Annotated in this window: 46 protein-coding genes and 1 tRNA gene; 7 read left to right on the forward strand and 40 right to left on the reverse strand. The window is 58.7% G+C overall.

All coding sequences use genetic code 11. The features are described 5' to 3' along the window. Positions 1–596: 596 nt before the first annotated feature. The 3 genes from AAF555_06135 to AAF555_06145 all read right to left on the reverse strand — a co-directional run bounded on the left by AAF555_06135 (position 597) and on the right by AAF555_06145 (position 2,434). Positions 597–681, reverse strand: a tRNA-Tyr gene (locus AAF555_06135). A gap of 98 nt (positions 682–779) precedes the next feature. Further along, positions 780–1,616 (reverse strand): peptidylprolyl isomerase, encoded by an 837-nt coding sequence (locus AAF555_06140; protein ID MEM6911146.1) that lies wholly within the window; start codon positions 1,614–1,616, stop codon positions 780–782. Beyond that, positions 1,613–2,434, reverse strand: a complete 822-nt coding sequence (locus AAF555_06145) for a hypothetical protein (GenBank protein MEM6911147.1) — start codon at positions 2,432–2,434, stop codon at positions 1,613–1,615. Before AAF555_06145 ends, AAF555_06140 begins: the two co-directional genes overlap by 4 nt. Positions 2,435–2,526: 92 nt before the next feature. Between AAF555_06145 and AAF555_06150 the strand changes: the two genes are divergently transcribed. Next, the gene (locus tag AAF555_06150) at positions 2,527–4,266 is read left to right on the forward strand and encodes a cation:proton antiporter (GenBank protein MEM6911148.1); all 1,740 of its coding nucleotides are present in this window, start codon (positions 2,527–2,529) and stop codon (positions 4,264–4,266) included. Positions 4,267–4,281: 15 nt separating this feature from the next. On the opposite strand, the gene AAF555_06155 is transcribed toward AAF555_06150, so the two are convergent. Beyond that, positions 4,282–5,352, reverse strand: a complete 1,071-nt coding sequence (locus tag AAF555_06155) for a peptidylprolyl isomerase (GenBank protein MEM6911149.1) — start codon at positions 5,350–5,352, stop codon at positions 4,282–4,284. A 109-nt stretch (positions 5,353–5,461) separates the two neighbouring features. On the opposite strand from AAF555_06155, the gene AAF555_06160 reads away from it, so the two are divergent. Further along, positions 5,462–6,022, forward strand: a complete 561-nt coding sequence (locus AAF555_06160; GenBank protein ID MEM6911150.1) for a YqgE/AlgH family protein — start codon at positions 5,462–5,464, stop codon at positions 6,020–6,022. A gap of 124 nt (positions 6,023–6,146) precedes the next feature. On the opposite strand, the gene AAF555_06165 is transcribed toward AAF555_06160, so the two are convergent. After that, a complete protein-coding gene (locus tag AAF555_06165) occupies positions 6,147–8,141 on the reverse strand; it encodes a hypothetical protein (GenBank protein ID MEM6911151.1) in 1,995 nt (664 codons plus the stop codon). Positions 8,142–8,427: 286 nt separating this feature from the next. Here AAF555_06165 and AAF555_06170 point away from each other — a divergent pair, with 286 nt between their 5' ends. Further along, complete coding sequence (locus AAF555_06170; GenBank protein MEM6911152.1) at positions 8,428–9,435, forward strand: hypothetical protein; 1,008 nt, start codon at positions 8,428–8,430, stop codon at positions 9,433–9,435. Positions 9,436–9,450: 15 nt separating this feature from the next. Here the strand turns inward: AAF555_06170 and AAF555_06175 are convergent, their stop codons facing one another. Both AAF555_06175 and AAF555_06180 read right to left on the reverse strand, forming a co-directional pair. Beyond that, on the reverse strand, positions 9,451–10,296 hold the full coding sequence (locus tag AAF555_06175) for a hypothetical protein (GenBank protein ID MEM6911153.1): 846 nt from the start codon (positions 10,294–10,296) through the stop codon (positions 9,451–9,453). Then, complete coding sequence (locus tag AAF555_06180) at positions 10,293–11,252, reverse strand: permease (GenBank protein ID MEM6911154.1); 960 nt, start codon at positions 11,250–11,252, stop codon at positions 10,293–10,295. Before AAF555_06180 ends, AAF555_06175 begins: the two co-directional genes overlap by 4 nt. Positions 11,253–11,313: 61 nt before the next feature. On the opposite strand from AAF555_06180, the gene rmuC reads away from it, so the two are divergent. Then, positions 11,314–12,648 carry a DNA recombination protein RmuC gene (rmuC, locus tag AAF555_06185; protein ID MEM6911155.1) on the forward strand — a complete coding sequence of 445 codons (1,335 nt, stop codon included), beginning with the start codon at positions 11,314–11,316 and terminating at the stop codon, positions 12,646–12,648. Positions 12,649–13,000: 352 nt separating this feature from the next. On the opposite strand, the gene AAF555_06190 is transcribed toward rmuC, so the two are convergent. The 4 genes from AAF555_06190 to AAF555_06205 all read right to left on the reverse strand — a co-directional run bounded on the left by AAF555_06190 (position 13,001) and on the right by AAF555_06205 (position 19,195). After that, complete coding sequence (locus tag AAF555_06190) at positions 13,001–14,089, reverse strand: hypothetical protein (GenBank protein MEM6911156.1); 1,089 nt, start codon at positions 14,087–14,089, stop codon at positions 13,001–13,003. 371 nt (positions 14,090–14,460) lie between these two features. Further along, entirely contained in the window at positions 14,461–14,679 is a 219-nt protein-coding gene (locus AAF555_06195) for a DUF433 domain-containing protein (protein MEM6911157.1), read from the reverse strand. Positions 14,680–15,098: 419 nt separating this feature from the next. After that, on the reverse strand, positions 15,099–16,808 hold the full coding sequence (locus tag AAF555_06200; GenBank protein ID MEM6911158.1) for a putative manganese-dependent inorganic diphosphatase: 1,710 nt from the start codon (positions 16,806–16,808) through the stop codon (positions 15,099–15,101). A 68-nt stretch (positions 16,809–16,876) separates the two neighbouring features. Then, the gene (locus AAF555_06205; GenBank protein ID MEM6911159.1) at positions 16,877–19,195 is read right to left on the reverse strand and encodes a hypothetical protein; all 2,319 of its coding nucleotides are present in this window, start codon (positions 19,193–19,195) and stop codon (positions 16,877–16,879) included. 87 nt (positions 19,196–19,282) lie between these two features. Between AAF555_06205 and AAF555_06210 the strand changes: the two genes are divergently transcribed. Beyond that, positions 19,283–20,236, forward strand: coding sequence for an AEC family transporter (locus AAF555_06210; GenBank protein MEM6911160.1), 954 nt, complete (start codon positions 19,283–19,285; stop codon positions 20,234–20,236). A 45-nt stretch (positions 20,237–20,281) separates the two neighbouring features. Here AAF555_06210 and AAF555_06215 read toward each other — a convergent pair whose 3' ends face one another. The 28 genes from AAF555_06215 to AAF555_06350 all read right to left on the reverse strand — a co-directional run bounded on the left by AAF555_06215 (position 20,282) and on the right by AAF555_06350 (position 52,338). Continuing rightward, on the reverse strand, positions 20,282–21,568 hold the full coding sequence (locus tag AAF555_06215; protein ID MEM6911161.1) for a glycosyltransferase family 4 protein: 1,287 nt from the start codon (positions 21,566–21,568) through the stop codon (positions 20,282–20,284). Beyond that, positions 21,565–22,854 (reverse strand): NAD(P)/FAD-dependent oxidoreductase, encoded by a 1,290-nt coding sequence (locus AAF555_06220; protein ID MEM6911162.1) that lies wholly within the window; start codon positions 22,852–22,854, stop codon positions 21,565–21,567. The genes AAF555_06215 and AAF555_06220 overlap by 4 nt, the downstream gene beginning before the upstream one ends. Positions 22,855–22,883: 29 nt before the next feature. Then, positions 22,884–23,459 carry a hypothetical protein gene (locus AAF555_06225; protein MEM6911163.1) on the reverse strand — a complete coding sequence of 192 codons (576 nt, stop codon included), beginning with the start codon at positions 23,457–23,459 and terminating at the stop codon, positions 22,884–22,886. Positions 23,460–23,520: 61 nt separating this feature from the next. Next, positions 23,521–24,345 (reverse strand): aminotransferase class IV, encoded by an 825-nt coding sequence (locus tag AAF555_06230; GenBank protein ID MEM6911164.1) that lies wholly within the window; start codon positions 24,343–24,345, stop codon positions 23,521–23,523. Positions 24,346–24,383: 38 nt separating this feature from the next. After that, a complete protein-coding gene (locus tag AAF555_06235; GenBank protein MEM6911165.1) occupies positions 24,384–25,607 on the reverse strand; it encodes an ATP-binding protein in 1,224 nt (407 codons plus the stop codon). A gap of 25 nt (positions 25,608–25,632) precedes the next feature. Then, positions 25,633–26,319, reverse strand: a complete 687-nt coding sequence (locus AAF555_06240; protein MEM6911166.1) for a response regulator transcription factor — start codon at positions 26,317–26,319, stop codon at positions 25,633–25,635. A gap of 45 nt (positions 26,320–26,364) precedes the next feature. Further along, entirely contained in the window at positions 26,365–26,883 is a 519-nt protein-coding gene (locus tag AAF555_06245) for a hypothetical protein (protein MEM6911167.1), read from the reverse strand. 34 nt (positions 26,884–26,917) lie between these two features. Beyond that, the gene (locus AAF555_06250; protein ID MEM6911168.1) at positions 26,918–27,295 is read right to left on the reverse strand and encodes a DUF423 domain-containing protein; all 378 of its coding nucleotides are present in this window, start codon (positions 27,293–27,295) and stop codon (positions 26,918–26,920) included. A 76-nt stretch (positions 27,296–27,371) separates the two neighbouring features. After that, positions 27,372–28,055 (reverse strand): phosphate signaling complex protein PhoU, encoded by a 684-nt coding sequence (phoU, locus tag AAF555_06255; GenBank protein ID MEM6911169.1) that lies wholly within the window; start codon positions 28,053–28,055, stop codon positions 27,372–27,374. A 49-nt stretch (positions 28,056–28,104) separates the two neighbouring features. Beyond that, positions 28,105–28,974, reverse strand: a complete 870-nt coding sequence (pstB, locus tag AAF555_06260; protein ID MEM6911170.1) for a phosphate ABC transporter ATP-binding protein PstB — start codon at positions 28,972–28,974, stop codon at positions 28,105–28,107. A gap of 34 nt (positions 28,975–29,008) precedes the next feature. After that, positions 29,009–29,788 carry a phosphate ABC transporter ATP-binding protein PstB gene (gene pstB / locus AAF555_06265; protein ID MEM6911171.1) on the reverse strand — a complete coding sequence of 260 codons (780 nt, stop codon included), beginning with the start codon at positions 29,786–29,788 and terminating at the stop codon, positions 29,009–29,011. A gap of 3 nt (positions 29,789–29,791) precedes the next feature. Further along, on the reverse strand, positions 29,792–31,429 hold the full coding sequence (gene pstA, locus AAF555_06270; GenBank protein ID MEM6911172.1) for a phosphate ABC transporter permease PstA: 1,638 nt from the start codon (positions 31,427–31,429) through the stop codon (positions 29,792–29,794). 6 nt (positions 31,430–31,435) lie between these two features. Next, positions 31,436–33,727: an ABC transporter permease subunit gene (locus tag AAF555_06275; protein MEM6911173.1), complete on the reverse strand. Its 2,292-nt coding sequence runs from the start codon at positions 33,725–33,727 to the stop codon at positions 31,436–31,438. A 119-nt stretch (positions 33,728–33,846) separates the two neighbouring features. Then, positions 33,847–34,806 (reverse strand): phosphate ABC transporter substrate-binding protein, encoded by a 960-nt coding sequence (locus AAF555_06280; GenBank protein ID MEM6911174.1) that lies wholly within the window; start codon positions 34,804–34,806, stop codon positions 33,847–33,849. A 291-nt stretch (positions 34,807–35,097) separates the two neighbouring features. Then, positions 35,098–36,318, reverse strand: a complete 1,221-nt coding sequence (locus AAF555_06285) for a porin (protein ID MEM6911175.1) — start codon at positions 36,316–36,318, stop codon at positions 35,098–35,100. A 278-nt stretch (positions 36,319–36,596) separates the two neighbouring features. Next, positions 36,597–37,007 carry a biopolymer transporter ExbD gene (locus tag AAF555_06290; GenBank protein ID MEM6911176.1) on the reverse strand — a complete coding sequence of 137 codons (411 nt, stop codon included), beginning with the start codon at positions 37,005–37,007 and terminating at the stop codon, positions 36,597–36,599. Positions 37,008–37,025: 18 nt separating this feature from the next. After that, entirely contained in the window at positions 37,026–38,423 is a 1,398-nt protein-coding gene (locus AAF555_06295; protein ID MEM6911177.1) for a tetratricopeptide repeat protein, read from the reverse strand. Positions 38,424–38,459: 36 nt separating this feature from the next. Next, positions 38,460–39,062, reverse strand: coding sequence for an energy transducer TonB (locus AAF555_06300; protein ID MEM6911178.1), 603 nt, complete (start codon positions 39,060–39,062; stop codon positions 38,460–38,462). Between the two features lie 48 nt (positions 39,063–39,110). Further along, positions 39,111–39,518: a biopolymer transporter ExbD gene (locus AAF555_06305; GenBank protein MEM6911179.1), complete on the reverse strand. Its 408-nt coding sequence runs from the start codon at positions 39,516–39,518 to the stop codon at positions 39,111–39,113. Then, complete coding sequence (locus AAF555_06310) at positions 39,519–40,232, reverse strand: MotA/TolQ/ExbB proton channel family protein (protein MEM6911180.1); 714 nt, start codon at positions 40,230–40,232, stop codon at positions 39,519–39,521. 20 nt (positions 40,233–40,252) lie between these two features. Beyond that, a complete protein-coding gene (locus AAF555_06315) occupies positions 40,253–41,806 on the reverse strand; it encodes a MotA/TolQ/ExbB proton channel family protein (protein MEM6911181.1) in 1,554 nt (517 codons plus the stop codon). Then, a complete protein-coding gene (locus AAF555_06320) occupies positions 41,803–42,612 on the reverse strand; it encodes a DUF3450 family protein (protein ID MEM6911182.1) in 810 nt (269 codons plus the stop codon). The genes AAF555_06315 and AAF555_06320 overlap by 4 nt, the downstream gene beginning before the upstream one ends. Before the next feature lie 25 nt (positions 42,613–42,637). Further along, positions 42,638–45,715 carry a TonB-dependent receptor gene (locus AAF555_06325; protein MEM6911183.1) on the reverse strand — a complete coding sequence of 1,026 codons (3,078 nt, stop codon included), beginning with the start codon at positions 45,713–45,715 and terminating at the stop codon, positions 42,638–42,640. Next, positions 45,712–47,001: a hypothetical protein gene (locus AAF555_06330; protein MEM6911184.1), complete on the reverse strand. Its 1,290-nt coding sequence runs from the start codon at positions 46,999–47,001 to the stop codon at positions 45,712–45,714. The genes AAF555_06325 and AAF555_06330 overlap by 4 nt, the downstream gene beginning before the upstream one ends. Before the next feature lie 80 nt (positions 47,002–47,081). Next, positions 47,082–48,923: a hypothetical protein gene (locus AAF555_06335; GenBank protein MEM6911185.1), complete on the reverse strand. Its 1,842-nt coding sequence runs from the start codon at positions 48,921–48,923 to the stop codon at positions 47,082–47,084. 62 nt (positions 48,924–48,985) lie between these two features. After that, positions 48,986–49,546 (reverse strand): PEP-CTERM sorting domain-containing protein, encoded by a 561-nt coding sequence (locus AAF555_06340; GenBank protein ID MEM6911186.1) that lies wholly within the window; start codon positions 49,544–49,546, stop codon positions 48,986–48,988. Positions 49,547–49,590: 44 nt separating this feature from the next. Next, a complete protein-coding gene (locus AAF555_06345) occupies positions 49,591–50,592 on the reverse strand; it encodes a hypothetical protein (GenBank protein MEM6911187.1) in 1,002 nt (333 codons plus the stop codon). 90 nt (positions 50,593–50,682) lie between these two features. Continuing rightward, positions 50,683–52,338, reverse strand: a complete 1,656-nt coding sequence (locus AAF555_06350) for a tetratricopeptide repeat protein (protein ID MEM6911188.1) — start codon at positions 52,336–52,338, stop codon at positions 50,683–50,685. Between the two features lie 163 nt (positions 52,339–52,501). Between AAF555_06350 and AAF555_06355 the strand changes: the two genes are divergently transcribed. Both AAF555_06355 and AAF555_06360 read left to right on the forward strand, forming a co-directional pair. Continuing rightward, positions 52,502–53,314, forward strand: a complete 813-nt coding sequence (locus AAF555_06355; protein MEM6911189.1) for a hypothetical protein — start codon at positions 52,502–52,504, stop codon at positions 53,312–53,314. 21 nt (positions 53,315–53,335) lie between these two features. Next, on the forward strand, positions 53,336–53,791 hold the full coding sequence (locus tag AAF555_06360; protein ID MEM6911190.1) for a hypothetical protein: 456 nt from the start codon (positions 53,336–53,338) through the stop codon (positions 53,789–53,791). A gap of 39 nt (positions 53,792–53,830) precedes the next feature. On the opposite strand, the gene AAF555_06365 is transcribed toward AAF555_06360, so the two are convergent. Then, on the reverse strand, positions 53,831–54,505 hold the full coding sequence (locus tag AAF555_06365; GenBank protein ID MEM6911191.1) for a hypothetical protein: 675 nt from the start codon (positions 54,503–54,505) through the stop codon (positions 53,831–53,833). Between the last annotated feature and the right edge of the window lie 514 nt (positions 54,506–55,019).

A 55,019-nucleotide genomic window follows, 5' to 3' on the forward strand; every position in this document is an offset into this window, starting at 1 on the left:
CCCACGCTGATTATGGGGTTGTTTCTTGGGCGGTTTGTTTTGGGGCCCTCACCAGGGCGGGCGGGGGGGGGGGGGCTGCAACCTAACCCCTGTTGCAACGCAGGGCTGGCTCGAAAGACTCTGGCTCTCCCTTCCCCGCGCTTCAGCGCCTCTTCCCTACTCCACCTCCCCTCCATTCTAACAGTGAATTCTGGAGCTTGGTATTAGCCACTGCCAGCTCTGGCCTAGAGCTTCGCAGGCCCACTAAAAACAAAAAAATTTGCTCAGACAAACCCAGACTTTACGGGTCAAATTCAGCCGAAAAAATCTGCCCATCTTCTGCCCATCTTGGCAAAAGTCGGCCTTTGAAAATCTTGAGCCAGATCAGCATAACTCACTGAGTATCGAAATGGTGGGCAGGGCAGGATGATTCGGTGCCCACTGGTTCGCTGTCGCTCACAGACTCACCACAGAAGGCGCTCGCCTGCGGCTCCCGCTGCCCCGCCCCGCACACAAACCTTGAGGCGCTCGGCATTGAGCCTCCCGCGCAGGTTCGCATCCCAGTTCCCCATCCTCTCAACAATCGAAAATCAGCAATCGAAATTCGAAAATCAATATGGTGGGCAGGGCAGGATTCGAACCTGCGAAGGCATAGCCAACAGATTTACAGTCTGCCCCGTTTGACCGCTCCGGAACCTACCCAATTTTGAGAAAACAAGCTGACGCGGTCGCCTTCTGGCGGGACGGGCGCTATACCGCAGCCCCTTCTTCCATGCAAAAGATTTTTCTAGCGAACCCTCCTACCAGACTCGATTGAGCAAACCGCGAAAAAAGCCCTGGCTCTCTTCAGTCACCTCCGCTTCCAGCTCACCCCGCTCCTCCCCTCGCTCGCTTCGGGGGGCGATTTTCTCGGTCCTTCCAGGAAGGTTTTTTAGCTCGTGCACCAACTTCATTTCCACGATCTCCACTCGCCGGAGCGGGATGTCGTTCTCGTCCGTGGGAACCTGAGCCATTTGCTCAAGCACTCCGCGATCCCCCACCACCTCGGCAAAAACCGTGTATTGGCCATCCAGCCGGGACTGGCGCTTGAGCGCGATGAAGAATTGGCTGCCGTTGGATTTTTTCTCCGGGTTCACCTTGTTGTTGCGACGAGCCATCGCCACGGTGCCGGCCACAAACCGTTCCTCGCTCAACTCCGCGTCCAAAACATAGCCCGGACCTTGCAAGCCCCAGGCCGCCCGGCTCGCATCGCTCTCACTTTGGGGGTCACCCGCTTGCACCAGAAAACCAGGAATCACTCGATGGAAGGCCAAGCCCTCGTAAAATTCCTCCTTCACCAGTTCCTTGAAATTGGCCACCGTCTCCGGTGCCAAATCGGGGCGCAGTTGCAGGTAAAGCAAGTGCCCCTCCCCATCGAAGAAGAGGCTCATCTCCACGAAATGGTCGTCGCTCCCATCCCAAGGGTTGAGTTCGCCCACCTTGCCGGCAGCGCCCCCCACTGCCCCGGCCGCCGTCCCCACCATGGAAGCCGTTCCCGAGAGGGCGGAGCCGGTCACCGATCCAGCCTTTTTCAGACCGCTGCAGGCTGGCAAAAGGGGGCAGGCAAGCGCGGCGAGGAGAAGCGGGAGGATTTTCATGGAGTCGGAATTTCCGCTCGAAGGCGGGGGCGACAAGCTTGGCGAAGGATTGCAGAGGAGGAAAGTCCTTTTTCGATTTCGAAGGACGCCCCTTCCTCCACGAGCGCACTTTTGACAAAGCCAAGCGCTTCTTGGCCCGCGATGCTGGTGAGCCGACCCACCGCTTGCTCTCTTCCCTCGCGAAAGAGTTCCTGGCCCTCGGCGGCCTCTCCCTCCAGCTGAAAATGACAAAGCCTCTGGCGAACTTTCCCCGAGAGCTTCATGCGCGAAATCACTTCCTGTCCCAGGTAGCAGCCTTTGTGAAAATCGACACCGTATTCATCCAAACCCACTTCCGCCGGAAGCACGCTCTCGGAAAGCTCTTGGCCCCAAAGCGGAATGCCTTGCGCCACTCGGAGCGCCTCGGGATCGTCGCCCGCTTCCTGGGGCCAATCAGCTAAGGAAACCCTCTGGTCGCGCCCAGCCAACCCCCAACGCCAAGCGACCACCCCTTCTCCCGAGCCCACCTGGTGGACGAGACCAAACTCATCGCTACGATCTTCCATTTCGGCATCGTCCGCGATGAGATAACGTTCCAATCGCATGCCCAACTCCTCGCGCTGGGACCCGGGAGCATCCACCCAGATCGCATCCTCTACCCGGTGTAGCCAAACCAGCCCCAGGATCATTCCTTTGGGGTTCGGCACCAGAGCCGGCAGGGCCTCTCCCTCCACCAATTTGGCCACATTGGCCGTCACTTGCCCATTGAGATAGCGGATCGCGTCGGGGCCCGTGAAGCGAAAAAAGGCTCGGTCTGGTTCGAGAAAGCGGGCTTCCATGAAACGTCCATCGGACGGCCTGCCTCAAGGCGCAACCTTTTGGCGCAAGCCTGGCTTGCCAAGGAGGGGCCAGCCACGATTACTTTCCTCTCATGGCTGGGCTCCTCTCGCTGCTAGCGACCTCCTCCACGGATGTCTCCCCCATCGTGGCGGTCTTGACCGTCCTGCTGGTCTCGGTGGTCCTGGTGTCGCTTGTCTTGGCGCGTTTTCGCCAGTCCCTGCTGGTAGGCTACTTCCTCTGCGGGGTCGTCATCGCGAACTCCGGCCTTTTGGAAATGCTCGGCGCCACCGCGGAAGAAGGCGTCATCGAGCGACTCGCCGAACTCGGCGTGGTTCTCCTGATGTTCACCCTTGGCATCGAGTTCTCGCTCGAAGAACTCAAGCATCTCCGTAAAGTCGTCTTCGGCGGGGGCAGTCTTCAGATGGCGGCCACCAGCCTCGCCATTGGACTGGTAGCGCATGCCTTTGGCGCCGACCCGGCCTTGGCTTTTGTCATCGGAATGACCTTGGCCGTCAGCTCCACCGCCGTCAGTCTCAAGTCTTTCCAGGACATGGGCATGCCCACCTCACCCGGAGCCCGCATGGCCTTGGGGATCTCGATTTTCCAGGATCTCCTGGTGATCCTCTTCATGATTTTTCTCCCACCCATCCTGGGGGCTTCCAGTGGTTCTCCCGTGATGGCGGTGGGCGGAGCCATGGCCAAAGCCGCTCTCTTCCTCCTCGGCACCTGGGTTTTGAGCCGCTATGTCATCCCGAAGCTCTTGGATGCCGTGGCCGGCACTCGCAGCCGGGAGCTTTTCACCATCACAGTGGTGGCCCTCTGTGCCACGATCGCATTTGGCGCCAGCCAATTGCAGCTCAGCTTGGCGCTCGGTGCCTTCGCGGCTGGGCTGGTCGTGAGCGAATCCATCTACAGCCACCGGGTCCTCGCGGATATCCTTCCCTTCAAGGACCTCTTTCTCACCCTCTTCTTCGTCTCGGTGGGCCTGCTCATCGATGTCTCCACCACCCTGGCCAACTGGGGCTACGTCACGCTCGGCGTGATCGCTCTTCTTCTGATCAAGGGCCTGATCGTCTGGGGCCTAGCTCGCTGGCTCCGGCTCAACACCCGCCAAAGTCTCTTGGGCGCTTTCGCCCTCGCCAGCAGCGGAGAGTTTTCCCTCGTTCTGCTTAGTCGGGTGGGCGAGCTACGGGTCCTCGATCCGCAGCTGGAACAAATCCTTCTGGTCTGCACCGCCGTCTCGATGGGCCTGGTGCCCGCGCTCATGCGTTGGGCCACCCCCCTGTCTCGGGCGCTCGAAGGCCAGAAATTCTTTCGTTCCCGACCCATCCTCCACCCAGAACTGGAAAGCCACGCCGCCCTCAAACGCTTGCAGGAACACGTCATCATTTGTGGCTATGGCCCGGTTGGCCGCAGTCTCCACCGTGCGCTTACACGCTGTGACATCCCGGTCTTGGTGATTGAGTTGAATGCCGAAACGGTCCGCACCCTCCACCACCAAGGAGTGCCGGTTCTCTTTGCCGACGCCACCCATCCGGAGACCATGGAGCTGGCCCGCGTGCAAGCAGCCCGGGCCATCGCTTTCACCTTTCCCGAAGCGGAGATCACCTTGCAATCGCTGGCGCTCGTCCGGGCACAAAATCCACAAATCTACGCCTTCGCTCGGGCCAAGTTTCGCTCCCAAGTCAGCCTCCTGCAAAAGGAAGGCGTGCAAGCAGTCATTCATGACGAGCACGAAAGCGCCCACCGGATGATTCACAGCGTGCTCGGCAGCTATGGCCGAGGCGATGTCGAAGAAGCCCTCAAAGCGGCCTTCGACGACTGGGTGTGATCCCAAACCGCCCGATCAATTCTGAAACACATCCCACCGGATCTCTACCTTGGCTGTGGCAAAGAGCTGCTCTTCCAGCTCCTGGAGAGCCACCCGACGTTTCTCATTGCGAAGGTGAAGACGAATTTCTTTTTCCATCTCAGCGAGCGTGGCAGGCCGACCGGGAGCGCGGTTCAAGATCTCGACTACATGCCAGCCAATCTTGCTCTCGAAAGGAGCCAATAGGCCCAGCCCCCCGTGCCGGAAAACAGGCCCCGTAAAGCTGGCGTCCATCCGATCAGCGGCGAACCAACCCAGGTCTCCCCCCTTCGGAGCCGTGGCCGGATCTCGGCTCTGCTCCTTGGCCAATTCGGAGAAGCGACTCTGGTCCTCCACCAAGGCCTCATGAAGAGCTTGGGCCTGCTCCCGGAGAGCCGCTTGATCTTGCCGGAGGCTGGGGAGAAAAATGTGACGCGCTCGGATTCGCTCTGGCAGGCGCAGGTCCTCTCGATTCTCCGCAAACCACGCTTCGATCTCTTCCGAAGCCACCTCGAGGTCCGGCAAAATCGCCTGCTCGAGCCATCGCTCCTTCAAAAGCCTCTGTCGCAGCGCCTCCCTCGCGTCGGCATCCTCCACGCCCCAGCTTTCTAATTCCGCCCGTCGCTGGCCCGGACTGGGAAAGCGCGCCAAAAAAGCCTGCCATTCCTCCTCTAGGACCGCTTCATCGATTTCCTGATCTTGATACTTGGCCCTTACCTCGAGCGCGCGATCAATCACCAATTCGCGCAAGACCGCCAAGCGCAATTCGCGACGCATCCGCGGAGAAAGGCCCTCCACCGACCGGCCCCGTTTCCAGAGATAGCGCACCACGGCTTGGTCGAGAGTCGTCAAAGTGAGCGGCTCGCCATAAAGCAAGGCCGCCACCGGCCCCGCCTCGACCGAGTCCTGCGGAGAACGCCAACGCTCTAGCTGGCCACGCAGGGGCCCTGCCACCCAGTAGAGATCCACGAAGAGGTAAAGAATCACCACCCCATAAATCACCGCCCTCCAAGGGAAGCGCGCGCGCCGAGCGGCCGCCCGAGGGAGGGAGCGCGGGGTTGGGGCCATACCCCGTCTAACGCGCCCGCCTCCCGCGCTGTCAAGACGAGGAAGACCGGCTCCCTGTGCTTCTTTTCCTTTGGCCTTTGCCAGATTCGGGCGACACTTCCCCTCGGCGATGGAATCCTTCGATGAACCCGGCCCCCTTCAGCTGCGCAGCAAGCTCCTGCTGGCCGCACCCGCCTTGCAGGACCCGAATTTTCATCGGACCGCCATCTTGGTAACGGAACACGAGCCTACGCAAGGAGCCCAGGGCTATGTCCTCAATCGCCCTCTCGGCAAAACAGTCGGCCAACTGCTGACCGGTCCAGAATTCGTCCCCCTAGCGGAGGTTCCCGTCTGCGTGGGAGGGCCCGTCAGTCACGAAAAGCTGACCTTCGCCTCCTTCTGGTGGAACCGGGAAGAGGGCTCGCTGGTGCCCGAGAGTCACCTCTCCCACGACCAAGCAGTCGAAGCTCTCCTCGACGGAAAAACGGTGCGAGCCTTCGTCGGTTACTCCGGTTGGCGGGAAGGGCAATTGGAAGAAGAACTCCGCCAAGAAACCTGGATTCTTCATAAGGGCAGCCCCTGGCTCGCTGAACAAGGGGCCACCGAACCACTCTGGGAGAAACTCCTGGAAAGCCTGGGCCCCTGGTACCAGCTCCTGGCAGCCACCCCAGGAAATCCCACTCTGAACTAAGACCAAGCTGCCAGCTGAACCGGCCGCAAAAAATCCGCCGCGGACCAAGGAGGACTCACCCAAAAAGAACCGCCAATCTCTTCCTGAAAACTGAAAACTTGAAACTCAACCCCCTAACCAATCCTCAGCTAGCCGCTGCCTCCCGCAAAAGACGTCGCCAGACAAAACGCATTTCCTGATTCAAGAGGCGCAGGAGGGCCGACAAGCGGCTCGCCTGCCGGTCATTGCCATATTTGAGCAAGAGTCGGGAAATGCCAAAGAGCGTGGACCAACCCGTGGCATCGATTCGCACCACATCGAGCCTTCCCTCGGCCAGGCTCGCCGCAGAGGCAAAACTCCACTCCCGTGGCTGCCACGACTCCCCTTCCTTGAGAAAAAGCACCGTCTTGGAACGGACCCCCTCCTCCAAAGCCCGACTGGACTCCGCCTGCAAGAGCGCCTCCCAATACTCCTCCTCCTGTGGCGGACGCCCCCCCAAAATGATCCGCTGGCCCGGCACCCGCCAGACCACAAAAGCCCGCTCGTGAGCCAACTCCCGGTGGCTCCGCACAAAGGGCACAAGGCGACCCGATTCTGCCAAAACCTGCTCCAAAACCGGGTAATCAATCCACCACTCCTCCCCTGGGAAATTCTCCTTCCGAAGGCCTTCCAACTCCTTCAACAGTTCATAGAAATTCCCTGCCGAAGGCGGCGCCACCTCGCGCGAGGAAAGCGGCGGCTCGGATTCGGGCGGCTCCGGATGGTGGACGCCATTGGCGACCAAAGGGCTGAGAGAGGCCGTCGATCGCCGCTGGAACTCTCTCGCTGGCGCCACGTTCTCCTTGGTCAAGGGCGCGCTCGCCCCAAGCGGCTCCCCCTGCTCTCCCTTGGGAGAAGCCGCTCCTTCCTCGGCTTCCTCCTCTGTTTCTTCTGGCTCGTCGGCCAGAGGTTCATCGCTCTCCTTGGCCGGGGGAAGCAGGGCGGGGACCCGGGTTTGGCTGAGCGACTCCAGCTTGAAAAAATCCTCCCACGCTTGCTGCAAGACTCGCAGGACAGCCCGCACGGACCAGGACTCCTCCCCACGCTCTAGAAAGCGCCGATCCAAAGCCACAAACTTCCGGAAGCGCTCCCAGGTTGGCTCGTCCACCGACCCTTGGACCTTCACCAGAGACTCCAGCAACTCCTCCGCTTGGGGCAAAAGAATCCCGCCCAGTTCCATCTCGGAGGCCGTGAGGCGATCCCGGACGGCGCTCGTGAGAGTCGGCTCCAGAACACGCTGCCACCAGTCCTGATTGACCACCGCCACCACCGGCAGCGGACCACGCCCTAACTCTCCCAGAAACGCAGCCGCCTCCCGGCAGGCCCCTTCGCTCTCCCCCTGCCAGCTTTCCCAGTGATCGAAGTCGAGCCAAACTGGCAAGCAGTCAGCCAGGACCCGACTGAGCACCCCAAAATTCTCTCGAGCGAGCGACTCCGAACCGTGCCCCAGCTCACCGCGATCGATGGCATCGCAAACCGAAGGCCCCCCTTCCTCGGCCAAAGCCCAAAAAAATTGCCGACCCCAAAAACCGGACTCCGGTTCCGGCACCGCATAGAGCTGGGAAAAGGCCTCCGCCAAAAGCGGTCGCAGGCCCCCATACCGACCCGCCAGCCAACGCGCCACCTCGTGCTCCTGGCTCGCCACATCCAAGGCCAAGTCCGCATTCTCTGGCAACCATTTCGCATAGGCCTCCGGATCGGAACATGGGATCTCCCCGCTGCGAAGGAGTTGCGTCAAAAGTCGGGCAAAGACGCGCCGCGCCAACAAAGTCATCCGGCAAATGCCCTCGCGATCCGAGCGGGAAAGCCAATGGAGAGTCCGCAGCAGCAGCCCTCGCCAAGTCGGCACCCCCGTGTCGGGGAAGCGAAGCGTCAGGCGCTCGATCCGCGAGCCCAGATCACGCTGCAAACGCCACAACAAATGGCTCTTGCCATACCCCGCCTCCCGCGAAGTTAGCAGAATCAGCCCCTCGTCCTCGCCCGCCAGCCGCTCCTCCACCCGCCGAGCCAGTTGCACGGAATCCTCGGCGTGCAGACTCGCGACCTCCGCCAAGGGCTGGGAAGCCGACTGGAAGACATCAGACCGAAAAGGATTCTCCATGAGCAGCTTGTTTTGGAAAAAAGGATAAAAACCAACCGATACCGAATTCTTGCAGGTTCTCTAAATTATTATCTTCTCTGAATATTTATGACTATTCGAAAATAGAAAGGCCTTTCTCGGGAAAAGATGGTCGAGCGAGCCAAATTCGTTAGAAGCCCTCGCCAAGCAGCGTTTTTCCAAACACCCCCTCCTCAAACAGCGTCCCCCGCCTTCATCGCAGCCATGGAATTGGCAAAATTTTCTGGCAAATTGAATGAGCTGTTGTTTTTTTAGCATCAATACCCCCATGAACCGCCTCTTTCTGCCTCTTCTCTTCCCGCTCAGTCTCCTCGCGCAGGAACCTCAGCCCATGACGGAAGTCGACCGTGAGCGAGCCCTCGAGCGCTTGGCCAAGCTGGAAAATAGCTTTTTTGATTCCACCAACGACCGGATGCGCTCGGCCTACCAAGCCTTCTCGGCCGCCTCGCGCAGCAACGTCCTGGCCTACGCCTTCTTCATGGAAGCCTACAAAGAGGTCAACTTCGTCCGCAAGGATCGTCCCCTCGTCGAGTATGGCGAGTGGCGTCGAGCGAACTCGGACAAATTCAAAGAGCGCGCCCAGAGCACCGGCTTCCAAATGCAGCTCAAGTTCCTCATGCTGGCCATTGAATCGACCTACACCAGCCGCGAAGACATGCTGCCAAAAATCGAAGCCTTCTTGGCCGAAGTCGTAGCCATCTCCGCCGAGGTCACAGGCGTGACACGTCACCTCAGGCAGGACCCCATCAAATCGGTCTTTGTGGAACTCTATCACCTCCACGACCTCAAACCGGATCCCTTTGGGAAAAACCCGATCGACTTAGGCGGTTTCTACGAAAAGGTCATTCTCGACCACTATCGCCAAGAAAACCAAAGCCTGGCCGCGCTCCGGGAAGCTTGGGAGCGGCGCCTCACCCTCCACGTCCGCATGGCTCGTTCAGAGGAACTCCTCCTGCGCTACGAAGATCGCCAGGAGCGCAACAATCTCGGAGACGGTGGCAATGGCAACAACAGTAACAACCAGGAAGAACCCACCGAAGGACAGGAAAAATTCCTCTCCGACGCCTATCCCAAACTCAGGTGGGCCATGGCGCAGGACCTCTACAAGAAAGGAGACGTCCGCAAACAGATCGCTGCCATGTTCGAAATCGCTGAGCGCAATCGCGGTCACGAAGACGTGGACGAATGGCTGGCCCAGCTTCGCAAACACCTCCAGCCAGAAGAGCCCGAAACCGTTGAGACCCCTGAGGAAGCCCTCCTCGAAGCCAGTCTCTAGGGAAGCCTCGTCTCCCTAAAATCCCGAAAGCGGACCCGTGGGAGAGGACCTTCCCGAGCTTTCCGCCTCGAGGTCCTCGATCGACTCCACTTGGATGACCGGAGAAAGGTAACCGTCCTCTCCCATCTCAAAGCCTAAAATACCCGTCACGCGGACTCGATTCTTCGACGGGATCTCCGGTTTCTCGCCACCATCGAACTCAATGGGAAAGCCGAAGGGGCGCGCGTCGGCCGAACAGCAGGTCATCATCAGCTCATACATCCACATCCGCGGCTCGCTCGGGCTGAGCGCGAGGACCTGAGCCTCCACTTGGACGGGCTTGTCTTTGAAAATCGGCATCAGCCCCTCATCGCCCGCCACATAAAAAAGCTCCATCGCATCCACCCGGAAATGACCCGAAGGAGTCTGAGCATGCTCCTCTCGGAAACGCTCCTCGGTATACTCGCCCACTCGCTCCATCGCTGGCGGTCGCTCGGGCAGCGCTCCTCCGCCCGCACTCCGGCGGAGCAAGACCTCCTCGCTGAACTCGTCTTCTGTCAGAAGAATCGCCCCCCAGAGCGGCAGCAAAAGAATCCCAAAAGAAAGCCCTCGCATCCTCGAAGAGCTGGGATCCTCCTCGTCCACCATCCCGGCCGGCAGATCAAAGGTCGAAGGAGCATGCCTTCGCGGAACAGCGGTCTCCCGAGTGCAAATCACAAAGGTGGCCAAAACCAGCAAGCCACAGCCTCCAAAAAGGAGATAATTCAGGAAATCGGGCGCCAGGTAGACCTCCGCCCGTCGGGACACAAAGAAATACAACAAAACCAGCCCCAGAAAGACCGCCGTGAGCGGCCCCGTCCATCTCCACCACGAGCTCTTCATCGCATCCCGTCGATCGTCACAAACTCAAACCACCACAGGCTCAAGCCCCCTGCCAAAAGGAAAAGGCCCAGCCCCAAACCAAAAACAAACTTGGGCCGAAAGACACTCAAATACAGGAAAGTCAGCTTCAGATCGAGCATGGGGCCAAAGACAAGAAAGGCCATGCGCGCGCTCAAGGTGAAAGTCGGCAGCGCAGCAATGAAAAAGGCATCCGACGTACTGCAAAGAGACAAGACATAAGACAAAGCCATCAGCGCGGCCGTCGAAACCATTTCTTGAGCCGCCAAGCCCTCCAAGTCCCCTGGAGCCACCCGCACGATGAAGACCGCGGCCAAAAAGACCCCCACCGTGAAGTAAAGCGCCGTCTCCAGAAAATCCCGGAGCGCCGTCCGCATGGCCAGGATCGTCCGATTCTCTTTCTCGAGCGCCACGGAAGCCGCAGCCCGCGTCTCCTCACCAAAACCCGTCCCCTGCCCGGCCAGCACCTCCCCCAGCACCTTCTTCTTCAAAACGAAAGACGCCCTCAATTTCATCACCACCCAACCCACCAAAACCGCTGTCACATACCCCAAAAAAATGCGGGAAAAGGCCAGTTGCCAACCGTCCGGCGTGTAATTTTCAAAAGCCTTGAAAGTGCTTAGCAGAGTGATGGGATTGAAAATGGGAGCCGCCAACATATAGGCCACCGCGCAGCTCAGTGGAAGCCCCTTGCGAAGCAGGCGGCGAATGACCGGGACGACCGCACACTCGCACACCGGCATCACAAACCCCAGCAAGCCCGAAAGCGCGACCGCCGACCAACGATTCTTCGGCAAGACCCGGTCCAGCCAGCCCGAGGGCAGGTAGACATCCATGAAACCGGACACCAACGTCCCCAGAAAAATGAAAGGCAAACCCTCCAGAAGAAGCCCAAGAAAGGCGTAGGAGATATCTGAAAGCTGGGCCGCCAAAAGCATCGCGCTCACCAAGCCACAAAAGACTTTCCAGGAAACTGAAATCTCCGAAAGTGCCCCACCCGTGTCCGCCTCTCTTTCTCAAGCCGCCCTCCCCTTCGCCCTCGGCCTTCTTCTTGGAGGCCTTCTGCTCTGGCTCATTCAGCGGGGCCAGCGACGCGAGCCCATCCTCGAGGCAGAACTCGCCAGCGAGCGAAAGCAAGCGGCCCAAAACCAAGCCGAAAACGCCCAGCAGCGGCAGCAACTGCAAACCCTCCATGGCCAACTGGCTCGCCTCGAGGAAGCCAACCGACACTTGCAGGAAGAAACCGCCCAAAAGCGCGAAGAGCTAGGCCAGCTCTTGGAACACAACCGAGGCGAATTCGCCCACCTCGCTCGCAAAATTCTCGATGAACAATCCAAGCGCTTCACCGAAGCGAGCCACGAGCGCCTAGGCGAACTACTCGTCCCGTTTCGCGATCGCATGGTCGAATTCCGGGAAAAAGTTGAAAAAACGCACGAAAGCCAGGGCGAGCGATTCGCCGCCCTCCGCCAAGAACTCAGTCATCTCCGCCAGCTCAATCAACAGATCTCCCAGGACGCCCTCAACCTGACCCACGCCCTCCGGGGAGAAAGCCAGGTCCAGGGAGCCTGGGGGGAAATGCTTCTAGAACGCATCTTGGAACAATCCGGCCTCCAAGAAGGCTCCGAATACACCACCCAAGGCAGCTACACCACGGAGAGCGAAGCCGGAGCCCGGCGAGTCCGGCCGGACGTCGTCATCCACCTCCCTGACCAGCGCCACGTCATCATCGACTCCAAAGTCAGCTTGGTAGCCTACGCCGATTACGTGAACGCCGAAGACCCCGCGGAAACCGAATCGGCCGCGCAACGCCACCGCGACTCCCTCCGCGCTCATCTGAAAGGCATCAGCCTGAAAAACTACCAGCAAGCCCACGGCTTGGAATCGCTCGACTTCATCCTCGTCTTCATCCCCATCGAAAGCGCCTTCAATCTCGCTCTGCAAAGAGACACCGAACTCTACGACAGTGCCTTCCGCCAAAACATCGTCCTCGTCACCCCCTCCACCCTCTTGGCCAGCCTCCGCGTCATCGAAAACCTCTGGCGGCAAGACAAACAAAATCGCAACGCCCTCCGCATCGCCGACGAAGCCGGCAAGCTCTACGACAAACTGGTCGGTTTCCTCGACGACATGGACGCCCTCGACAACCGCCTCCGCCAAGCGAAAGACAGCTACCACCAAGCACGCAAAAAACTCCAAACAGGAACGGGCAACCTCATTGGCCGCGCCGAAAAACTCAGAAAACTAGGCGCACGCACCACCAAAACCCTCCCCTCCTCTTCTCCACCCGAAGAGGAACCGACCGCCCAAACCGAACTGGATGCTCCTCCTACTTGAAAACTCGCAAGCAAACCGAGTGCCTCCCAGTGAAACCCTTCCGGGTAGGTCTTTCCCGAATTTGGCAACCTGATCTGCTTCTTATACCAAGCTGCAGAACTGGCTGGTAGAATGGCCGAGTGGATTTCGGGCCAGACGAGGGTGCGGTGCAGGCACCGTAACCGAGGAGCAACGCAGGGCTGGCTCCAAAGACTCCGGCTCTTCCTTCCCCGCGCTTCAGCGCCTCTTCCCCACAACACCTTCCCTCCATTCTACCAGTGAATTCTGGAGCTTGGTATGAGGTGCTCAGACCGAGCCCCGCCTGTCTACCCTCTCGGAGAAAGCTCGGCTCGAATCTTTTTGAAAGGCGAAACTATCGCAAATGCGAGAGAACATCTCGCGTGAAATAGGGTTCTTCATTTTGCCAGAAAATGTAATCCACCCTAAGAAAGTCCCTCGCAAAGGCATGAAGCATCGGGACATCCGTTGGCTGCTGATGGTTGCCTTTGGGGAGACTCTGGCCTGGCCCGACATCCGCTCCCGTCATCCCAATGTAGTTTCCTCGTTGCACGGCTATGCTGAGGGGAACGGAATACCGGTTTTCATGCATCAGTGCCAAAGCATGGTTTAGCTGTGCTTTACGCCGAACCATCAAATCAGGCCCTCCCAAACCAACCCCAATCTCTTCCCCGTATTCGTAAATCGAGCGCAAATATCGCCTGTCCTCCCACGGAAGCCACTCGCCGGGCATAAAGTTCGCGTATTGAATGGTAACCGACTTAGGGAAAGCACCCTTCAGTGCCCTCATATTCGCTTTGATTCCTTCGGCGTAGAGCTGTGAAGTGAAGGAAGAGTCACGCTCGGTGCTCAATCCCTCGGCAGCGGTTTCGGGAAGATTGATGCCCTCGACCTTCCCGTCGAACTCCTTCCCGAGAGCTTTCAGGAGCAAGGCAAAGCGATCTCGAACTCTAGAGTTCCAGCGTTTCGCGATCCAGCCAGAGGAAGCTCCCTCATCGCTTTTCTTCTCAAACTCACCTCCATCAAACTCTGGGCTTCGGAGGTAGGAGGGCACCGCTGGACTCTCAAAGTGGAACGTCACATCCTGAAGCTGAATGAAGAGTTTTTTTTTCCTGGAAGTGAGGTAATCGAGGTCTTCACTTACAATGGAAAAGTCATAAGAACCACGAGATTTCTCCAATGCTCTCCAGGGATAAAGGATTTGAGCACCGGCAATCCGCTCGTTGTCCAAAAACGAATGCTCACGGATCTCAGCCCGAGGGATGAAGACAAAGTGTTTGATCTCGTCTTCTGGGAGAGGTGACACTGCGTCGAGATACTGCTTGTATGTCTCGACGTATCGATCGGCATCTGGCACCTCCGCGCTCCCGGACGGTGTAAACAACATGAACAGGGCACTCAGCAAAACGAGCAGAAATGTTCTCCAGGAATCTTGGTCTCTCATTTAGTCTCTAGGCAAAACGTAAAAGCCACCACCGCCTCGCAAAGGCTCAGCCTCAAGGGGTCAAGGGGTCAAGGGGTCAGTCAACAAATCTCAACATCCAGCTCACGACTTCCTCCTCCAACTCCTTCTCGGACAGGCCTTCCAATCTTCGCACTTGCTGGCTCACATTGGCCGGGCTCTTCAGGTTCAATTGCTCCGCAATCCATCTCTGCGGCATGGTGGGTAGGAACCGAGAACATAGGTAACAGGAAACCGGGGACGATAGCAGCCCAGAGCGGCTAAAGGAAGGAGCGATCCTTACCGCCCCTCGATGAGCTGATCCCCCTGCTCCAGCAGTCGCTCGATCTGCGGCAACAAGGGCTCGAACCACTTCAGGGGGTCACAAGAACGGGATGGTCAGCCTCAGCCGCCGCATAATGGAGACAAGCGTCGATGTCTGCATCCTCGAGATACGGGAAGTCCTCGAGGATTTCCTGCCGGGGGACCTTCGCGGCGAGCAGGTCGAGGACATCCTTGACCCGGATCCGCAATCCCGGGATGCACGGCCGTCCACCGCACTGTTCCGGGTTGAAGGTAATTCGTTCGTTCATGGGCTTAGGGTAATTCAAGCCCCGCGTTCCTTCCAGCGCTTTTCGGCCGGATGGCAGGCCTCGAAGACTTGGCGGAGGGCCTCGACGTTCATCTCGGTGTAGATGGCCGTGGATTCGAGGCTCGCGTGGCCGAGGAGCTTCTGGATGTGCCATTCAGGTTATACCAAGCTGCAGAATTGACTGGTAGAATGGCCGAGTGGATTTCGAGCCAGCCCTGCGTTGCTCCTCGGTTACGGTGCCTGCACCGCGCCCTCGTCGTGCCTTGGTCTGGTTAGGCAATCCAAGCAGTGTTGCGGCGCGTGGGTAGCTCGCTACAGAAGCTTCGCGTGCGGTGAGCGCGAGAAAATGAAGATGGAGATGGCGAGCGCAGAACACATTCTCACTTCGCTGACGGAGGACGAGGAGGGTTCCTCTGTTTTTTATCCCTCCCCTGCTCCGACTACTTCCGTGACCTCGGAGACGGCGCGGCTGAGGGCGGGGAAGAGTTGTTTCTTGCGGGAGACGACTCCGTCCATCTCATAGAGGCCTTCGCGCATCCGAGGATACGGAAGCTTTGCCAGCAGACGCTCGTCCCCGGCCGCCAGAAGCACACTGTAATGCCTCCCCACATCGGTTACCATGACGCAGACAAGGTCCAATCCACCTTCTTCCCGAAGACTTTCCAAGGCGGCCCGCAGGGGTTCCTCCCTTTCCCAGAAGACCTCCAAGCCTAGCTCCTCTATGTGAGAAATACTCAACTTCCAACCTGACTCCGTGTATTCCTTGCGGTCGGCTCCGAGGGCGGTCGAGGCGGGCAACTCCCGCAACATGGAACCCGTTTCAAAGAAGGCTCGCGCAAAGTCCTCCAAGTCGATTTCGCCCACGCCACAAAGCCAATGGAGCATTTCCCGATCTACCTCAGTGGTGGTGGGCGAGGTCAGCTTGAGGGTATCGGCGATGATGCCGGCCGCCAAGCAAACCGCTGTCCCCCGCTCCGGCTGGAGCCCTTCTCTCTGGAAGGATTGGCCGACGATCGTGCAAGTGGAACCCACTAACTCATTGATGAAACGGACGGGCTCGCGGGTGACCAAGTTCCCGCTGAGACGATGGTGGTCGAGGACTTCGAGAATGTCCGCTTCGTCGGCGCCGTCGACGGCTTGGGAAAACTCATTGTGGTCCACCAAGACCAGCTGGGCGGCCGGAGGATCGAGCAGGTCAGATTTCGAGAAGACTCCCAGAAGCTTGCGGGTTTCCTGGTGGACCACGGCGAAGAGGACCTCAGTCGAGTTTTGCACCTGATCGAGAATCCTCGAGACCAGCTCGGTGGCGGAGAAACTGACGAAGTCGGAGTCCAGCAAGGCGTCACAGACGGGTCGGGAGAACCGCACTAGCTGCGCGGTGGAGGCGGTGTCTTGCTGGCAGGTCAAGACGCTCACTCCATGATCCTTGGCCAAGGCAGCCAGCCAAGGCTCGGGAGGAAAGCCGCCGGTTAGGACGAGCGCGCGCACCCCATATTCCACTGCCGCCACTTGCAGAGGCGGGCGGTCCCCGGTTAAGACCAGCAGCCGGGAGGCATCGTAATCGCCAAGCCGACGGGCAAAGGTTTCCGCGCTGGACGCCCCCACCATCATGATGAAGTCCTCGATTTTTTCGGGCTCGAAAGAGACGAGTTTTTTGGCTTGGAGGACGTTGGCGATGTTGTCCAAGCTGGTCATGACCTCTCTCACTTGCTGGTTGAGATGGCCATTGGGGAGGATCAGGCGCAGGATTTCGTGCAGGCTGGGCATTCCAATGATGCGCCCTTGCTCATCGACGACCGGTATCGCGCGCAAGCCATCTTCCATCATGATGCCGTAGGCGGTCTGGAAGGTCTCATTCGGCTTCACTCGGCCGACGGCTCGGCGAGCAATCCGTGCCGCTGTCGGCCGGACATCCATCACGAGTTCAGGTGCCGGAACGCCTGCTTGGGAGAGGACCCACTTGGTGCGCGAGTTAATGCCGCCGCAGCAAGCGGCCCTTGCTTCCGGTCGGCGAGTTCTTCGCAAGAGTTCGGCATACCCGATCGCCGAACAGATGGAGTCGGTGTCCGGGTTCTTGTGCCCGATTACGTAGACCGGTTCGGTCAAGTTGGCTCCTGGGTTTTCGTCCATGGAATTTCCGCGATGACTCACCTCGCCAAAAGAATCGGCGGGTGAACGAGAGCAAGAAAGCGGCCGAATCAATCGAGATCCCGCAGACGGAGTCCGATGCTGTAGCGAGCCTGGCCGTCCTCGTTGCGAAAATGAAGGTCGAGTCGGTCAAAGACGGAGGCCACTTCCAAGAGCAATTCCAGATTGGGAAGGTTTTCTTCAAAGGACTCCCGCTGCCAATCATCCGGAAAGATCTCGCCCGCGTTCTTTTCCACCACATCCAGCCAGGTGGCTCCCAGCGAGCGGAGCGTGTTGAAGTTGAGGGTGGCGAGGTAGCCGCTTTCCTGGGAGGTGACCTCACTAGCGGTCAAGCTCTCATAGATCTCATTGTTGAAGTTCTGCGAGGAGCCCCACAAAAAGACCTCATCCGACAAGGAGGCCACCGGCAAAAAATCCGCGGTCGTGATCCCGGAGAACGCATAGAAATAGCTGTTGAGGCCGGGTGCCTTCATGGCCATGGGCTCGGGGATCTTGATCTGTCCTGGCTCCATGCCCATCATGGGAGCTCCTTGATCCAGGAGTTCTTGCAAGGCAGGCTCCAAGTCGTCCCAGGTGGCCGCCACTTTTCCCCGATCTTCGACCTGATAAAGGTAGGCCAAGCGGGGAATCTCCCCTTCCCCTTGGATCGCTTGCGGCAGAAAGGGCGCTTTCGGCATCTTGCCCCCAATGTCCACGAGGAAGGCTTCTTCCTGGCCCACCCCTGCGAAGAAATTGTCTCGGATCGACCGCCAAGCCTGGACCAGACCAGGGGCAAAGACTTGTTCCATCTCGGTGAATTGCTCTCCAAAGACCGGCTCGACCTCCGCTTGGGCATACTTCTGGACCAAGAGATAGCCCGCTTCGATGATTCCCTCCAAGGCCCCGAGAGCTGCCTCCCGATACTCCGAGGTAGCCGCCCCCACTGCCCCGAGTAACAGGGATTCGGCCTCCAAAAGCGAGGCAAATCCGAGAGGCTCTTCACTCAAGAGAGAGGAGGTCACTCCGCCGTAGGATTCGATGCGGAGCCCCTCGTCCAGGAAGGCCAGAGTCGCGTTCGGGCCGCCGTCATACTGATACATGACAGCGAGACTTTCTTTGAAATTGTCGATCAGTTTGATGACATCGCGGGTGTCGCCAAATTCGCTTACATTCGAGACGGTTTCAGAGAACGCGTCCACCATGGCCATGATGGCAGGAACGCTTCCGTTGTAGTAGGCATCGAGGACAGGGTAATCGGTGCAGGCAAAAAAGAGGGGCGTTTCTCCGAGGTGAGGGTCGACCTCCGCCACGACCGACTTATTCAGAAGGGAGGCTTCCGGGGAATCGACCAAGAGGAGTTCGTCCTCCTCACTACCCGCGAAGTAAAGAAGGTAATCTTCTACCACGCCGTAGCCAAAAACGATTTCCTTGGACACCAGGGCCGTGTGCAGCCGGTCGATCTCCCGAGGGCTCATGACCTCTTCCAGGCCATCCCCAGCCAGGACCTCTCTGGAAATGAGTCCATCCAGGCTGAAGCTGAAAAGGGTGAAGCGGCTACCCGATTTCTCGACCCGCTTGTAAGAAAGCGCGGGAGGCATCATTTCCTCCATTTGGAGAATCAATTCTTCCGTTTGGTCGACGATGAAGTCGCGAACGCTCTTTTCGGTTTTGAAGCCGGCCAGGACCGGCGGCAGCGTCGCGTCCTCACCCAGTGTGAGGAGTTCGTCCATGTGTTTGGTGAGCGTTTGCAGGAGGAAATCGGTCTCGGCTGGCAGGAAGGAGTCGGGATCTTCATTCGGCAGACTGGTCAAGGTGAGGCCTGCGCCCGAGGCAAACTGCCCGAAAGTCACCAGGTAAAGCCCTTCCACGTAAATCTCGTAAAACTCCTGGAGCAGCTCCGTCTGTTCCGCCGTTCCCTCTCCGAAGGCCACAAAGAATTCCTGCCCGAGGAGAGCCGCTGCGATGGCCGCTTCGGGCGGAAGAATGCCGTCCTCCAGGGTCGGGTTGATCAGAAAATCGAAGAAAACGGTAGGATCCAGTCCCAGCCGCTCTTGCAAAATGGGGCGGAGGCGCTCCATCAAGCCCGAATCCTTCACTTGGCCCAGGGTCTGAGCGAGGTGACGGACCTGAAGGACGCTTTCGGTCTCTTGCGGCAACCGGGAGAGAAAGCCAAAAGCCTCCGCGCGGGCGGCCAACCCCCCGATCGTCTCCTCGCTCGGCAGGAGGGTCTCGATGGCCTTTTCCACCAAGGTCTCCTCCTCAGGGGGCGCACTGACCTCGACCGAGCCGGAAGATTCTTTCTTTCCACAAGCTGAAAATAGCAGCGGCCCCAGAAGAGCGGCTGAGCAAAAGAAGCGGGGCAGGGCGCGGTCAGAGCGAGATGCTTTCATAAAAAGGGATTGCTGAAGACCTTCATCCGTCAACCCTATGGGAATCGAGTCAAGCACCGAACCCCTAGCCTTCGCCCCCCTTCCCTCTTGACCTCTCTCTTGCTCCAGGCCGTCCTTCCCCTCTTTTTGCTCCTCGGGGCGGGGGGCCTCTTTCAGAGGCGCGGCCTGCTCTCCGAGGAGGGGGAAAAGACGCTGCTCAAGCTGACCTTCAATCTCTTCCTCCCCGCCCTCATTCTCGACAAACTGATCGGGAGTGAGGCCGCTCGCACCCTCTCCACCGTGGTCCAGGCAGGCCTCCTCGGGGCCTTCGCCAGCTTGGGCGGCATCGCCTTGGCCTACGGCTGGGCCAGGCTCTTGCGTCTCAACACGGGGTCCGGGCGCCGCACCTTTGCCATTCTGGCGGGCACGCACAACTATGGCTTTCTGGCCATCCCGGTGATCGCCGGGCTCTATCCCTCAGCGGAGACCTTGGCAGTCAATTTCACTTTCGCCCTCGCCTGCGAAGCCACTTTGTGGTCGGCCGGAGTGATCCTCCTGTCGGGGCGCTTGACCTCTCCCTGGAAACACCTCGTCAACGGCCCCATCTTGGCGATTTGCGCGGGGCTGCTTTTGAACGCCCTCCGTTTCGACTTGATCGAGCCGGCCTTTCTTAAGGGCTTTTTCGGAATGCTGGGGCAGTGCGCCATCCCAGTGGGGCTCTTGCTGGTGGGGGCCAACATTGCCTCCTTCTTGCAAGAACACTCCCTGGCGGGCCTGCTGCGACCCTGGAAGGTCACAGCGTCCGGTCTCCTGCTCCGCTTGGCCCTCATTCCCCTCACTTTGGTGGGCCTGACCTGCCTGCTTCGGCCAACGCAAGCGCTCTTGGAAGTCATGAGTGTGCAAGCGGCCATGCCTTCGGCTGTCATACCGGTGATGTTGGCCAAGCACTACGGCGGGCACACCAAGACGGCGGTCCAGGTGGTGGTGGCCACGACAGGGGCCAGCTTGGTCACCATCCCCCTCACCGTGCCTCTCCTACGCGGCTGGTTGGGGCTGACCTAATCCCAACCTCCAGAATTCACTGGAAGAATGGAGGTTGGTATAAAATCAGGCCACGGCTGCCAGAAAATTCGCCACCATGCGGGTGCGACTAAAATGAGCCACGGCCGACTCGCGGGCTTCCCGGGCCAATCTTGCGCGACCCTCCTCATCCCCCAGGACTTCCTCCCAAGCCTCGGCCAAAGCCGATGGATCACCTGGCGGCTCCACCAAAAGACCTCCTCCGGCTCGCTCCACGATTTCGACAAAGCCCCCGTGACGCGGCTGCACCACCGGCACCCCGCTGGCCATGGCTTCTACTACATAGAGTCCAAAGGATTCTCCGTAGACGGCCGGCACCGAAAACACACTCAGCTGGTGAAAAAAGGCCACCTTCTCCTCGAAGGAACAGTTCGGCAGCCAGGTGACGGCCGCCTCGCAACCCTGCGCCCGCAGGCGCTGGCGGCAGTCTTCGACCCATGGTTCATCGGCAGGCAGACAGGCCCCGGCGATGAGGGCTTGGGCCTCCCGCCCCAGTTCGGTTTGGCGAAATTTGAGAAAGGCCTCCACGAAAGTGAGCAGGCCCTTGTCAGGAAAAAGGCGCGCGAGGTAGCCAATGACCGGGACCTTCGGTGGATCCGGAGGAGCGGGGGCAAAGGCTTCCACGTCCACGCCGTTGGAAACCACTCGGAGTTGAGAGTCGCTCAGGTCCAGCCGCTTTTGCATGAGCTGCCCGTGGTAGTGACTGACGGCGGTGAAAAGATCCACCCCCCGCGCGAGCGCTCGCAAGCGATTCCAGGAATCGGCCCGCCAAGGGTCGGTCAACGAGTCGAGGAAGGTGTCCTCTCCTTGGAGCGAACAAACCAAGCGCGCCCCAGGTAGCCGGGCTTGCAACTCCGGCACCAAGCCCAGGAGAAGAGCGTTGGAAATCGAGATGACCTCGAACCCTTTCTGAGAAGCCATCCAATCGATCAATCTTCCGATTTCCTTCCGCTGCGGACCTTCCATCCCCCGCAGGGAACCCACCGTCATCTCTCCCAAGTCCCGGGCGCTCGTCATGCCCACTCGGCGACCCGCCTTCCGAAGAAAGGAGCGCCCGTCCAGCAGGCGGTCCAACCAACGCGGCGTGTGGCGGAAGAGAGGGAGCTTCTGCTGGAGGTAGAGATTGACGCCACCCAGAAAAATGGGAGCGCCTTCGGTCTCGGCCGATTCGTGATCGACCACCAAGGGCAGGTAGAGAGGAATGACCGTGAAGTCGTGCCCCGCAGCCCGCACCCCTTTGGCTAAATCCTGGTCGCGGAGACAACTCCCGCAATGGAAGGCACCCGTGCCCGGCGTCAGGTGGAGAATCTTCATGCAACCGCTTCGGCGGTGCGCGGGCGACCGTGCTCCAAGTCGGCAGGCAGTGGCATGAGTTCCGAGAAGCCTTCGAAAAGCTCCTTGAAGCCCCCTTTGTCCACGTTGCCAATCAAGAGATCGGTCAGGTCGGGCCGCAGGTCGGGGTGTTTCCGGATCACCTTGCCAAAGCTGGCCTCCTTGTCATAAAAGGCATACACGATTTTGCGGAACTTTTCGATCGTGGCACAGACCTCATCCGAGTAGCGCGCGAAGCGTTCCGCGGACACGTCATCCGCCTGGAGCGCCGCATCAATAGCATCGGCTCCCATGGCCCCGGTTTTCAAGGCCAAGAACACTCCGGAAGAAAAGACGGGGTCCAAAAAGGCAAAGGCATCCCCGATCAAAACCAATCCGTCATCCGCAGAGTAGCGAGAGCGATAGGAGTATTCCCCGGTTGTCCAATATTGGCCCACCTGCTGCGCTCCTTTCAAGTGATCACGAATCCAGTCATTGTCCTGAATCTGACGGTCCATGATTTCAGCGGGATCACGAGTGCCATCGAACAAGTCCCCGCGCTCGCCTACCACGCCCAAGCTGGTGCGCCCGTCTTTGAGAGGAATGTACCAAAACCAACCTCCATGCGGCAGGTAAGCGACTGTGGTGGAACCCGCGTCGAGACCGGGGTCGCGGACCGCGTTTTCAAAGTAGGTCCAGATCGCGACCTTGTTGAGCTGCGGATCTCGCTCGCGCCAGCGAAGCTTGGATTGAGCAAAGGCATCCCGACCGGAGGCATCCACCACGATGCGAGCCCGGATTTCTTCTTCGCCCTCTTCTCCCAGGACCGCTACCCCACGGCAGCGGCCGGTCTCGTCTTGTAACAAGCGGGTGACCTTGGTGCCTTCTCGGACTTCCGCACCTTGGTGGGCCGCATTGCGCAGGAGGAGGTGGTCGAATTCATCTCGGTTGACCTGCCAGGTGGTCGACGAGGGATGGTCATAGTGTTCGAAGAAGTAGAAAGGCTTGGAAACCTGCCCTTGAGGCGTGGCGAACTGGACGCTGAACTTTTGGGTGAACCCCAATTCATCCATCCTCTCCACCAAACCCAAGCGATTGAGAAGATGCCAACAGAACGGCATGAGCGACTCGCCGACGTGGTAGCGAGGGAACCGTTCCTTCTCGATCACCACCACATTCCAGCCCTTCTCGGCCAAGAGGGCACTAGCGGTCGAGCCGGCGGGCCCGCCCCCAATGACGACGGCATCGTAGTCAGTGGACGGCAAAGAGGTTTGGGAATGGGAGACCATGGTGGAGAAGGGGTTGGAGGCTTTTACGTCTAGCCCATGAGTTCGGTAGCGGCACCGCCGCCGCCCGATGGTAAAATTTCCACAATTTCCGCTAAAAGGTTGCCATCTTTGTCTGCAATGGCGTTGCAGCGGCCATAAACTTGGTCTCCTTGGCTGGCTTCCAGGCAATCGGAAAGGATTTCATCGACCGTGGTCACGAAAAACGCCCTCGGGCTGCTAAAAAACGTAGTGTGAAAGCGGTCGAGAATCTGTCCGAAGGGTTCATCTCCCTCCACCACCTCATCCACCATGAGCGGCTCCATCTGATCAAGGTGGAGGAGAATGGCGCCGAACTCGACCGGCTCGTCCGTCTCTTCCGAACGGAGAATGACGAGTCGGGTGTAATCATCGCCCATCCGCTCCGCCCGCAGAATATCCAGTTCCACTTGGCTTTCGTGATACTCCCGCAGGCGGGACGTCATGTCGGAATCATGCACCAAGAGATCGCGCTCCGGCTGGGGGATTTCGTCCCGATCGACAAAGTGAAACAGAGGCATGCCCCGCTCCTCCTTGTCGTAGAAATAACGCAAGGGCTGCAACAGGCGCAACTTCTGGCTCGGATCCATTCCCTGCCATCTTCAGAATGGACCGCGACCTTCGTCAAGTGCGGTTGCGGGGGATTTTCCGCTAGGGATCGATGACCTCTCGCTGCCACTCGTGAAAGGCCTCTTGCAGCTGCCGGGTCAACGCTCCGGGCGCTCCCTCCAAGAGATGATCCTGGCATTGCGCGATGCCCTGGACATCCCGCGTGCTCGAAGTGAGAAAAAGCTCCTCTGCCTGAAAAAGCGAGGCACGGTCGATGGCCGCTTGGTGACAGCGCAGGCCGAACTTGGCAGCAAGCTCCAGCACCAGTTCCCGCGTGACCCCGGGCAAGCAGCCACTCGACAAAGGCGGGGTCCAGACCTGCCCTTCCCGCACCAAAAACACATTGGAAGTGGCGCCTTCGCAGAGCTGCCCGGCCTCATCAAAAAGCAGGGACTCGTCGGCCCCCTGCCGGGTGGCTTCGCGAAGCGCCAGAACATTGTCCAAATAGGACACCGTCTTCAGCCGGGTGAGCCCGCCTCCACGCTCCCGCCGACGCCTAGAAAAAAGGACCCGCGAAGTGGCCGCCCGCTGGGGAAGCGCGCTCGTCGCGATCAAGAGAGACGGGGCCCCCTCGTCCGGCCCAGCCGTCAGAGTGATGCGGAGCCGCGCCTTCTCAGGCCCGTTGGCTTCCAAGACAGCCCGGCAGTGCCCCAAAAGCTCCTCTTTTTCAGGGGCTGCCAATCCCAGAGCGAGGGCGCCTGCCTCCAGCCGGAGAAAGTGCCGCGTGAAAGCGTAGGGCTGCCCACCCAGGGCTTGCAGGGTCTCAAAGCAGCCCCAGCCAAGGAGGAGTCCTCGGTCCGCGGTGGAAACGCTGGCCTCGGCGGCGGGCTGCAATTTCCCATTCCAGTGCACCCAACCATCCGTCATCGCTCGAGAAGAAAGCAGCTCTCGCGGCGGGTGGCAACTCAGCGCACGAGCGCCGAGTCGGCCGGGGTTTCCACCGCGGAAGGCACCTCGATGACAAAAGCGGTCCGTTTCCCGGGCACGCTCTCGGCCCGGATGAGGCCGCCGTGGGCCTCGACCGCGCGCTTCACGATGGCAAGCCCCAGCCCCGTTCCCTGGATGTTTTGGGCACGGTCTTTCTGCACCCGGTAGAAGCGATCAAAGATAAAGGGCAGCTTGGAGGCCGGGATGCCGATTCCATTGTCGGCCACCACCAGCCGCCACCCGTTCTCGCTTCGCTCCCCCCGGATCTTGAGCTTGAGGCCGCGGTGAGGATTGTTTTTGAGGGCGTTATCGAGCAGGTTGAAGAGGATTTGTTCCCAGTAAAAGCGGTCTCCCCGCACCCGGCCGAGCTCCTCGGCGATTTTCACCCGGAGGTCGGCCTGAAAGCGCTCGATCAAAGGAGCGAGTCGCTCCACCACAGTCTCAATGGATTCCTCCAGGGAGAAGCTTTCGAGCTGAAGGGGCAGCTCCGTCTGCTGGACGCGCGAGAGCAGGTTCATATCGGTCACCAGCCGAGCCAAGCGTTCCCCATTCTTTTGCGCCATGGACAAGAGGCGCTTGGCTTGGGCCGCCTCCAAGTCCTCTTCCAAGAGCGTCTCCAGGCACCCATTGATGAGGGTGAGGGGAGTCCGCAGTTCGTGGGAAGCGTTGGCCACAAAGTCGCGTCGGACTTGATCGGCCCGGTGAGTCTTCGTCTCGTCCCGCAGAAGAAGTCGCACAAAAGACTCCCGGCCCTTCTCCAGGTAGATGGCATCCACCATCCAGTGCCGCTCCCGCCCGCCCTTCGGTCCCTCATTCTGGAGCACTGTCAGGCCTTCTTGTAAGGGTTTGCGCTCCCCCAGGCAACGGCGGACCAATTCTGCGATCCGTGCGTCCAAACCCAACTCCACCAAGAGCCGTCCTCGCTCCAGGCGAAAGCCGGGGAAGAAGCGGGAGACGGCCCGGTTGGCGAACTGGACGGTCAATCGCTCATCCACCAGCAGAATGGCCTCGGGCAAACTATCCAGAATTTCGCCCGCCTGGGGATCGGGTGCCGCGGACTGGTGGGCGGCCGCGGCCGACTCCGCATCTCGGCTGAGGCGCTCGAGACGCTCCCGCATGGCCAGCAAATGGCGATGCTGCGACCAAACCAGCCAGCCGAGAACGGGAATGCCAACGAGAAGAGCGATATCAAGAGTTTGCATCCAACCAGGGCCGAGCGAGGAAACGTCACGCCGACGCATTGAGACGATACCCCAAGCCCCGGACCGTTTCCAATAGGGAAGCGGACGGCCCGAGCTTCTCCCGCAAGCGCTTGATGTGGGTGTCGAGAGTGCGCGTGATGGTCGTATCGCTGTAGCCCCAGACTTCCCGCAACAGTTCATCCCGGGGCTGGGTCTGGCCGCTCCGCTCCATGAGCAAGCGGAGCAGTTTGAACTCGGTCACCGTGAGATTGACGGCTTCCTCTCCCCCCCTCGTCAAGAGCATGGAAGCGATGCTGAGGGAGAGCGGGCCCACCACCACTTCGGACGGCCCTCCGCCCTCGCCCCCTCGGCGGAGGACATTTTGAATGCGCAGCAGGACCTCCTTGGTGCTGAAGGGCTTGGTCACGTAGTCGTCCGCGCCTTTCTCCAGACCCTTAATTCGGTCTTCGACCGCGCTCCGAGCCGTCACCACCACCACCGGAATCTTCTGGAGAGACGACTTCCGCCGCATCTTTTTGAGCACTTGGAAGCCATCCAGGTTCGGCATCATGAGATCGAGGACCACGCAGTCCGGCTTGGGCGAGCCTTTCAGTTGCGTGACGGCGTCCAGGCCATCGACGGCTTCCAGGACCGCGTGGCCTGCCCGCTCCAGGCGAAAACGGAGCAGCTCCCGCATGTCCTCCTCATCATCCACAATCAGAATGGTCGCCATGGTGCTGCCAGATCAGTAGAGCAAGCTCTTCCCCCTACGACGAGCTCATGGTGACAAATCTGTCACCGTCTCCGCAGGCGGCTCTTCCTCTTCTTCTCCTTCGACCGGCTCCTCGCTTTCATTGGGGGTGGCAAATTGATCACTGAGATTGTTGGCGGGCCAATTTTCCAATTCCTCAGGGCTCAGCTTTCCCCGCTCCTCGAAGTAATTTTTCGTGACCACCAACAGCACCAAGGCCAGCAGGCCAAGAGAGAGAGGACGCAAGCCCCAAACGAGCGAGAGGACGGCCCGCGTCTTCCTGAAGGGCCGCCGCCGCAGTTCGACCGGTTCCGGCTCCGGCAAGGCTGCCACCCCGACGGTAGCCCCCAACAAAGAGCTGCCTTCAGGCACCTGCACCTTTCTCGGCGAAAGAGCCTCTGCCATGGCCGGGGCCGGCGCTTGCACCGGCTGGCCGCAGTAGGGACAGGGGCCCTCCACGCCGGCCAGCGACATCGGCACGGCCAATTCGGCCTGGCACTCGGGACAAGTAAATTGGATGCGAGCGTCGACAGGACTCTGGCTCATGTTTCCGCGAACGGTCTCCGGAAAGTCGTCAAGCTCAAGCAGAAACCCGCTTCCGCCAGCCGGAAGCCAGCAAGAGCCCCCAGCCAACCAGGAGAAGAAGGCCGCCCACCGGAGTGATGGCGCCCAACCAGCGCCACCCCGTCACGCCCATGAGATAGAGAGTGCCACTAAAAATGAGGATCCCCATCCCAAAGAACCACTGGCAGGCCACCAGAAAGCGAGGTCGCCCTGCCGCCACCGCCGCCAGCACGGCGGCGTGCACTAAATGATAGAGCGTGGCCGTCTTCCAGTTGGCGACTTGCTCATGGGCTTGCAAAAGCGGGGCCAAGCCATGGGCGCCGAACGCTCCCAAGGCCACCCCCAAAAAGCCGACCACCCCCACCAAGCGCCATGCTCGTTCCGCTGTCTCCATGGGCCAGGATGGAATGAAACCTTTCCCAAATCAATGGGGGTCTCTGGCCAAGCTGAAGGAGAGCAGGCGTTTGGGACTAAGAAAGCGTGCGGTCCTCCTCATGGCGGACGTCTTTGGCCGCTTCGATGAAGACGGTGTCCTCTCCCACATTGACCGCGAGGTCCCCCACCCGCTCCAAGGAACGAACCACGAAGACCAGATGAAGGTAGTCTTCGCAACGGCCTTCGCTCTCTTCGATCCGTTGGCTGAGCTTGGCGGTCACGGTTTTGTGCAGCTTGTTGAGTTTGCGGTCCCGATCGTGAAGGCCGAGGGCCAGTTCGGGATCGTGCTCGCTGTAGGCCCGGATGGCATCGCCGAGGAGATGGTCGGCCAGTTGGTAGACCGGTTCGATGAGGATGCGGTCCGGGAGTTCTTCCCGGCGGGCCAGCTTGCGGGCTCGTTTGGCGATGGTGGTGGCGTTATCCGAGATCCGCTCGAGATTGACGGAAATCTTCATCGAGGAAAGGACCAGCCGGAGGTCCCCCGCCATCGGGTGAAAGCGGACCAGAGTGTCCAGGCCGAGGCGATCTACGCTGCGCTCCATGTCATCGACCTCATTGTCATCCCCGATCACGGTGTTCGCCAAATCGATATCGCGAGTGAGAAGCGCTTCCACCGCGCGGGCCAGATTGTGACGGCTTTGCTGCGCCATGGTCAGGACCTCTTCTCGGAGGGAGGTGATGGCGGCATTGAAATCCCGAAGGATGTGCGAGTTTTGCATGAGTCAGGACAGGGAAGGAGGCCTGCGGGTGGTGGGAGCGCCCGAGGGCTCAGCCAAAGCGGCCTGTGATGTATTGTTCGGTCCGGGCTTGAGTCGGGTTGGTGAAAATCTTGGAGGTCACATCGAACTCCACCAACTCTCCCAGATAGAAGAAGGCCGTCTTGTCCGAGATGCGGCTGGCCTGCTGCATATTGTGGGTCACCACCACCAGGGTGAAGTCTTGCTTGAGTTGAAGGATGAGTTCTTCGACCCGAGCCGAGGCGATGGGATCGAGCGCGGAACAGGGCTCATCCATCAAGATGATTTCCGGATCGACCGCCATGGTGCGCGCGATGCAAAGCCGCTGCTGCTGGCCACCAGAAAGTCCGTAGGCGCTCTCATGCAGGCGGTCTTTCACCTCGTCCCATAAGGCGGCACCTCGAAGCGCCTTCTCCACCTTGGCCTCCAGCTGGTCCTTGTCCCGTTCCCCTAAAATCCGCGGGCCGTAGGAGACGTTTTCGTAGATGGAGCGAGGAAAGGGATTGGACTTCTGGAAGACCATGCCAACCCGGCGGCGCAGCTCAACGCTATCGACCTCCGGACTGTGGATCTCCACCCCATCGATCCAAATGCCCCCGCGCGAGACCTGGGCCCCGGGAACGAGGTCATTCATCCGGTTGAAGGAGCGAAGGAGAGTCGATTTACCGCAGCCGGAAGGTCCGATGAGCGCCGTGACCTCCTTGCGAGCGATCTTGAGATCAATCCCTTTGAGTGCGAGGGAATCGCCGTAAGAGAAATCGACTTCCCGACACTCGATCTGGATCAGCGGATCGGGAAGGACCGGGACGGCCGGGGAATCCCCACTCGGCTTCTCCTGGGTCGGCGGGGACGACTTGCCCTCTTGGGGAAGGGGGGGCGCGGGAGAGGAGGCATTCCACATGAGGGTGTCGAGCGGGAGGTGAGGAAGACGCGGATCAACTAAAACGGCCCGTGATGTAGGCCTCGGTTTCTTCTTTCTGGGGGTTTTCGAAGAGCGAGAGCGTTTTCCGATACTCGATGAGCTGGCCAAGGTAAAGAAAGGCGGTGCGATCTGAGCAGCGGGCAGCTTGCTCCATATTATGGGTCACGATGACGATGGTGAACTGCTCTTTCAGCTTGGTGATCAACTCCTCGATCTTGAGGGTGGCCAAGGGATCGAGGGCCGCGCAAGGCTCGTCCATCAGCAGAATCTCGGGCTGATTGGCAATGGCGCGGGCGATGCAAAGCCGCTGTTGCTGCCCGCCCGACAGGCCGAAGGCGGAGTCGTGCAGCCGGTCTTTGACTTCCTCCCAAAGGGCGGCCGCTCGGAGAGAGCGCTCCACGACCTCGTCCAGCTCGGCCCGCTTGCCGCGGCCCGCCACCCGGAGGCTGAAGACGACGTTTTCGTAGATGGACTTGGCAAAGGGATTGTATTTTTGGAAGACCATCCCGACCCGCTTGCGCAGCGAGATGACCTCGACGTCGGGGTCATACAAACTGGTGCCATTCAGGCGGATGTCTCCCTGGTGCCGAGCCCCGTCCACCAGGTCGTTCATGCGGTTCATGTTGCGGAGCAGCGTGGACTTGCCACAACCGGAGGGGCCGATGAGGGCGGTGACTTGTTGCTCCGGGACCTCCATCGAGATATCGAAAAGCACCTGCTTCTCTCCATACCAAAAGTGGAAATCCTCCACATGGATGAAGTCAGGGCGGGCTGGGGCGGCGAGGACGGGCATGGCTCAGAACTGACTGACGGCAAAGCGCTTTTTCAGGCGATTGCGGATGAGAATGGCGGTCAGGTTCAGCACCAGCACCAGGAGAATGAGCAGCAGGGCTGTGGCGTAGACGATGGGCTTGGCCGCTTCGGCATCGGGCGATTGGAAGCCCAGATCGTAGATGTGGAAGCCCAGATGCATGAACTTGCGCTCCGCGTGGACGAAGGGCGCAATGTCATCGATGGGCAAGGAAGGGGCCAGCTTGACCGCGCCCACCAGCATGAGGGGCGCCACCTCCCCCGCCCCCCGCGCCATCGCCAGGATGATACCGGTCATGATGCCCGGGAGAGAGGCCGGGATGACAATCCGCTGGATGGTCTGCCACTTGGAGGCCCCACAAGCGAGCGCCGCTTCCCGCACGCCGCGCGGGACGGCCGAGAGCGCTTCCTCCGTGGCCACGATCACGACCGGCAAGGTCAAAAGCGCCAGCGTGAGAGAGGCCCAAAGAATTCCGGGCGTGCCAAAGGTCGGCGTGGGGAGCTTGTCCGCGTAGAACAGCTCATCGAGGCTCGCCCCCACGAAGTAGACAAAGAAGGCCAGCCCAAAGACCCCGAAGACGATGGAGGGGACCCCAGCCAAGTTGTTGACGCAGATGCGAACAATGCGGACCAGCGTCCCCTGCTTGGCATACTCCCGCAAGTAGATGGCCGCGATCACTCCCAAGGGCGTCACGAAAAAGGTCATCGCCAAGGTCATCACGACCGTGCCGAAGATGGCCGGGTAGACGCCTCCCTCGGTGTTGGCTTCCCGGGGCTCCTCGACCAAGAACCGCCCCATGCGGCAGAGCATCTCCCAGAGCCGCTCGAACCAATTGCGATCATTTGGCTGGAAGAAGCCAAGCAGTTGGCTCCCCTGCAAGGTGACGACCCGGCCCTCCGCGGTCTCGCCCTCAAATTGGTAGCCTTGGATACGCGAGCGGACTTCGGCGGCGGCCGCTTGCAGCCTGGCGAATTCTTTCTCCAGCTTGGCTTTTTTCTCGGCGGCCTGAGCGGGATCGATTTTTCCCACTCGGAGATCGACCTCGATCTCCTGGATGGCCCGGGCGTTGGCCCCGATGAGCTTGCGCTCAATGTGCCGGGTCTCCTCGCGCACTTCCTGGTTCAGGGAAATCATAGCGCGAAGCGCCTCTTCGAAGGCTTCGTCCCCCGCTCGCTGCACGCCGGCGGGGGTCACGAGCTGGACCGGCTGGAGAATGGCGGGGCCGTATTCGGTCCGCTCCACCAGCATGTAGCCGGGCGCGACTTCTTGCTCTCGGACTTGCTCTTGGTCGAGGTAGACGAAGGACTCGCCGTAGAGATCCTTGTTGCCTCGGAAAATCTGAATTTGCGGGACCCGTCCGCCGCCCTCCTGCAAGCGTTCGGAGCGCTCGGTCAGGTAGCCTGCCATCGGAGCCAGTCCGTCTCTCGTCTCGACCTGCAAGACCACAATCTGACGCGGCCAAAAAGAGGCCACTCCCTTTGCCAGGATCAGGCTGAGAAGGGCGATCACCATGAGAATCCCGAGCGACAAGCCACCAGCCGTCAGCCAGATCCAGGGCTCTCCCTTGCTGGAGCGCCCGGTGCCGACGAACTGGTTGTCTGAGGGGGGAGAAGAGGGGCTCATACGGGTTCAGACGATCTGATTGCGTTCGCGGAGACGCTGGCGGAGGACCTCGGCGATGGTGTTCATGACGGAGGTCAAAAGGAAGAGCACCACCGCGCTGAGAAAGAGGGTGCGGTAGTGGGTGGAGCCGACCGCCGCCTCCGGCAGCTCGATCGCGATGTTGGCGGCCAAGGTACGCATGCCGTTGAAAATGTTTCCCTCCATGAGCGGGGTGCCGCCGGCCGCCATCACCAGGATCATGGTTTCCCCCACGGCCCGGCCGAAGCCGATCATGAGGGCTGAGAAAATGCCCGAGGAGGCGACGGGGAGCATGATGGTCCAGACCACCTGCCAGCGATTGGCCCCGAGCGCGGCCGAGGCAGCTGTCAGCGATTTGGGGACATTCGACAAGGCATCCTCCGCGATCGTGAAAATGACCGGAATAACGGCAAAGCCCATCATGAAGCCCACCACCAAGCTATTGCGCTGCTGGAAATCCAAGCCCGTGGCCTGGGGCCACCACATGGTGAAGTCAGCGATCCGCTGGCCAGTCTGGGGATCGGTGTAAACAAAAAGCCAGCCCTCCAAAACGGGGCCCAAGATCCAGCCCAGCCAGCCAAAGAGCGCCATGACCGGCAAGACCAGCATCCACTCCTGCCCACCGTGGAAACGGTTCCGCAGGGCCACCGGCAAGGTGCTCCAAGCATAGCCCACCAGGAAGACGCTGCTGGGCACCAGAAGAAGGAGCAAGAGCACCGAGGGCACCCGGTATTGGAGAACCGGGGCCAGCCAAAAGGCAGCCAGGAAGCCCAAGACGACGGAGGGCAGGGAGGCCATGATCTCCATCATGGGCTTGATGACACGCTTGACCGAGAGCGGCAGGAAAGCCGCCGAAAAGACGGCCGCCAAGAGCGCCACCGGGATGGAAAAGAGCAGGGCGTAAAAGGTCCCTTTGAGCGAGCCGAAGATGAGCGGCATGAGGGAAAGCTTGGGCTCGAAATCGCTTGAGCCACCGGTCGATTGCCATTGGAACTTGGCCTCGGCCCCGCCCTCATACCAGACCTTGCCAAAAAAAGCCCGAACGCTCGCCTCCGGATGGGGGTCCTCCACCAGGTAGCGATGCACCGCGCCGTCATCCCCAGCCACGATCAGGTGCCGGGATTTCCCATCGATGATGCCCGCGACGGGGCGGTAAGCCACTTCCTGCTCCCAGCGGACGTCTCCCGAGGTGCTGTAACGCAGGGAGAGGTAGCGGCCCGCCCCGGCCAGGAAGCTCCGATTCCGCAGGCTATTGGAGAAGACGACCGGCCCTCGCGGCAGGTCGGGGAAGGTTTTGACGAGGCCAAAGGTGCGGGCAGCCTCTTCGGTCTCGCGAAAAAGGCTCCACTGCTCCTGCCGCCCCTCCTGGGAGGTCAAGATGAGGGAGACACCGCCGTAGAGGAGATCGACTTGTCGGGGCACCTGAGCCGCGAAGGGTTGAAAGGTTTGCACCTTGTTCACTTCTAAAAGATCGCGAGCGAAGTAGTCGATCCCTCCCCCCTGACAACCCACCAGGATCATAGAACCATTCGAGGAAGCGCGCACGAAGCTCGGCACCCCGCTCAGTTCAGAAGTGAGGTCGGATTGCCCCAAGAGCGTCAGCTTGGCCGCGCCAATCAGCCCCTTTTTCATCATCAGCTTGAGGACGGAGACCGTGGAATCGGCCCCCTGGCCGCGCTTCACCACAATCAGCCGGGCCCCGTTGGGATCCTCGGGATCGCTGGCATCGCCATAGCTGACGGAGGTGACCGGCCCTTCGCCGTGCTGCACTTGAAAAATCGGCTCGGCTACAATTTCCGGCTCGAGCCAGGAATCACTCAAGTCGTCATTGAACTGGCGCAGATAACGAACCAGAAACGAGCCGACCCGGCCATCGGCCAGACCGAACACCACCCGCTGGTGGACGGTGTCGAAGGCGTAGGCGGTCGGGAGGAGCCCTTCCAGCCCGGGGACCGGCAAGCTTTTGACTTGGTCGTCCTCAAAATTGACGAAGGTGACAGCCTCTCCCCCGGTGTAGAAAAAAGGCATCTCTCCCCACTCATCCACCCCGAGGACGGGAGGCGCTTGCTGGATCGCAATGGTCCCGGACTCTTCCACCTCGGGCGACTGAAAAAGGGGCACCACCTCCTTGGCAATGAAGAGAAAGATGCCAATGACCGCCAGGATGACGGCAATCCCGCCGAAGCGGATGAACCAGCCCATGAAGCGGTCGAAAAAGAGGGTTTTGCCCGCTACCTCGAAGCGCTGGGGGTCGGGACTGGGCTGAGAAGATCCCGGCATGGGAGAGATCGCAAATGTGAGAGGAAAAGAGGCTGACACCCAAACGGGCCGCACGAGCCTGCCACCCCCCTGAGAGAGTGGCAAGCGCCTCTCGCGGCCCCAATGGATTAATTTTCCGCTCAGTTCTCGAGGGAACTGATGATCTGCTCGGCGAGGACAGCCGGGATCGGGTAGTAGCCGTCTTTTTCAACGATTTGCTGGCCCTCTTTCGACAAGACGAACTTCAGGTATTCGAGCGTCAGCTTGTCGAGCGGCTGACCGGGCTTCTTGTTCACGTAGATGTTCAAAAAGCGGGCCATGGGGTAGTCTCCCGAGAGGGCATTGGCATAGCTCGGCTCGTAAAGCACCCCGTCCTCTCCCCCCACGGCAAGGGCGCGAACTGTAGAAGTGCGGTAGCCGATGCCGGAGTAGCCAAGCGCATACAGATCAGCGCCGACGCCTTGGATGACGGCGGAGGAGCCCGGCTGCTCCTTCACGCTTGGTTTGTAGTCCCCTTTCAAAAGGGCCTTCTTTTGGAAGGTGCCGTAGGTACCGGAGGCGGAGTTGCGCCCGAAGAGGGAGATTTGGCGTCCAGCCCAGTCTTCCAAGCCGACGGCACCCCAATCGCTGATGTCTTCGCCGCCGCGCTTGCGGGTCGAAGAAAAGATGGAGTCGATCTGCTGGAAGGTCAGCCCTTCGATGGGGTTGTCCTTGTGGGCGTAGACCGCCAGGGCATCGATGGCCACTTGGACGCAGGTCGGCTTGTAAGCAAACTTGGCCTCGAATTCATCGATCTCCGTCTCCTTCATCTCGCGGCTCATGGGGCCGAGCTGGGAGAGGCCTTGGATGAGGGCCGGGGGAGCAGTCGAGGACCCCTTGCCCTCAATCTGGATGTTGACGTTAGGGTAATGCTTTTTGAACGCCTCGGCCCAGAAGGTGTTGAGATTGTTCAGCGTGTCGGAGCCGATCGAGTTGAGATTGCCAGAAACCCCGCTGACGGCACCGTAGGTGGGCAGGTCGGGGTCGAGGTGGGAATCAGCCGCCAAGGCGGGAAGAGCCGCGATGGTGGTGACGGTGATACTGAGAACTGCGATTTTCATGATGATTTGGTATTTTGAACCTTGAGGGCATCGAGCTTAGCTGTGCTTTGATGACATCGGGCCCGATTCGATCCAGCTACAGATCAGGTAGCGTAACAGGCGTGCAACTACTAGGGAGGAAGATGTGACATTTTTGTCACTAGAAAGGCCTCCTTTTCCCAGTGCCGATCACCAAAGCCAAAGCAGCACACCGAGGGTTCGAAATCTCGCAAAAAACCGGAAAAAGGCGGGACCGAAGTCCCGCCTTCCAGAAGCCGGAGAATTCCATCTCCTTGCGTGAAAAGGAGTAGCTTACCAATAGGTGCGAATCCCAAACTGCCAGGTGCCGTTGTTGATATCGGTATCCGTCCCGAAGAGATTGCCGGTAGCATACTCATAGCCACCCTGGAGCTTCAACTTCTCCCCGAAGATGAAATACTGCAGGCCAGCGTAGAAGGTGTGGTAGTCCTCGACGGTGGTGCGGGTGGAGGAACCCCACCGCTGGGAATGGTGCTCGCGTCCCTCGGCCATGTAGGCATAACGGCCGACCACTTCCAGCTTATCAGTGATGTCGTAGCTCGGAAGAACGTAGAAGCCCCAGGTATCGTTTCCGGGCTGGATGCTGGCTGCGCCCAGTTGCCCGGACTGCCCTTCCCGATTGGCGGCCAAGATGATGTCCGAAATCAGCTGGAACTTGTCCTTCTCAAACTCGGCTCCGATGGCGAAGGAGTGCTGGTAGAGCGGGCCAAAGCCAACCGCGGCCTGTCCCTCGGAACCGCTCGATCCCCCGGCATTGTCCGCGTAGACATAGTCAAAGTGAAGCGTGGTGGAATCGCTTAGGGAGTAATACACATTGTAGGAGAATCCCACATTGGATTGGAAATCGATCCAGTTCGGATCCGAGGCATGTCCGCCATAGAGCCAGCCTCCGACTTCGTGACGGAAGTCGCCGGTCTGGATTTCTGACACCAGGCCCCAAGGACGGGCTTGGGAGGTTTCGTTGACAATGGCGGAACGCTCGACGGTTTTGATTCGCTTGGAGGACTCGGCATCCTCGAGGGTGAAGTTCTGCTTTTGTTTCCCGAGGCGAAGGAGGAAATCGTCGTTCGGCTCCCATTCGAGATAGAGGTCATTGTGGTCGTTGATGAAGCGGTCACTCGTGAGGTTGGTGACGTCGGCGACATTCGACTCGATGTAGAAGGTCAGGCCGTAGTCCATCTCGACTTCAAAGCCCAAACGGAACCGGCGGTGTTGGAATTCATGGTAGCCGTTGTTCACGCTACCGCCGATTTCCTCCTGGTTGCTGATCCACTGGCCTTGGTAGCGACCGAGGAATCGAGCGCCACGGATGAAGCCGTCCTCGCTCTTGTAAAAATACTTCTTATCGAAGAGATCAGAGAAGGTCCAAGGCTTGATAGGATCGGGTTCGTCAACGACGGGCGTCGCCGATTCACCAGCGAAGAGCGAACTGCCCGCCAGCAAAGCGGCAGCCCCGGCACCGGAGAGAAGTGTTTTGATTGTGGATCGTGTCATTAGGTATGGATGCGTTGTGTTGAAAAGTTGACCCGACTTCACCAGAAAAGCATCGCCCCTTCTTGTGACATTTTTGTCACAAGAACTCCGGAGGGTGAGGACTTCCTCGACGGATTCAAGTCATTTTTCTAGAGCGCCAGTCACTATCGATAGCAACGACCCGGAACCGGCAACCGTGGTCGCCCCACCACAACCGCCGCCAGCACTGCCGCTTACGCCAAATGATACAGCGGAGCCGTTTCCCATTTCCCCATGACCAGAACCTGGCGCAAGGCGACTTATCGCAGGTCGGCAAAGACCGGCTTGCCACCCGCCAGGCGGACTTCATCGACGATCCGCGCCGCCGCACCAAACGAGGCATCCGGCGCGGCCATGACGACGATTTTTGCCTCATTATCCTTCGCCAACTTGTTGGCTACGATGGGACGGATGCTGGAGAAAGGAATCTTGAGATCACTCTCAAAAATACGGCCGTCGGCCATGACTTTGAAGATCACAGGCTCGTCCTCGGAATCACTTTCCGCGCTGCTCGGCGTGGAAGTAGGCCGGTCCGCGCCGAAGCCGCTTTCGTCCACGAAGGTCGTGGTCACGATGAAGAAGATCAGCAGGATGAAGACGCAATCAATGAGCGGTGAAATATCAACCGCTTCATCAGGGTCATCTTCGGAAGCGGAGCGGAAACGTCCCATGGCTTTGGTAGATTGGATTCAGGAACCGAGCGATTTCGCGTAGCGCTCCAGATCTTCGAGGTAGTCGCCCACCTTGTCGCTTTCCTTCATGGATTGCGCCGCTTTCAGCAGGGTAATGGCTTCGCGGATGCGCGACAGGTCCTTGGGATAGATGCGCTGGATCAGCTGAGCGTGGCGGAAGTTGGCTAGCGGAAGCATCTCCTCGTCTTCAGCCGCATCCTTATACATTTCCATAGCCAGCTCGTTCTGTGGCTTGCCCTCCGCGTCCGGCGTGCGCTCGTAGTATTGGCCGAGCAGGATGAAGGCGTCGCCATCGAGCGGATCGTAGACATTCACGACCTGCTCCAGCTTTTCGCGACCTTCCACGCTCTGCGGATCTTCCGCGAAGGCGACTTTCGCCTCCAGCTTGAGCAAACGCACCTTGTCCTCCGTCGCCAAGGCATCGCCCGCCGTGGACTGCGCTTTCGACAAAAGGGTATGGGCCTCGGGCAAGGCCTTCTTCTGCATGAGGATTTCCGCCGCTCGCAGGGACGTTTCCACGCCGGTCCCCGGGGAGCTTTCGTAGGCGCGCACGTAGGTTTCCGCCGCGAGGCTGTTGAGGTCTTCGTTGACGTAGATGTCGGCGAGCGTCGTGAGCATTTCCGGCGTGGCCTTGCCAAGTCCGGCGAGGATTTCGTAGTTGCCTGCGGCTTTGAGATACTCCTGTTGGCCGAGGTAGGCCGTCGCTTGCAGCGTCCAATACTGCTCCTCGTCCGGGTGGTTTTCGATCAAAGGCTGCAGAAGATTGGCGGCCTCCTGGAAGCGTTGCTGCGCGAAGAGAGCTTGCACCAGACCGAGCTTCCACTGCTTCTGCCTGGGCAGGAGCATGACGGCGTTGCGGAAGGCGGTTTCGGCGGCCACCCAGTCCTCGAGTTGCGTGTAAACCGCGCCCAGAAGGCCGTAGATGTCGCCGCTGGCACCACCGAGTTCGACGACCCGGGTGAAATGCTCCTTGGCCTGCTCCGGACGATTCGCCTGAAGATAAATGACGGCCAAGCTCTGGTGGGCGCGGAGGAAGTTGGGGAATTTCTTGATCGCGATGAGAAACTGCGCTGCGGCTTCCTTCTTCTTGTCGGCTTGGAAGTAGATATTGCCGAGAAGCGTGTTGAACTGCGCGCTCGCGCTCTCATCGGCCACGATCTGCTTGAGCAAACCCGCCGCTCGCGCGGGATCGCTGCCCGCCATCTGCGCGAGAGCGGTGTAGTCCTGCTGGAGTTCCGCTGATTGGATCACGGGCTCGATTTCCGTGTTGATGGCGAAGCTGTAAGCCAGGCGTTTCTGAAAAGCGGGGTCCTGGAAGAGCGACCGGATGACGGAGTCCTGCGCGCCGAGGAAGCCGGGGCAGAGAGCAAGCAGTAAAAGTAGGATGCGTTTCATGATGGACTGCGGATTGCGATGTTCGGAAAGGGGAAATCAGGCGCCGAATTTAACGGGGATGAGGACTTTCATGCTGACCTTTTGGTCGCCACGCGTGCCCGCCTGGTAGCGCCACTGGCGGACGGCATCGAGCGCGGCCTTGCTGAGGCCGGGATGGGGGGAATCAACGACTTGCGCGTTGGATACACGTCCCTGAGCCGTGACCACCGCGCTGATCTTTACGGTGCCGGTGATGCCCTTGCGATACAGATCCGGCGGGTAGGCGGGCGAAGGCTGGGAGACCGGTCGGGGTTGGGTTTCGTTGAGTTGTTGCGCGACGAGCGCTCCGCCGACGTTCCCAAAGTCGATCCCCAAATCAATCGCCACCGTTCCTGCTCCCGCAGCCCCATCCAGGCTGGGCAGGGTGGGCGCCACGGATGCCAGGTCTGCGGGAGGTGGCGGTGGAGGCGTGTCTTCGGGCTCGGGCGGTTCGGGCTCCTCCAACTCCGGTGGCGGAGGGGGTGGATCAATGACCGTGGTATCGATGACTTCCACCAATTCCTCCTCCTGCTGGATGATGCTCTGCAGAAGCGGCAACACGAGAAAGACGAGCAAGAGCAGCACCACGCCTAGAATGATCGCGAGCCCGTTGTCGGCCATGCGCACTATCTTCTTGCGGCTTTCAGGTCTGCGGACGTCCATCGTTCTCTAATTCTTGGACATGGCGAAGCTCACCTTCATGGCTCCGCCGAGATTGGCCTCATCCTGCACCTTGGTCACCAAACCGTAAGGCGCTCCGGCATCGGCCTTGATGACCACCGGCAGGTTCTCGTCCTTCTTCGTCATGCGCTTCACAATCTGGCGCACGCCGCTCAAGCCCACGTTGTCGCCGCCATAGACAATGTTGCCCTCGGCGGTGACGGCGAAAAAGATGCTTTCCTTCTCCAACTGCTCGAGGCTGAGCGAAACCGGCTGGCTCACATCGGCGTCCGGCATCTTCACGAAAACCGTCGTCACGATGAAGAAAATCAGCAGGATGAACACGCAGTCGATGAGCGGCGAGATATCGACCTCGGTATCGTCCTCTTCCGGCCCACTGGCTCCAAAACGCTTCATTTACGCAGCCCTCCCTTCCTGATGTTCCTGCCTTCTCTTCTGCTTGCGAAGCTGACGCTGGGTCCACTCGGACTCCAAGTGCGCAATGAAGGCCACAAAACGATCCCGCTGCTGCGAGAGATAGAAATAGAGAAAGTAGCCCGGCAGCGCGACGGCCAAGCCGGTCTGCGTCGTGATAAGCGCTTCGGAAATGCCCTTGGCAATGCTGTCGATGGCCTGATCCCCTCCCCCACCGGCGAGCGCGGCGAACGTAGCCAGCATACCCGTGACGGTTCCCAACAATCCCCAAAGCGGAGCAGCGGCCATCGCAATCTTGACGAACTTGAGGTCCGCTTCAATGGAGGGCAATTCCTCGGAACGGAGTTGGTCGAAGGCGGCTGCCATTTCCTCCAAGCTGGGATCCTCGTGAATCTCGATACCCCGGTAGGCAAGATACTCCTTGGCCACGCGCGCGTCTTCCTTGTCCTCCTTGAAGGACTTGCCCTTGGCTTCGCGGCGTTCATGCGCCTGCTTCTTCCATTGCTTGCTGCGGAAGTTCTTGCGCAGTAGAGTCAGCCGGACCTTGGCGGCCGTGAAGTAAAGCAGCAGCCCCGTGAGGGCGAGCGGGATCATGGCCCAGCCGCCCTTGGCCCAGAGATCGGTGCCATCCGCCCACAACTTGTCGGGAGCCGAAAAGCTGAACTTGGCGAAGAAGGCTGGAAGGAGATCGATCATGGGCGTGCTATCAAAGCAACTCAGGCATTGGCAGGAGCGCCGCCGGGTAGCGGGTCATCGCCCTTGGGCGGAATGGGCTTGAAGGGAGGCGTTTGCGGCTCCGGCTCACCGTCGTCCGCGGAGTCGTTGTCCGGACTCGGCTTCTTCTCCATGTCAGGAGAGAGATGGTTCATGAAGCGGATGCCCAGCTTCTCCATATCGTCCACGATGCCCTTGGCCTTGCGCGTGAGGTAGGCGGCCAGCAGGAGCGACGGAATCGCCACGATGAGACCCCACTTGGTCGTGATGAGCGCTTCGGAAATCCCGCTCGCGAACTTGGAGGCATCGCCCGTTCCGAAGAGCGTGATCAAGCGGAAGGTATTGATCATCCCGGACACCGTTCCCAAGAGACCCAGCAGCGGCGCAGCGGCAGCGGTGATTTTGATGAAGGGAAGAAGGCTGTTGAGGTTGGCCTTGGCGCGCAGGACTTGCTCGTAGAGCACTTCCTCGATGAGGCCGCGAGGTTGGTGCGCATGGGCCACGCCTTCTTCCAGCATCTCGCCGATGGGGCCTTTGGTCTTTTCGGCAATGGCACGAGCTTCGGCATCGCGACCCTCATTGAGATGGCGCATCATGAAGTCGAAGCGTTTGTAGGGAATGCGCTTGATGCGAGACATCTGGAACCACTTGATGAGGGCAATCAGCAGAGAAGCCCCGGCCAGACCCAACAAGGGCACCATGACGGCACCCCCGATTTTGATTTCCTCCCAGATCGTCCCTTGGGTCTCGATTACGCGGATGGCCGTGCCGAGCGTAATGTCAAGCGGCAGGCTGCCAGCCCCCGTATTGGCGACCTGGGACACACCGCTGATGTCGATGCCTTCCGGAATGGCCGTAATAGCGGGCTCATTCGAGCCGGGTTGCGCATCGACGAGACCCACAAAGCTGTCATTCTCTCCCGCAAAGTAAACAGTGGGACCGAGGAGGAGAAACTTGCCCTCGCCAATGAGCCCGTCCGGGTTCTTGGCGGTGCCTTGGAAGATCGCACCGCCAATGTTGTCATCGATCCGGTTGGTGGAGAGATCGACGATGGAAAAGCGCGCAAGGAACTGATTCTCCAGCGAGTGATTAGGATTCTCGGCCGTCAAGCGAAGCTCGCTGAGGCGATTGCCGTAGCGCTGACTCTCCGAAATGTGGAGACTGTTTTCCAGCGCACGGGTGTATTCGTCGATCAGATCCATGAGGAACTGATTCTGCTTTTTCTTATCGCCGATCTGGCGCTCCATGTTGCTGACATCCAGCTCGCGGGCGCTCCGCACGGAGAGCACTTCATCATATTCCTTGCGGACCTTGATGAGATCGTTCTCCAGCGCGTTGCGCTGCTCGGCGAGTGGGGCGCGTTCGGTTTGGATCTGCTTGCGGACTTCGGCCAACTGCTCGGTCGCTTGGGCCATGCGATTCTCCAGGCGGGAGACCACCGTATCGAGCGAAGCTTTTTCCTGCGCGAGCCCGCTCATGCCCGTCCCGAGGACAAGGAGTGAAGCCCATAGAATTCGTGGAATGGTGTTCATGGTTTCGGTAGGTCGAAGGCTCATTTCACTTGCATCGGCAGCTCCAGGAAAGTTGCCGTCTTGGTCTGCTCATACATGTCGATCATATCGTTCACGCGATCGGAAATCTCGGGCTGATAGATCCACACCCAGCCATCTTCGCCCGCGTAGCCATAGCCTGCGGCACTCGCAGCCTCGCCCTTGCCGGCATAGTAGGCTTCCGCGAGACCGAAGTAAGCCACACGGACTTCGGCGACCTTGCCATCGGCGGTCTTCCGCTCCTCGTTCAGCAACCAGACGCCGTTGTTGTATTGGTTGATTCCGTCCAGAATGCCCAAGACGGTCGCAAAGCGCTGCCCCAGACTAGCCTCCACCATTTCCGCGTCCTCGGCGGGAAGCTTTTCAAAAAGGGAATTGGTGCTGACCTGCAAGCCTTTGGGAAGTCGTTCCCGCAACTCGCGGACGCGGGCTTCGAATTCCACGATTCGCTCTTCCTGCATCGACGCCAATTGCCCCAACTCCTCATTCTCTTCGCTGAGCTTGGCCTTGTCCTTATCGGCTTCGGTAGTCGTCTCTTCCGCCTCCGTGATTTTCTCCTGCAGGCTGTCGATCTGCGTTTGCAGCAGCTCGATCCGACTGGCCAGCGTCTCTTTCTCCATCTGCCAATTGGACTCCTCCTCGGAGATCAAGCGTTGGGTCTCGTAGAATTTCTCCAGCAGGGTCTTGACCTGTTCCACCCGGACGGCAGTCGCTTCCTCCTGAGCGTGGGCGACTCCTCCCGTCATTGCCAGCAGCAGAGACCCCACCAGAGTGATCATCTTGGCGGAATAATGGTATTCGTTCTTCTTCATGGATATCGGCTATTCGTGGAAAGATTTACCAGCTGCCCTTGAGGCCCACCTTGTAGGTCACACCTCGTTGAACTTCGCTGAAAAGAGTGGCGTCAGAAGCATACTCGCGTCGCAATACGCTATCGGTGATATTGGAAACCTCGAAGCCCAGCTCCCAATTCGAAGCGATGCGTTTTCCGATGGAAAAGTCGAGCGAAGTGAAAGGTCTTTGCGTGACGTCATCCACAAAACCTTCCGCAGACCCGAGAGCGTTGAACTGGCTTCCTCCCGCTATAGCAAGCGTGTTGCCCACGACGTTCAGAAAAAAACCAGCATTCAGCCCGTAATCCGCATTGTCGTACGTGATGTTGAAATTGATGATGGAATCCGGCTGGCCTTGCAAAGGACGAATAGCAGAGAGACCAGCTCCGGTCCGGCTTCGTTCGTTGCGCTCCTCCAACTGCACGAAAGAGCGGATAAAGGCGTAGTTGAATCCCACACTCACATTCTCTAGAACCGGATTCGCCCAATCCAGCTTATTTTGAATTTCCACTTCGAGTCCATAGACACGCGCAGAGTTCTCGTTAATGGCAGATTCAAAATCAATTTGTCCCAAGGAAGCCCGCGCCAGCTCAATTGGTCGATCAATCAACTTGGTGAATCCACTGATAGCCAACGTATCGCCAGGACGGGGGAGCCACTCCAAGCGCACGTCCAAATTTGTGGCAGACGAGATCTCCAAATCCGGGTTTCCAATAAAGAGCGTGTTATCCCCTTCCTGCCGGGTCACAGCAGGTGCGATTTCCTTAAATGTAGGTCGCGCGATTGTGCGAGACAGAGCCGCCCGCACACTCATGTTTTCCGCAAATTCCCAGTTGCCCGTGAAGGAAGGGAGAATGTCCGCCTGGTTGGTGGTAGTGGGTTGCGAAAGCACGGATTCATCCCTCAATACAGCTGTTGCCGGGTTAAAAAGCAGCGCATTGGCCAAAAGCGGAAACGTCGAGCTCCGAATCGCATCAATATCAATGCCGGGGCGAACGGTAATGTCCGTCAACTCCATACGCGCTCCGAAAGCGACATCGAATTTCTGGGTTACAGGAAAATCCACTGCCGTAAAAAAGCTCAAAATAGACTCCGTTGCGCTGTATTCTTGCAAGCCCCCGAAGGCATCTCGTAAGATACTTGGGTTATCCTCAAAAAAGCCATGCGCTTCCCGCAAAGGGGTCGTAGTTCGAGCGGGATCCGCGATGTCCAATACGGAGTCTATGTTCTCGATGGAATAGTCCAGCGACTCAAGATAACTCACTGAAGGCGTAACGAAGGGGTTGGGAGCCTCCAAATTGTATTCAAAAGAGCGTGAGGTGAACTCACGCTCCAGACTATCGAAAGAGCCACCAAACTTCAGATTCGCGGTTTTTTTTCCAAGATTCATGAGTGGAAATTCCACCTTGCTTCCCACGCTGAAGGCAGAGTCCTGTATGTCTCGCCAAGTTCTTTCAAAGAGAGGCAAGGCAAAGTCGTTTTCCGGCAGTTGGAAGGTATTACGGGGAGGGCGCGGCCGGCGACCTGTAGCTCCCGGATCCCGCCGATACGCATAGGCCGCAAACTGCTGATCCGGAGCATAATCTCTCGTAGTCGAATAAGAAGCCGCCCAATCGAGCTTACCCGTATCGACCAAACCAGGAAGCTCAATGCCGTGCGATCCAGCCAGTTGATAGGTGATCAGTTGACGTTGTCCGGGGAGACGAGATTCGTTAATGGCGTAGTCTCGCAAAGCGCCGGGGTCAAAACCCTGGAACGTCGTCTCCGTGATGAGTAGGCCCGGGCGCTCCTCGTTGAACCCCGCGCTCACATTGGATTCCACCTCCGTGACGATATTGGAAAATACCGTAGCATTGATTTCGTCATCATCTCCAAAGCGCAAACCACCCGCCACGAGAATCCCCAACTCCACGCTCTGCGTCCCCGAGACACCTCGATAGCGCTCGAGCAGAACATTCTCTTCTTGGGCAGGTCGAAATTCAGCGCGGCCTATCTCTAGGTTTTGAAATTCATTTTGCCGTTTATAAAGTATCGCTCCCGTAATACCCGCCTCAGCATCATCCCATTGGAAAATTTGGCCGGCCGACGCGGAGAAGGAAAAATTGGGGTCAAGATTTGAAACTGTCCCCAAACCGACATCGTCGGATACATCCGAAAAACTCCCCGGGAAATCTAGACTCTCAAGACCTCCATCGAAGGGAATGCGAAATCCACCTGCGCTTACCCCCCTGGCATACGCCCCATGAGTGAGCGTGTTCGCCTCCAAATCCCAAGAAGCTTTGAAGAAGTTCTCTTTCGGCACACCCTTGAGGCCTATATTGATATGCCCCCCCGTAGATTCACCGGGATTTTCCGACGAGAAAGTCTTGGCATTGCTCAGACTGCTCACCACCGAGGAAGGAAAAATATCCACGTTGACCGCACGACGATCCGGGTCTGAGCTGGGAATGCGCAGGCCATTGAGATACACCGTATTGTAACGATCACTCAGACCACGTACCACGACAAAACGGCTGTCCACCGTGGAAGTCCCCACGATCTGCGTGAGAAGCTCGCCCACATTGCCCTTGGTCGATTTGGAGATAAAGTCCTCGCCCAGTACGTTCACCAACCCGTCAAACTGCGCTTGAATCTTCAGCGCTTCATCACCCGCAGTCTGCGCTAAATCCTCGCCCGTAACCACAAACTCATCAAACTCCAATACCTGCGCTGTGATGGTGATTCGGGTTTCCGTTACGCGCCCAGAACCCACCGCCACCTGCTGCCGTCGGCTGGACTCAAAGCCGGAGCGACTCACTTGAATCTCCGCCGAGCCGGGCTCCAAATTCGGAAATGTAAAAAAGCCCTCATTGTTAGTCGTCGTCGATATTCCTCGATCCGTCAGATTGACCTGGGCATCAGGCACAGGCTGACCAAAATCCGCATCCATTACCTGACCACGAACCGTGCCGACTTGCGCAAAGGCACTCACCGGAAAAAGAAGTAACCACAGCAGTCCGAACGAAGCCAAAGTCCCCAAAAGCGTTCTCCTGCGGAGGAACGCCGTGCCAAGATGTTGGCTGTCATGATGGCGTGGACTCACAACGATTCCGAGAAGGCGCGAACTTGCTGCAGGAAATCCTCCGGCAGCTCAATCATGAAATTATCAATATCTACACACAATTGGATGAGACCAATTTTTACAGTCCGCTCATTTGAAATTTGCTGCAGCAAAACAAGTGCTTCCTGGAGTAAGGCATCCCGTTTTTCTTCATCGCCCAGCTTGGCGTAGGCGATGGCCAAAAGCCCTTTCACACGATCCGCTTTCTCCCGACCAAGCACTCTCGAGGCACTCTCCAGGCGCTCCACCGCTTGTCGACGGACTTCCACGGAGTGCCCGATCTTCTCCATGACCTTCAGCCAAGTGATGGCGCTGAGATACGTGACTTCGTTGTGCGAACTCAACGTGGGAATGAGCTCCCGATAGGTAGACAACCAAGCTTCTGCATCCACTGCCACTTCGCCCAAGGCTTCCTGTGCATATAAAGCCACGAGGCTTCCCTTGGCCAGAATTTCCGGATGCGAACCCTTATGGCTCTGAATCGTTTTTAAGGCATCGTCCAACCAAACCGGAATACGTTCGCGCAAAGCCTCTGCATTTTCCTCCTGCTCCAAAGCCCATTCCACGGCCTCCAAGAGGGCCTGGGCACGCAAACTGCGTTCCGGCATATATGGCCGATTCTCACTCAAGCTATAGTCGGGAAACTCAGTATCCCACTCTCCTTGACGCACTCTCTCCAAAGCCATCCAACATCCTGCACGGTAAAGTGCATATTCCTCGCGCATCCCGGCTATGGCTTGCTCGCCCCAGGAGAAATCGCCTAGTTTCGCAAAACCTATAGCCAATTCCGCTTGCACTTTCTCTACATCCCGCACGGGAAAGGCATTTGCCCGTTGATTCACTTCCAACATCCATTTGCGAGCAGCTTCTGGATCATACTGAGTCAACTCTCCCCCAATCATCGCATCGAGTAAGCTGCGTTGAGACCGAAAGGAGGGAATCGCTTCGCGGCACTCCCAGACGAACTGCGTCGTCCCTTCTCTCAGAGCACGTTGACCGGCGTCGACGAGAAACTCCGGCCTCTCAAAAGAAGTTGTCGGCAACTCTGTGCTCACTTCATACACTAAGTGAAGAAAAGCTCCGGGGCTGCCGGGAGAGGAAACCCATGTTGAGGAGGGCAATCCAGCCCTCTTCTTCCCGGTTTCTATCTGCTCCGATTTGGCACTGGCCAACAGGTCTTCCAGACTCTTCAGAATCTGCTCTTGCTGCGCTGCTCCCACGCTGACGAAAAGCAACCACAGAAGCCCGCTAAAAAACCGTTTCTTCATAGGAAAATTCTGATTAGCCAAGAAAAGGGGGGCTCTTCGCGAGCCCCCCCTTTGCATAACATTCTTCAACACTCTCAAGATCAAAGAGCGTAGGCGCGATACTGAACCTGAGTGCCCGCAGTGAGGGTCACACCAGTGTCGGTAACGGTCTGGGAACCAGCGGAATAAGTGGTAGCACCAGTGATCGGCGTCCAAACCTTACCTTCGAGAGAGCGCTCCACTACATAGAGCACGTCGCGTCCACCTTGCCCGGCGACTGCCGTCCAAGTGATGGTTGGGTTGCTGCCGCTTACACCAATGGTAAGAGAAGGACGAGCAATGTTGGTGCTGGGACCAGCACCAAGTGCGGAGAGGTGAGTCCAGCCGAAGCTGAAGTCGTTGTCACGGCTGATGCCTTCGTAGCCAGCTCCTGTGACCGACTGAGGACCCGTGGGATCCGTGCCGTTCACAATCGCAGAAGTTGCACCACTTAGGAGGCGAGGATCGAGAACCCCTCCATTTCTGTAGTTGATACCATCAATCACTTGGAAATCTAAATCCCCATAGTCTACCACATTGGTAGCTGTGTCCAAGTTTCCACCACTGTCAGCAGCACTCACATTCACGAGTCCCCAGTTGTCAGCATCAATTGTGGTAATGCTCGGATCACCACCGGTGATTACGTTCAACGTATTCGTACGACCTTCAACGTAGAAGTTATTAAGTTCGACGTCGGAACCATCATCTATCGTAGAACCACTAGCAGCATCCAGATAGGTGAAATTGTGCAGCTCAACGGTAAGGGTTGGGAGCGTATCACCAGAACTTGGCTCAGCACCATCCCATTCGATCGGAGAACCACCGGAACCAGAACCAGAAGTCGGATACGTGCTGACGTTTGGAGAAACGCCATACCAGAATTGGCTGTAGGAGCGCCAACCCTCGTCACCGTCGAACGCGTCGTCGAGATTCCAGAAGGAGAACCAGAAACGGGTATCATACTTGCCACCGAAGGGCTCGAAGCCATCGTCTTGGTTGAATGTGCACTCGATGAACTCAGCCACCGTGGAATCACCCATGCCACCCGTGGTGAAGGAGTTGATCTCGTTGGCTGCGCCCAGCTCGAAACCACCGTAGCGGATGGATACGAAAGCGATGGTGCCAGAGTTGTCGGAGTCATCCGTGCCACCGTAGACACCGAAGTTGTCCTTGCCGGAACCTGCAAGCGTCACAGGATCGATGCCTTCGATGAAATCAGAACCCACGCCGGGAACCACGGAGTCTTCATTTTCATCACTGCCACCAGGAAGACCATCCGCACCCAAGTCCACACCACCGTCCGCGAAGTTGGCGTCATGGTTGTCATAGACACCGTCCACAGGAGCCGTATCGACCGTGCTACCATCGTCAGGAAGGCCGGAACCAGGAGCTGTGGACTGACCGACACGGGCGTTCCCCAAAACAATGAGCCCCCCCCAGAGGCCATGACTGTTGAAGGCGCTGGAGCCAGCGCTACCACCGGGAGTGGTGGAGTAGCTGATGGTGCCATATTCGACGCCTGCGGTAAGCGTGGTGCCCAAGGAGTTCTGGAACGAAGTCGGAACCGTAGCAGAACCGCCAGGAACGTTGGTGTCATCGATAGAAGTGAAGACGATGGGATCATCCGGTGTTCCGTTCGCGATGATCTTGGCATCACGACGGATCACAAGAGCACCCGGCTCAAGGTTGATCTCGGACTGTGTGGTATTGATACCACGAATAATCGTGCCCGGCTCAATGGTGAGAGTGGCAGCATCGGTAACGTAGATCGTCCTCGTGAGGATGTAAACAATGTCGCGCGTCCAACGAGTGTCGGTGCTGATGTCGGCGGTCACCGTCACGAAGTCGGCGAGAGCAGGGCTCACCAAAGCGGCGCCCAGAAGCGAAAGAATAAGTTTCTTCATTAGGAAAATAAGGTTTTCGTAAAAAGTCAGTGAATTGACTCAAAACAGCATCACAGCGCGATTTACGCGCGGCGGCGGCGGAGAGCAAAAAGACCGAAGCCAGCGAAGGCAAGAAGGCCAGTGGAAGGCTCGGGAACACCTTGAACTATATTGGCGTCTGGTGCCGCGTCGTAGATGAATTGGGCACCCGTATTGGCGTCATCATAAACAAACACCTCGTTAGCAAGAGCACTGAAGCTGGCATTGGGATCTGACCAATTGTTGCCATAAGTGAACAAGGAGCCCAGCGCTCCGGTATTGTCCCCGGTCTCAAGCGCCCAAGCGTAAATTTGGTTACCAGTTCCTGCAGCCCAGTTTTGGTCAGAACTATCCACGCTAGTAGCATCCGCGCTTCCACCGGTAAAGCTTATCTCAACGAGACTCGTGAATCCAGTATAGTCCGCAACTGGATCGAATCCCGAAGGATCAGCAGATGAGTAGTAACCAAACTGCATTAGCCCAGTTAGAGCAGAACCTCCGCTATCGAGAAAAGTTGTATCGACGTTTGTGAAGGTGAAAGTGGCTGCGTTAGCTCCGGCCATTAGGCTAGCGCAAGTCAGGAAGGAAAGAACAGTCTTTTTCATATCAATTAAGTTTACTTTATTCTATCTTAAATCAGTCGTGCCTCTTACTCAGCGAAGCCTTCTTCGAAATTGTAAGAAAGATTGGAAGCGGGAATGATTGCAAAAGTTTCCCCCGCAGCAAATGTGATGGCAGAAGCGACTACAGGAGCTTCAGCGGAAGTGCGGAATTCACCACTTGTTGTATTGTAGTAAAACTGATCAAAGTCAGTTCCGCCAGCATTCGGAACAAGGAATATATCTCCACCACCGAAAGCGGCTGCTCCATTGATTTGAGAAACGTCCAAGTCAGCGAAGGAGAAAGCCGTGCCGAACGGGTAATTCACTACAGAAACCTGACCAAGGGGATAGGTTGGAGTCTGATCACCGGACCGAGCAACACCAGAAACCACCACCGGATCGGCGCTTGCTGGCAGAACGAGAATTCCTTGATTGTGCGGAACAATCGTACCACCGGCCGCAACTTCAGCCACAGTGCGCCACTCACTATTCGTGGTGTTGTAATAGAAAAGATCGAAGTCAGTTCCACTACTGTTCACAAGACCGAGTATATCTCCGCCACCGAAGGCGGCTGCTCCGGAGAAGCTTCCCCCGTTGGCAAAAAGAGTATCAAGTGTCCACTGCTCGTAAATCTCGACCGCAAGGGTGTCTGAAGCAGGAGCATCACCCAAAACAACACTCGTACCAGAGGCAGAAGAAACGGAGAAAATAGCTCCGTCATCGGTTCCACCTACAATGCGGGCAATTGGGTTGGTGTAAGTCCCCACACTGGATGCTGTAGTCACCGTTGATCCTGAAACGGAAGCAACATCAAAGCGATCGGGCTCAATTGTATAAGGCACTGAAACCAAGCTCACAGCGCCAGTGGACTGAGAGACTGGGAGAATACCAGCGCGGCGGCTGACGGGGAGTTCAGCCTGGGTCGGGATAGCACTCAGAACGAGGCCGGTCGCAACGCAGGCGAGAAGTGTTTTCTTCATCATGAGGTAACTATGTAGATGTAGTTTAGGGCTGACCAGTTGCTGGGTGTATTCCAGCAACCGACGCATCCTCATACAAAGCTCCTCCACTTTCGTAAAACCTCGCATTGCAACAAGTGTGTCACATTGGGGCGATTGCCCGTTGCCCGTTGCCCAAGATCACTCCCCCGTCAGCTCCAGATAGCGATTGAAGGCTTGTTTGGCTTGGTTTTCCCGTTTGAGCTGCTTTTCGGCTTTCGCAAGTTGTAGCCAGGCTTGCACTTTTTGGGGGTCGATGCGGGTGACTTCCCGGAATCGGTCGCGCGCTTGTCGCCAGTCGCCTTGCTCGGCCAAGATCAAGCCTTGGTAGAGGTTCCCCGAAGCGTGCTTGGAATCGAGTTGCAGGCAGCGGGCGATGGCCGCTTCCGCCTCGGCCACGCGCCCCAGTTTCCCATAGGACACGCCCAGCAAGTAAAAGCCTTGGGCGTAGCCGGGCTGGAGTTTGGTTACTTGCTCCAGGGTTTGGGCGGCTTCCGGCCATTGTTCTCCCCGAACATACTCCTGCGCTAGGAGCACCCAGGAGAAAATGTCGGCAGGGCGCTCCAAGACCGTTTGTTCCAAGGATTGCACGGCACGGGGGTTGGCCGGACGCGATAACTTCTCCCCTCCTCCGCGCAACTCGGACACCGCCAGCTGATACCAATACTGCCCCTCTTCGGGATCGAGAGCCGCCGCCCGACGAGCGCAGGCGGTTGCATCGACGGTGGCACCGAGCTGGTGGCTGACAATGCCCAGCAGCGCCCAGCATTCGGGGCTCCGGGGGTATTCCTTGGTTAGCTGCAACAAGATGCGAGCAGCGCTGCGAAAACGTCGATTCTGCACCGCTTCAAAGGCCTTCAGAAAACGACGGTCTTCGGTGATCTCCCGCATGGACCACTCTTCTCCCACCGCCAACTGCTTCCATTCGCTGCGGTCTTGGGTGGCTACCAACGCATCGGTCATGGGCGCGGCGTAGTTGAGCCATCGCTTCAAAGGCAAGCGGAGGGCGACGAGTCCGATGACTTCGCCTTGCGAATTCAGAATCGGCGAGCCCACCGCGCCAGGTGAATCCGCCCCCTCCACGAGCAACCAACCAGCACCCGCGACCGATGGATCTCGACGCATACTTGCATCGACCAATAGAATCCCCCGCCGATCATCCAGCGCGAGAAGGTTCACCGGAGAAGATTCCAAGCCCGCCGGCACTGGCTCCGAGGAGAGCTGGAGAAACTGCACTTGTTCCTGTCCGACATCGGCCTTGAGCACGGCCACGCCGGATTGCAGATCGCGATAGAGAATGCCCTTGCAGGTCAGACTCCGCCCCTCGGCGGTGGAAACAGTGAGGTATTCCGTTCTGGCCACCACTTCGGGCAAGACCAAGCTGACGTCGGTCAGAATCAGGCCGTCTTCCGAGAGGAAGAATCCGCAAGCGCTGGCGGTTTCCTCGCCAAACTCATCCCAAGCCCGGATGGCCACCACAGCGGGCGCGATGCGACGCGCCAGCGGCAGGAGCTTGGGCTCGTTCGGTTCGCGATACCAATCGACGGCTCCGAAATCGGGGCTGACCAGCTCTTCGGTCGTCGGGACCAGCCCTCCCTCTCCCAGCTGTGGAAGCAAATCGTTGTCGCCGAGAAGACCCGACAAGCCCCCCTCCGGCAGCGGTAGCAGCTCGTCCACGCTCAAGGCCCCTTCCGCCTCCGGCAATTCTTCCTCGTTCGGTTCCTGCGCCAGGAGCAACGTCGGCAGGAGCGATCCGCCCGCGCAGAAAACCAGCCAGAAAATCAGCGTTCGCCACATGGCACTCCCATCCAGCGGAAGGCGACCATCGTCAACCGGAGCTCGTCGAACAGGACGCCCGCTTACGTGACAAGTCCGTCACAGAGCCCATGTGGAGTCACTTTCGCTTGCGGGCCGAAAGCCGTGCCCCTATGGGCCAATCGATACAGTATCCTATTTTCCCATGATCCGGACACTCGCCTTTCCTGCCCTCTTCGCCCTGACCTTCACCGCCACAGCGGAGGAGTTGGCGCTCAATTCCCTAAAATCGCTGGAAGCCGAAGACGCCGCCTCCAACTACGGCCCCTACGTCGGAATTTTTGGTGGCACGACCCAAAGCCAAGGCGGCGAGCGACCGATCATCGGCACGAATACCTATGACCTCATCGAAAGTTCCGGAGACTTGATTGCCGGTATCGAAGTGGGGCACTCCTGGAAGAACAAGCGCTTTCCTTTGGAGGCTCACCTTGAGTTTGAGGGAAGCTTCCTCTCTTCTCAGGTAGAAGGACAGATCGACTCAGTCTCCCTCCTGACCGCATCGGGAAGCGATATCGGCTACTTCGTTCGGGATTTCAATGCTGCGATCTTCATGCTGAATGGCGGTCTCGGCTTGGACTTGTGGCGCTACCGGGCCCGCATCGGTCCCGTCTTGGCAAGGCTTCGGCCTTACGTGGGGGCCGGGTTTGGGGGGGCTCAAGTCTGGTTTCGAGACCCGAACTCCACAGGCACCGGGACGACCTCCGGCCTTACAGTAGACGGTTTGGCCACGCAAAATGCCGGCGGGACACCATCGGCTACTAACACAAATCCCAGCACCTCCGCCTTCTCCACCGACCAGTTTGTTTTTGCATGGCAATCCTATTTCGGGATCGAGTATCGCTGGAGCAAGAAGCTCTCCATCTACTCCGAGTGGCGTCAGCTCACCTTGGAAGACATCGAAAACGTCCCTGAGTACGAAAGCGAGAACATTGTCGCCGGCATCCGCCTCCGCTACTAATTTCCTCCGCCTCACACCATCATGAAAATCACCGCCTTTGCCGCTATCGCTGCCGCCGCCCTTCTTGGTGGTTGCGCGACCTACTACGACCTTTCGTCCGAGATTTCCGAAAAGCTTTACACCCGCAGCGTCGATGCCCCCAACGCTCCCGTTCGCATCACGGTAACCAGCGAATTGATCGATGAAGAGACGATTGACTATCCGGTCACTTTCCGAAATACCGGCACGCAGATCATCTCCTTCGACTACACGATCGCGGATGTCGCTGGCGTTCCTCACATCGATTATCAAGGAGCCAACTCCGGCCTGATCGAGAACCTCTATCCCGGCCAAGAAGTCGAACTGGATAACCCTTGGAACCAGATGAACGTCCACGTATCCTTCGGAAAAGTGGTGTTCGGAAAGAAGACTTCCGAAGGGTTGGATAAAATCTACGATCGTCCCACCGTGGCAGTAGACGACAGTCTCGACTTTTAAGCTTTCCGGGCGGAATCTTCTATCTTGCCCTCCTCTCCTCTAGTTCCCTTCAAACAAAGGCTGCGTTTCTTCGGATTCGCGGCCTTTTGTTTTTGTTTTCTGGCGAGCCCACAGGTCACCATGGGACAGGTGCAGCAGAGGGACAGGGAATTCCAAGAGTTGGCTGCGACCGAACTTCTCCAGGAGGGTAGGATCTTGGTCGCTCAAGGGCGCCAAGCCAGCGGTATCGAGAAGTTCCGGTTGGCCGTGCAAAGATTCCCGAAAAGTGCTTCTGCCGGCGTCGCCCAATTGGAAATTGGGAAACTCTTTGAAGCCAACCGCGAATTCACCACGGCCTTCGAAGAGTATCAGAATGTGATCAACCGCTTTCCCGACGATGCTCTTTTCCAAGAGGCGCTTGCCGGGCAAGCACGAATCTGTGACACCGTGGTCAGGGAGTCCGCTCGCTTCGAACGTGAAGGAAAAAAACTCCCCAAGAAAATCCTGCCTCCCAAGGAACTCCGCATGGGCATGCTCAAGCTGCTCGTGGCCAACACTCGGCATAGCCAGTATGCTCCCAAAGCTCAATTCCTTTTGGGCGTGGCCTGGGATCAAGAGGGAGAGCCCAACTTGGCAAAGAAAGCGCATGCGGAATTCTTGGAATTCTATCCCGACCATATGCTCGCGGATGATGCCGCATTCCAGATTGGCTATATCGATTTCAAGCTTGTGCAAGAAGGCCACTCTCAAAGGCACTTCTGGGCCCAACTCGCTTTCGCGGAATTTCTTCTGCAGTATCCGGAAAGCCCGAAGGCAGCTCCGGCCAGGAATTGTCTCGCCCGGCTGGATCAAAGGGAAGTGGACGCCCTGGTGACTGCAGCTCGGTTCCACGAGAGGCGAGGCGAAATGAACGCGGCGAGGATCTACTACGCTGACGTCGCGAAGCGGTTCCCTGGCACCGTCGAAAGCGACGAAGAATTGGCCATACGGATCAGGGCCATGATGGCAGAGGCCGAAACGAAACCGGAGTAGCAGGCTTTCCCCGGTGGACCGCGACGTCTCCGGCGCGGTGGGGGGAGACTTTTTGTTCTGGGTGCAGCCTTATACCAAGCTGCAGAATTCACTGGTAGAATGGCCGAGTGGATTTCGGGCCAGACCAAGGCGCGACGAGGGCGCGGTGCAGGCACCGTAACCGAGGAGCAACGCAGGGCTGGCTCGAAAGACAACGGCTCTCCCTTCCCCGCGCTTC

Source organism: Verrucomicrobiota bacterium, from assembly GCA_039027815.1.
GTDB lineage: Bacteria > Verrucomicrobiota > Verrucomicrobiia > Verrucomicrobiales > JBCCJK01 > JBCCJK01.

Excerpts from the sequence above, each read along its gene's own strand:
- AAF555_06140 (MEM6911146.1), bottom strand. The coding sequence starts at position 1,616 with ATGAAAATCCTCCCGCTTCTCCTCGCCGCGCTTGCCTGCCCCCTTTTG.
- AAF555_06145 (MEM6911147.1), bottom strand. The coding sequence starts at position 2,434 with ATGGAAGCCCGCTTTCTCGAACCAGACCGAGCCTTTTTTCGCTTCACG.
- AAF555_06150 (MEM6911148.1), top strand. The coding sequence starts at position 2,527 with ATGGCTGGGCTCCTCTCGCTGCTAGCGACCTCCTCCACGGATGTCTCC.
- AAF555_06155 (MEM6911149.1), bottom strand. The coding sequence starts at position 5,352 with ATGGCCCCAACCCCGCGCTCCCTCCCTCGGGCGGCCGCTCGGCGCGCG.
- AAF555_06160 (MEM6911150.1), top strand. The coding sequence starts at position 5,462 with ATGGAATCCTTCGATGAACCCGGCCCCCTTCAGCTGCGCAGCAAGCTC.
- AAF555_06165 (MEM6911151.1), bottom strand. The coding sequence starts at position 8,141 with ATGGAGAATCCTTTTCGGTCTGATGTCTTCCAGTCGGCTTCCCAGCCC.
- AAF555_06170 (MEM6911152.1), top strand. The coding sequence starts at position 8,428 with ATGAACCGCCTCTTTCTGCCTCTTCTCTTCCCGCTCAGTCTCCTCGCG.
- AAF555_06175 (MEM6911153.1), bottom strand. The coding sequence starts at position 10,296 with ATGAAGAGCTCGTGGTGGAGATGGACGGGGCCGCTCACGGCGGTCTTT.
- AAF555_06180 (MEM6911154.1), bottom strand. The coding sequence starts at position 11,252 with ATGCTTTTGGCGGCCCAGCTTTCAGATATCTCCTACGCCTTTCTTGGG.
- AAF555_06190 (MEM6911156.1), bottom strand. The coding sequence starts at position 14,089 with ATGAGAGACCAAGATTCCTGGAGAACATTTCTGCTCGTTTTGCTGAGT.
- AAF555_06195 (MEM6911157.1), bottom strand. The coding sequence starts at position 14,679 with ATGAACGAACGAATTACCTTCAACCCGGAACAGTGCGGTGGACGGCCG.
- AAF555_06200 (MEM6911158.1), bottom strand. The coding sequence starts at position 16,808 with ATGGACGAAAACCCAGGAGCCAACTTGACCGAACCGGTCTACGTAATC.
- AAF555_06205 (MEM6911159.1), bottom strand. The coding sequence starts at position 19,195 with ATGAAAGCATCTCGCTCTGACCGCGCCCTGCCCCGCTTCTTTTGCTCA.
- AAF555_06215 (MEM6911161.1), bottom strand. The coding sequence starts at position 21,568 with ATGAAGATTCTCCACCTGACGCCGGGCACGGGTGCCTTCCATTGCGGG.
- AAF555_06220 (MEM6911162.1), bottom strand. The coding sequence starts at position 22,854 with ATGGTCTCCCATTCCCAAACCTCTTTGCCGTCCACTGACTACGATGCC.
- AAF555_06225 (MEM6911163.1), bottom strand. The coding sequence starts at position 23,459 with ATGGATCCGAGCCAGAAGTTGCGCCTGTTGCAGCCCTTGCGTTATTTC.
- AAF555_06230 (MEM6911164.1), bottom strand. The coding sequence starts at position 24,345 with ATGACGGATGGTTGGGTGCACTGGAATGGGAAATTGCAGCCCGCCGCC.
- AAF555_06235 (MEM6911165.1), bottom strand. The coding sequence starts at position 25,607 with ATGCAAACTCTTGATATCGCTCTTCTCGTTGGCATTCCCGTTCTCGGC.
- AAF555_06240 (MEM6911166.1), bottom strand. The coding sequence starts at position 26,319 with ATGGCGACCATTCTGATTGTGGATGATGAGGAGGACATGCGGGAGCTG.
- AAF555_06245 (MEM6911167.1), bottom strand. The coding sequence starts at position 26,883 with ATGAGCCAGAGTCCTGTCGACGCTCGCATCCAATTTACTTGTCCCGAG.
- AAF555_06250 (MEM6911168.1), bottom strand. The coding sequence starts at position 27,295 with ATGGAGACAGCGGAACGAGCATGGCGCTTGGTGGGGGTGGTCGGCTTT.
- phoU (MEM6911169.1), bottom strand. The coding sequence starts at position 28,055 with ATGCAAAACTCGCACATCCTTCGGGATTTCAATGCCGCCATCACCTCC.
- pstB (MEM6911170.1), bottom strand. The coding sequence starts at position 28,974 with ATGTGGAATGCCTCCTCTCCCGCGCCCCCCCTTCCCCAAGAGGGCAAG.
- pstB (MEM6911171.1), bottom strand. The coding sequence starts at position 29,788 with ATGCCCGTCCTCGCCGCCCCAGCCCGCCCTGACTTCATCCATGTGGAG.
- pstA (MEM6911172.1), bottom strand. The coding sequence starts at position 31,429 with ATGAGCCCCTCTTCTCCCCCCTCAGACAACCAGTTCGTCGGCACCGGG.
- AAF555_06275 (MEM6911173.1), bottom strand. The coding sequence starts at position 33,727 with ATGCCGGGATCTTCTCAGCCCAGTCCCGACCCCCAGCGCTTCGAGGTA.
- AAF555_06280 (MEM6911174.1), bottom strand. The coding sequence starts at position 34,806 with ATGAAAATCGCAGTTCTCAGTATCACCGTCACCACCATCGCGGCTCTT.
- AAF555_06285 (MEM6911175.1), bottom strand. The coding sequence starts at position 36,318 with ATGACACGATCCACAATCAAAACACTTCTCTCCGGTGCCGGGGCTGCC.
- AAF555_06290 (MEM6911176.1), bottom strand. The coding sequence starts at position 37,007 with ATGGGACGTTTCCGCTCCGCTTCCGAAGATGACCCTGATGAAGCGGTT.
- AAF555_06295 (MEM6911177.1), bottom strand. The coding sequence starts at position 38,423 with ATGAAACGCATCCTACTTTTACTGCTTGCTCTCTGCCCCGGCTTCCTC.
- AAF555_06300 (MEM6911178.1), bottom strand. The coding sequence starts at position 39,062 with ATGGCCGACAACGGGCTCGCGATCATTCTAGGCGTGGTGCTGCTCTTG.
- AAF555_06305 (MEM6911179.1), bottom strand. The coding sequence starts at position 39,518 with ATGAAGCGTTTTGGAGCCAGTGGGCCGGAAGAGGACGATACCGAGGTC.
- AAF555_06310 (MEM6911180.1), bottom strand. The coding sequence starts at position 40,232 with ATGATCGATCTCCTTCCAGCCTTCTTCGCCAAGTTCAGCTTTTCGGCT.
- AAF555_06315 (MEM6911181.1), bottom strand. The coding sequence starts at position 41,806 with ATGAGCCTTCGACCTACCGAAACCATGAACACCATTCCACGAATTCTA.
- AAF555_06320 (MEM6911182.1), bottom strand. The coding sequence starts at position 42,612 with ATGAAGAAGAACGAATACCATTATTCCGCCAAGATGATCACTCTGGTG.
- AAF555_06330 (MEM6911184.1), bottom strand. The coding sequence starts at position 47,001 with ATGAAGAAACGGTTTTTTAGCGGGCTTCTGTGGTTGCTTTTCGTCAGC.
- AAF555_06335 (MEM6911185.1), bottom strand. The coding sequence starts at position 48,923 with ATGAAGAAACTTATTCTTTCGCTTCTGGGCGCCGCTTTGGTGAGCCCT.
- AAF555_06340 (MEM6911186.1), bottom strand. The coding sequence starts at position 49,546 with ATGAAAAAGACTGTTCTTTCCTTCCTGACTTGCGCTAGCCTAATGGCC.
- AAF555_06345 (MEM6911187.1), bottom strand. The coding sequence starts at position 50,592 with ATGCGTCGGTTGCTGGAATACACCCAGCAACTGGTCAGCCCTAAACTA.
- AAF555_06350 (MEM6911188.1), bottom strand. The coding sequence starts at position 52,338 with ATGTGGCGAACGCTGATTTTCTGGCTGGTTTTCTGCGCGGGCGGATCG.
- AAF555_06355 (MEM6911189.1), top strand. The coding sequence starts at position 52,502 with ATGATCCGGACACTCGCCTTTCCTGCCCTCTTCGCCCTGACCTTCACC.
- AAF555_06360 (MEM6911190.1), top strand. The coding sequence starts at position 53,336 with ATGAAAATCACCGCCTTTGCCGCTATCGCTGCCGCCGCCCTTCTTGGT.